The 48,867-nt window shown below is 71.1% G+C and carries 37 protein-coding genes and 2 pseudogenes (1 of these 39 cut by a window edge); 14 read left to right on the forward strand and 25 right to left on the reverse strand.

What is annotated here, in order from left to right; all coding sequences use genetic code 11:
- From AB0I79_RS44725 to AB0I79_RS44750, 6 genes are all read right to left on the reverse strand, one after another.
- Positions 1-763 carry the 5' portion of a thymidine phosphorylase gene (locus AB0I79_RS44725; RefSeq protein ID WP_357886769.1) on the reverse strand. Its footprint begins 515 nt before the window's first position, so the window shows 763 of its 1,278 coding nt (coding positions 1-763); the start codon lies at positions 761-763; its stop codon lies off the left edge, out of view.
- The gene (locus AB0I79_RS44730) at positions 763-1,158 is read right to left on the reverse strand and encodes a cytidine deaminase (protein WP_357886772.1); all 396 of its coding nucleotides are present in this window, start codon (positions 1,156-1,158) and stop codon (positions 763-765) included. Before AB0I79_RS44730 ends, AB0I79_RS44725 begins: the two co-directional genes overlap by 1 nt.
- A 16-nt stretch (positions 1,159-1,174) precedes the next feature.
- Positions 1,175-2,440: an ABC transporter permease gene (locus tag AB0I79_RS44735; RefSeq protein ID WP_357886775.1), complete on the reverse strand. Its 1,266-nt coding sequence runs from the start codon at positions 2,438-2,440 to the stop codon at positions 1,175-1,177.
- The gene (locus AB0I79_RS44740; RefSeq protein ID WP_357886778.1) at positions 2,437-3,576 is read right to left on the reverse strand and encodes an ABC transporter permease; all 1,140 of its coding nucleotides are present in this window, start codon (positions 3,574-3,576) and stop codon (positions 2,437-2,439) included. The genes AB0I79_RS44735 and AB0I79_RS44740 overlap by 4 nt, the downstream gene beginning before the upstream one ends.
- Complete coding sequence (locus AB0I79_RS44745) at positions 3,576-5,120, reverse strand: ABC transporter ATP-binding protein (protein WP_357886781.1); 1,545 nt, start codon at positions 5,118-5,120, stop codon at positions 3,576-3,578. Before AB0I79_RS44745 ends, AB0I79_RS44740 begins: the two co-directional genes overlap by 1 nt.
- Positions 5,121-5,201: 81 nt before the next feature.
- Entirely contained in the window at positions 5,202-6,269 is a 1,068-nt protein-coding gene (locus AB0I79_RS44750; protein WP_357886784.1) for a BMP family ABC transporter substrate-binding protein, read from the reverse strand.
- 289 nt (positions 6,270-6,558) lie between these two features.
- Here AB0I79_RS44750 and AB0I79_RS44755 point away from each other — a divergent pair, with 289 nt between their 5' ends.
- Positions 6,559-8,442, forward strand: coding sequence for a Xaa-Pro dipeptidyl-peptidase (locus AB0I79_RS44755; protein ID WP_357886787.1), 1,884 nt, complete (start codon positions 6,559-6,561; stop codon positions 8,440-8,442).
- A gap of 52 nt (positions 8,443-8,494) precedes the next feature.
- On the opposite strand, the gene AB0I79_RS44760 is transcribed toward AB0I79_RS44755, so the two are convergent.
- A complete protein-coding gene (locus AB0I79_RS44760; protein ID WP_357886790.1) occupies positions 8,495-9,718 on the reverse strand; it encodes a M20 family metallopeptidase in 1,224 nt (407 codons plus the stop codon).
- 537 nt (positions 9,719-10,255) lie between these two features.
- On the opposite strand from AB0I79_RS44760, the gene AB0I79_RS44765 reads away from it, so the two are divergent.
- Complete coding sequence (locus AB0I79_RS44765; protein WP_357886793.1) at positions 10,256-11,608, forward strand: peptide ligase PGM1-related protein; 1,353 nt, start codon at positions 10,256-10,258, stop codon at positions 11,606-11,608.
- Here the strand turns inward: AB0I79_RS44765 and AB0I79_RS44770 are convergent.
- Positions 11,580-11,798, reverse strand: coding sequence for a hypothetical protein (locus AB0I79_RS44770; RefSeq protein WP_357886796.1), 219 nt, complete (start codon positions 11,796-11,798; stop codon positions 11,580-11,582). The genes AB0I79_RS44765 and AB0I79_RS44770 overlap by 29 nt on opposite strands.
- 83 nt (positions 11,799-11,881) lie before the next feature.
- Here AB0I79_RS44770 and AB0I79_RS44775 point away from each other — a divergent pair, with 83 nt between their 5' ends.
- The gene (locus AB0I79_RS44775) at positions 11,882-13,021 is read left to right on the forward strand and encodes a D-alanyl-D-alanine carboxypeptidase (protein ID WP_357886799.1); all 1,140 of its coding nucleotides are present in this window, start codon (positions 11,882-11,884) and stop codon (positions 13,019-13,021) included.
- An 11-nt stretch (positions 13,022-13,032) separates the two neighbouring features.
- Here AB0I79_RS44775 and AB0I79_RS44780 read toward each other — a convergent pair whose 3' ends face one another.
- Positions 13,033-14,037, reverse strand: a complete 1,005-nt coding sequence (locus tag AB0I79_RS44780) for a YihY/virulence factor BrkB family protein (RefSeq protein WP_357886802.1) — start codon at positions 14,035-14,037, stop codon at positions 13,033-13,035.
- 140 nt (positions 14,038-14,177) lie between these two features.
- Positions 14,178-15,044: pseudogene (locus tag AB0I79_RS44785) on the reverse strand (haloalkane dehalogenase); the annotation flags it as partial.
- Positions 15,045-15,127: 83 nt separating this feature from the next.
- Here AB0I79_RS44785 and AB0I79_RS44790 point away from each other — a divergent pair.
- From AB0I79_RS44790 to AB0I79_RS44805, 4 genes are all read left to right on the forward strand, one after another.
- Positions 15,128-15,586, forward strand: coding sequence for a MarR family transcriptional regulator (locus AB0I79_RS44790; protein ID WP_357886804.1), 459 nt, complete (start codon positions 15,128-15,130; stop codon positions 15,584-15,586).
- A gap of 81 nt (positions 15,587-15,667) precedes the next feature.
- A complete protein-coding gene (locus AB0I79_RS44795) occupies positions 15,668-16,858 on the forward strand; it encodes a helix-turn-helix transcriptional regulator (RefSeq protein ID WP_357886807.1) in 1,191 nt (396 codons plus the stop codon).
- A 92-nt stretch (positions 16,859-16,950) separates the two neighbouring features.
- Positions 16,951-17,145, forward strand: a complete 195-nt coding sequence (locus tag AB0I79_RS44800) for a hypothetical protein (RefSeq protein ID WP_357886810.1) — start codon at positions 16,951-16,953, stop codon at positions 17,143-17,145.
- A gap of 2 nt (positions 17,146-17,147) precedes the next feature.
- Complete coding sequence (locus AB0I79_RS44805; protein WP_357886813.1) at positions 17,148-17,396, forward strand: hypothetical protein; 249 nt, start codon at positions 17,148-17,150, stop codon at positions 17,394-17,396.
- A 45-nt stretch (positions 17,397-17,441) separates the two neighbouring features.
- Here the strand turns inward: AB0I79_RS44805 and AB0I79_RS44810 are convergent, their stop codons facing one another.
- From AB0I79_RS44810 to AB0I79_RS44830, 5 genes are all read right to left on the reverse strand, one after another.
- A complete protein-coding gene (locus tag AB0I79_RS44810; protein WP_357886816.1) occupies positions 17,442-18,260 on the reverse strand; it encodes an alpha/beta hydrolase in 819 nt (272 codons plus the stop codon).
- A 160-nt stretch (positions 18,261-18,420) separates the two neighbouring features.
- On the reverse strand, positions 18,421-19,863 hold the full coding sequence (locus AB0I79_RS44815; RefSeq protein ID WP_357886819.1) for a serine hydrolase domain-containing protein: 1,443 nt from the start codon (positions 19,861-19,863) through the stop codon (positions 18,421-18,423).
- Positions 19,864-19,880: 17 nt separating this feature from the next.
- Positions 19,881-21,341: an MFS transporter gene (locus AB0I79_RS44820; protein WP_357886822.1), complete on the reverse strand. Its 1,461-nt coding sequence runs from the start codon at positions 21,339-21,341 to the stop codon at positions 19,881-19,883.
- A 146-nt stretch (positions 21,342-21,487) separates the two neighbouring features.
- Positions 21,488-22,492 (reverse strand): tryptophan--tRNA ligase, encoded by a 1,005-nt coding sequence (trpS, locus tag AB0I79_RS44825; protein WP_357886825.1) that lies wholly within the window; start codon positions 22,490-22,492, stop codon positions 21,488-21,490.
- 14 nt (positions 22,493-22,506) lie between these two features.
- Entirely contained in the window at positions 22,507-23,820 is a 1,314-nt protein-coding gene (locus AB0I79_RS44830) for a hemolysin family protein (RefSeq protein ID WP_357886828.1), read from the reverse strand.
- An 86-nt stretch (positions 23,821-23,906) separates the two neighbouring features.
- Here AB0I79_RS44830 and galE point away from each other — a divergent pair, with 86 nt between their 5' ends.
- On the forward strand, positions 23,907-24,854 hold the full coding sequence (gene galE / locus AB0I79_RS44835; protein WP_357886831.1) for a UDP-glucose 4-epimerase GalE: 948 nt from the start codon (positions 23,907-23,909) through the stop codon (positions 24,852-24,854).
- Positions 24,855-25,104: 250 nt separating this feature from the next.
- Here the strand turns inward: galE and AB0I79_RS44840 are convergent, their stop codons facing one another.
- Both AB0I79_RS44840 and AB0I79_RS44845 read right to left on the reverse strand, forming a co-directional pair.
- Entirely contained in the window at positions 25,105-26,091 is a 987-nt protein-coding gene (locus AB0I79_RS44840; RefSeq protein ID WP_357886834.1) for a malate dehydrogenase, read from the reverse strand.
- 58 nt (positions 26,092-26,149) lie between these two features.
- Complete coding sequence (locus tag AB0I79_RS44845; RefSeq protein ID WP_357886837.1) at positions 26,150-28,300, reverse strand: transporter substrate-binding domain-containing protein; 2,151 nt, start codon at positions 28,298-28,300, stop codon at positions 26,150-26,152.
- A gap of 164 nt (positions 28,301-28,464) precedes the next feature.
- On the opposite strand from AB0I79_RS44845, the gene AB0I79_RS44850 reads away from it, so the two are divergent.
- Positions 28,465-29,595 carry a saccharopine dehydrogenase NADP-binding domain-containing protein gene (locus tag AB0I79_RS44850; RefSeq protein ID WP_357886840.1) on the forward strand — a complete coding sequence of 377 codons (1,131 nt, stop codon included), beginning with the start codon at positions 28,465-28,467 and terminating at the stop codon, positions 29,593-29,595.
- Here AB0I79_RS44850 and AB0I79_RS44855 read toward each other — a convergent pair.
- From AB0I79_RS44855 to AB0I79_RS44875, 5 genes are all read right to left on the reverse strand, one after another.
- Entirely contained in the window at positions 29,589-30,617 is a 1,029-nt protein-coding gene (locus AB0I79_RS44855) for a polysaccharide deacetylase family protein (protein WP_357886842.1), read from the reverse strand. The two genes, AB0I79_RS44850 and AB0I79_RS44855, sit on opposite strands and share 7 nt — an antisense overlap.
- 136 nt (positions 30,618-30,753) lie before the next feature.
- Positions 30,754-36,213 (reverse strand): carboxyl transferase domain-containing protein, encoded by a 5,460-nt coding sequence (locus AB0I79_RS44860; protein ID WP_357886845.1) that lies wholly within the window; start codon positions 36,211-36,213, stop codon positions 30,754-30,756.
- A 232-nt stretch (positions 36,214-36,445) separates the two neighbouring features.
- Positions 36,446-37,663, reverse strand: a complete 1,218-nt coding sequence (locus AB0I79_RS44865) for an NADP-dependent isocitrate dehydrogenase (RefSeq protein WP_357886848.1) — start codon at positions 37,661-37,663, stop codon at positions 36,446-36,448.
- A gap of 53 nt (positions 37,664-37,716) precedes the next feature.
- Entirely contained in the window at positions 37,717-38,025 is a 309-nt protein-coding gene (locus tag AB0I79_RS44870; RefSeq protein ID WP_357886851.1) for a DUF3017 domain-containing protein, read from the reverse strand.
- Complete coding sequence (locus tag AB0I79_RS44875; RefSeq protein WP_357886854.1) at positions 38,022-39,143, reverse strand: citrate/2-methylcitrate synthase; 1,122 nt, start codon at positions 39,141-39,143, stop codon at positions 38,022-38,024. The genes AB0I79_RS44870 and AB0I79_RS44875 overlap by 4 nt, the downstream gene beginning before the upstream one ends.
- Positions 39,144-39,324: 181 nt before the next feature.
- Here AB0I79_RS44875 and AB0I79_RS44880 point away from each other — a divergent pair, with 181 nt between their 5' ends.
- Positions 39,325-39,975, forward strand: coding sequence for an FHA domain-containing protein (locus tag AB0I79_RS44880; protein WP_253752417.1), 651 nt, complete (start codon positions 39,325-39,327; stop codon positions 39,973-39,975).
- Between the two features lie 213 nt (positions 39,976-40,188).
- Here the strand turns inward: AB0I79_RS44880 and AB0I79_RS44885 are convergent, their stop codons facing one another.
- Positions 40,189-41,601 carry a family 10 glycosylhydrolase gene (locus tag AB0I79_RS44885; RefSeq protein WP_357886858.1) on the reverse strand — a complete coding sequence of 471 codons (1,413 nt, stop codon included), beginning with the start codon at positions 41,599-41,601 and terminating at the stop codon, positions 40,189-40,191.
- Positions 41,602-41,805: 204 nt separating this feature from the next.
- Between AB0I79_RS44885 and AB0I79_RS44890 the strand changes: the two genes are divergently transcribed.
- Complete coding sequence (locus AB0I79_RS44890; RefSeq protein WP_357886861.1) at positions 41,806-43,236, forward strand: glycoside hydrolase family 3 N-terminal domain-containing protein; 1,431 nt, start codon at positions 41,806-41,808, stop codon at positions 43,234-43,236.
- Entirely contained in the window at positions 43,233-44,093 is an 861-nt protein-coding gene (locus AB0I79_RS44895) for a MurR/RpiR family transcriptional regulator (RefSeq protein ID WP_357886864.1), read from the forward strand. Before AB0I79_RS44890 ends, AB0I79_RS44895 begins: the two co-directional genes overlap by 4 nt.
- An 84-nt stretch (positions 44,094-44,177) precedes the next feature.
- Here the strand turns inward: AB0I79_RS44895 and AB0I79_RS44900 are convergent, their stop codons facing one another.
- Positions 44,178-44,948 (reverse strand): IclR family transcriptional regulator C-terminal domain-containing protein, encoded by a 771-nt coding sequence (locus tag AB0I79_RS44900; RefSeq protein ID WP_357886867.1) that lies wholly within the window; start codon positions 44,946-44,948, stop codon positions 44,178-44,180.
- 413 nt (positions 44,949-45,361) lie between these two features.
- Here AB0I79_RS44900 and AB0I79_RS44905 point away from each other — a divergent pair, with 413 nt between their 5' ends.
- A complete protein-coding gene (locus AB0I79_RS44905; protein ID WP_357886869.1) occupies positions 45,362-47,047 on the forward strand; it encodes a thiamine pyrophosphate-dependent enzyme in 1,686 nt (561 codons plus the stop codon).
- A 25-nt stretch (positions 47,048-47,072) separates the two neighbouring features.
- Positions 47,073-48,533, forward strand: a complete 1,461-nt coding sequence (locus AB0I79_RS44910) for a benzaldehyde dehydrogenase (RefSeq protein ID WP_357886871.1) — start codon at positions 47,073-47,075, stop codon at positions 48,531-48,533.
- Positions 48,534-48,678: 145 nt separating this feature from the next.
- Here AB0I79_RS44910 and AB0I79_RS44915 read toward each other — a convergent pair.
- Positions 48,679-48,867, reverse strand: a pseudogene (locus AB0I79_RS44915) (bifunctional methylenetetrahydrofolate dehydrogenase/methenyltetrahydrofolate cyclohydrolase); the annotation flags it as partial.

Raw genomic sequence — 48,867 nt, forward strand, 5'->3', positions numbered from 1 at the left:
CGGCGACCTCCAGCGCGTTGCCCACGGCCCGGCCCAGCGGCCGGTCCATGGCGGTCAGCAGCGCGACGGTGCGCACCCCCGCGTCGGTGCCGAGCGCGACCATGGTCTCGGCCAGCTCGCGCGCCTCCGGGACGGTCTTCATGAACGCCCCGGACCCCACCTTCACGTCCAGGACCAGCGAGCCGGTCCCCTCGGCGATCTTCTTCGACATGATGGACGAGGCGATGAGCGGGATCGACTCGACGGTGCCGGTGACGTCGCGCAGCGCGTACAGCTTCTTGTCGGCGGGCGCCAGCCCCGAACCGGCCGCGCACACCACGGCCCCGGCGGAGCGCAGCACGTCCAGCATCTCGGCGTTGGAGAGCGAGGCCCGCCAGCCTGGGATCGACTCCAGCTTGTCGAGGGTGCCGCCCGTGTGCCCGAGCCCGCGCCCGGACAGCTGCGGCACGTACGCGCCGCACGCCGCCACGAGCGGCGCCAGCGGCAGGGTGATCTTGTCGCCGACGCCGCCCGTCGAGTGCTTGTCGGCCGTGGGCCGGTCGAGGACGGACCAGTCCATGCGCTCGCCCGAGCGGATCATGGCCTGGGTCCAGTCGGCGATCTCGCGCCGGTCCATGCCGTTCAGCAGGATCGCCATGGCCAGCGCCGACATCTGCTCGTCGGCCACGTCACCACGCGTGTACGCGTCGATCACCCAGTCGATCTGGGCCGTGGTCAGCTCGCCCCGGTCCCGCTTGGCGCGGATGACCTCGATGGCGTCCATCACGCGCTCCTGCTGAGATCCTGGGGTCCGAACGCGTACGGCAGGATCTCGGCCATGCGCTTCGGCCCGTCCTCGGTCTCGACCAGCAGGTCCTCGCCGCCGAACTCGTACAGGAGCTGGCGGCAGCGCCCGCACGGCATCAGCAGCTCGCCGTGGCCGTCCACGCAGGTGAAGGCCACCAGCCTGCCGCCGCCCGAGCGCTGCAGCGCCGAGACCAGACCGCACTCGGCGCACAGGCCCAGGCCGTAGGAGGCGTTCTCGACGTTGCAGCCCGTGACGATCCGCCCGTCGTCCACCAGCGCGGCCGCGCCCACGGGGAACTTGGAGTACGGCGCGTACGCGTGCCTCATGGCCTCGGTCGCCTCGTCGCGCAGGCCGTTCCAGTCGATCTTCAATGTTGTTCCTTTCGGCCTAATGCTGCTCGCCCCGGCGGTAGACGACGCCGTCGGCCTTGGGCATCCGCAGGCGCTGCGAAGCGGCCAAGAGCACGAGCAGCGTGAGCACGTGTGGTGTCATATGGACCAAGTTGTCCGGCAACTTGTCGACGGTCAGCCAGAGCCACAGCAGGATGACCATGCCCAGGGCGGCCGAGGCCATCAGGGTGTACTGCTTGACACCCTTGGATTCCAGCTCGTCGGACATCAGGCGGCGGATCTGCGTGCCCAGGTAGATCAGCAACAGGAGCGCGCCGAACAGGAAGAACGAGGTGATGGCGCCGGTGCTGCGCACCTGCAGGCCGTCGGCGTAACCGAACAGGGAGGCGCCGACCGCGAGCCCGCCTGGCCGCCAGTTTCCGAAGATCATGGCGGCCAGGCCGATGAAGCCGCGCCCGTTCGTCTGGCCCTCGACGTACTTGGTGGCGGAGATGACCAGGAGCGCGCCGCCGAGCCCGGCGAACGCGCCGGAGACGACGACGGCAAGGTACTTGATCCGGTAGACGTTCACGCCCAGCGACTCGGCCGCCCACGGGTTCTCGCCCGCCGAGCGCAGCCGCAGGCCGAACGCCGTGTGCCAGAGCACGAAGAAGGTCAGCGGCAGGAGCAGCACGGCCAGGATCACCAGGACATTGACGTCGTGCGTGAGCCCGCGCAGAATGCCCGCCACGTCCGACAGCAGGAACCAGTGGGTGCTCTCCAGCTTGCCGAGCAGGTCGGGACCGTCGGAGAGCAGGGGGAAGCTGACCTCGGTGGGCTTGCCCATCGAGGGCGACGTGGTGATGCCCGCGCCGGCCTCGTTCGCCGGGGTGCCCTCCTTGTACAGGACCTCCGACAGGAAGCGGGTGATGCCGGGACCGAGCAGGTTGATGGCCACGCCGCTGATGATGTGGTCCACGCCGAACGTCACGGTGGCGATGGCGTGCAGCAGGCCGCCCAGCGCGCCGCCGAGCAGCCCGGCGACCAGCGCGGCCACCGGACCCCACTGGTATCCGGCCCAGCCGGCGAACCAGGTGCCGAGCACCATCATGCCTTCGAGGCCGATGTTGACCACGCCGGCCCGCTCGGCCCACAGGCCGCCGAGCCCGGCCAGCGCGATCGGCACCGCGAGCGTCAGGGCCGCGGCGATCGTACCGGAGGAGGTGATGATGTCCTGGCCGGACAGGACCCTGACCAGCGACATCAGCAGGATGAGCGCGGCGACGGCGATGAGCGCCACGTGGTACTTGCCGACCCTGGTCATGCTGCCACCTCTGCCGGTGCGTTCGTGCCGAGCTGCTCAGCTGCTCTGCGCTCTTCGAGCCTGAGCGCCAGGCGCTTGGTGATCTCATTGGCGATCACGACGAGCAGGACGATCGTGCCCTGGATGATCGTGACCACGGAAGCCGGCACGTTCGCTTCCTGCAGTGGTCCCTGCGCCCGGTCGAGGAAGGCGAACAGCAGCGCGGCGATCGCGATGCCGCCGGGCTTGTTCCGGCCGAGCAGAGCCACCGCGATGCCGAGGAATCCCAGTCCGGCGGTGAAGTTGGAGTTGAAGGCGCCCCTGTCGCCGAGGATCTCCGGCAGCCCGATCAGCCCGGCGATCGCACCGGACATGACCATCGCCGCAATGATCATCTTCTTGGGGCCGACGCCCGAGGCCAGCGCCGCCGGGCCGTTGAGCCCGCTGGCCTTGATGTTGAAGCCGAAGCGGGTGCGCTCCAGCACGAGCCAGACCACCACGCCCAGCACGACCGCTACCAGCAGGAAGCCCCACAGGCCGCCCGCGCGGGTCGGCGCCGGCATCCCGAACCACTCGAAGACGAAGTTCAGGTCGGGGAACATGGCCGACTCGGGCAGCTCGGGCGTCGTGGTCGTGAGCTGCCCTTCCTTCTGACCGCTGAACGGCCCCTGAACCAGGTAAGCGGTCAGGTTGAGCGCGATGTAGTTCAGCATGATCGTGGAGATGACCTCGTTCACGCCCCTGGTCACCTTCATGACCGCCGGGATCAGCGCGTAGAAGCCGCCGACCAGGGCCGCGACGACGATGATCACCACGATCTGGATCACCGGGGGCGCCACGAACGTCGAGCCCACGTAGGCCGCGCAGATGGCGGCCAGGCGGTACTGGCCCTCGACGCCGATGTTGAACAGGTTCATCCGGAAGCCGACGGCCACGGCAAGCCCGGCGATGAACAGCGGGATCGCCCGGTCGATGAGCGCCGCGACGCCGTTCATCTGCGCCCGATCCGACGGGCCGAAGTTGAAGAAGGCGGCGAACGCGTCGAGCGGCCCGCCGCCCGCCGCGACGATCGCCACGCTGCAGATCGCGATCGCCAGGATGACGGCGACGATGGCGCCGGCGACGGTGAGCAGCGCCCGGTTGAGCCCGGCGGGCATCACGTCTCCTCAGTACCGGCGATGGCGCCGGTCATGTAACCGCCCAGCCGTTCGGGCGTGATGTCGGAAGGGTCGAGCGCGGCCACGAGCCGCCCCCGGTAGATGACCTGGATCGTGTCGGACAGCCCGATCAGCTCGTCGAGGTCGGCCGAGATGAGCAGCACGGCCAGCCCGGCGGCGCGGGCGTTGCGCAGGTGGTCCCAGATGGCGGCCTGGGCGCCGACGTCCACGCCCCGGGTGGGGTGGGCGGCGATGAGGAAGACGGGATCTCCGCTCATCTCGCGGCCCACGATCAGCTTCTGCTGGTTGCCGCCCGACAGGGCCAGGGCCAGGGTCTCGACGCTGGGCGTGCGCACGTCGTACTCCTTGACGATGCGCTCGGTGTCGGCCTTGGACGCCCTCCGGTTGATCCAGATGCCGCTGCGCGCGGGCTTCCTGGTCTGGTGGCCGAGCACCCGGTTCTCCCACAGCGACGCCTCCAGGAGCAGGCCCTGGCGGTGGCGGTCCTCGGGGATGTAGCCGATGCCGGATTCGCGACGCTTCAGCGTGGACCAGGTGGTGATGTCCTGGCCGGCGAGCTCGATGCGGCCCTGGGCGGGGCGGATGCCCATGATGGCCTCGATCAGCTCGGACTGGCCGTTGCCCTCGACGCCGGCGATGCCCAGGATCTCGCCCTGGTGGATCTCGAAGGAGACGTCGTCGAGGAGCAGGCGCTCGCCCTCGCCGGGCATGGTCAGCTCGGAGACCTGCAGCGTGACGGTGTCGGTCACGGTGGACTCGCGCGTCTCCGGAGTGGGCAGCTCGCTGCCCACCATGAGCTCGGCCAGCTGGCGCGCGGTGACGTCGGACGGGTTCACGCTGGCGACCGTGGTGCCGCGCCGGATCACGGTGATCGCGTCGGCGATGTCGAGCACCTCGTCGAGCTTGTGCGAGATGAAGATGACCGTGAGGCCCTCGGCCTTGAGCTCGCGCAGGTTCTGGAAGAGCTCCTCGACCTCCTGCGGCACCAGCACGGCCGTGGGCTCGTCGAGGATGAGGATGCGGGCCCCGCGGTAGAGGACCTTGAGGATCTCCACGCGCTGGCGGTCGCCGACGCCGAGGTCCTCCACGAGCCGGTCGGGATCGACCCGCAGGCCGTGGGTCTCGGCCAGCTGGACGATGCGCCTGCGGGCGGCGGCCGTGTCGAGCCTGCCGAGCCGCTTCGGCTCGGCCCCGAGGACGATGTTCTCCAGGACCGTGAAGTTGTCGGCGAGCATGAAGTGCTGGTGCACCATGCCGATCCCGACCGCGATGGCGTCGCTCGGCGTGCGGAAGCTGACCTCCGCGCCGTTCACCTTGATCGTCCCCTCGTCCGGCTTCTGCATGCCGTAGAGGATCTTCATCAGGGTGGATTTGCCCGCGCCGTTCTCCCCGACGATGGCGTGCACCGTGCCGGGCTGGACGGTGATGCGGATGTCGTGGTTCGCGACGACACCGGGGAAACGCTTGGTGATGCCCTCCAGCTCTACGGCGGGTTTCACCGTGGCCAGGGTGTCAGCACTCATTTCGCCTCTCCTACAGGGGGCGGCATAGACAGAAGGCCCGAAGTGCGGACTCCGGGCCCTCAGGTGTCTCTCCTACCCCGTTTACGGCTTGGCAGGAACCGTGATCTTGCCGTCGACGATGTCCTTCTTGGCAGCGTCGAGCTTGTCCTTGATGTCGTCGATCTCGCCACCGGTGGTGGACAGACCCACGCCGTCGACCTTCAGGTCGTAGGTGGTGTTCGTGCCGCCCTTGGCGCCGCCCTGGAAGGCCTTGATGAACTCGAACACGCCGACGTCGACGCGCTTGAGCATGGACGTCATGATCACCGACTGCAGGTCGGTCTCCTTGACCGTCTGGCGCTGGTCGGAGTCGACGCCGATGGCCTTCTTCTTGGCCGCTGCCGCCGCCTGGAACACGCCGAGGCCGGAGTCGCCGGAGGCGTGGTAGATGATGTCCGCGCCGCTCTGGTACATGCTCTCGGCCGCGAGCTTGCCCTTGTCGGGAGCCTTGAAGCCGGAGAAGTCACCGTCGGGGGTGAGGTACTTGACGTCGATCTTGGCGTCCGCCTTGACCGACTTCACGCCCGCCACGAAGCCCGCCTCGAACTTCTTGATCAGGTCGTTCTCGACGCCGCCGACGAAGCCGACGTGGCCGCTCTCGGACTTGGTCGCCGCCGCGACGCCCGCCAGGTAGGAGCCCTGCTCCTCGGCGAACAGCAGGCCGGTCACGTTGGGGGCGTTGGAGGCCGAGTCGACGACCGCGAACTGAATGTCCGGGTACTCCTCGGCCGCCTTCTTGACGTCCTCGGCGTAGGCGAAGCCCACGCCGATGATCGGGTTGTAGCCGGCGTCGGCGAGCTGGCGCAGCAGGTCACCGCGGTTGGAGCCGTCGGAGGCCGGGCTCAGCTCCTTGATCTCCGCGCCGAGCTCCGTCTTGGCCTTCTCCAGGCCGGCGTAGGCCGAGTCGTTGAAGGACTTGTCACCGCGACCGCCGATGTCGAACGCGAGACCCACCTTGAGCGCGCCCTTGGGCGCCTCGCTGCTCGCCGCGCTGGTCGGCTCCTGGCTGGCCGTGGTCCCCCCACCGCCGCCACCGCAGGCGGCCGCCGCCATGAGCAGGACGCCGGCGACCGAACCGAGCGCCACACTGTTGAATCGCTTGCCGAGCAAGGCGACTCCCTTCCATTTCCCCGCCGCCGATTTGGTCGCAGGCGCGACAGAACGTACGGCACCTGCACGGAAGATAGTTGCTTGACCAGGGACAACCAAACTGGGACACAGGGTCGCAACCGCTCCGTTACCGACATCACTCGCGTCCGTGACCTGAATCGCGATTCGGGCACTTCGGACGCCTTTGGAAAGTTTTGCCCAACTTTGGTGGTCGATCACCTCTTGCCCTGAGTGCCCATCGTGACGGAGATTCCCTCCGACGGTGGAAATCTTCGTATCGGAGCCCCGCATGCACCCGTGGAGAGCCCTCTCCGTGCCGCTGGTCGCCTTACTCGTGGCGACCCTGACCGGCACCGCACCCGCCACGGCCGACACCCCGGCCGTGAAGATCCAGGACAACGCCACCCAGCCGATCTTCTCCAGGGCGGACGCCATCCTGCAGACCGTGTTCGTCGAGGTCGCGGGAACCGACAGCGACAACGACGGCGCCGACGACCGGGTCGCCGTGGACATCCTGCGCCCCAAGGAGACGGACCAGGGGCTCAAGGTCCCCGTGATCATGGAGGCGAGCCCCTACTACGCCCCCGGCAACGACGTCGCCAACCACCCCGTGGACGTGGACGAGAACGGCGTCCCCCTGCCCGCCATGACCGCGCTGTCGGCCAAGCTCGACGCCGCCGGCCCGTTCGACGGCTACTACGACAACTACTTCCTGCCCCGCGGCTACGCCATCGCGCTGGTGGAGAACCTGGGCAGCGCCCGCGCCACCGGCTGCCCCACCTCGGGCGGCCGGAACGAGACCGCGGGCCCGAAGGCCGCGATCGACTGGCTGAACGGCCGCGCCAAGGGCTTCGACCCCGCAGGCAACCCCGTCGAGGCCACCTGGTCCACGGGCAAGGTCGGCATGATCGGCGTCTCGTACAACGGCACGCTGCCCAACGCCGTCGCCGCGACCGGCGTCGAGGGCCTGGAGACGATCGTGCCGATCGCCGCGATCTCCAGCTGGTACGACTACTACCGCGCCAACGGCGGCGTCCTCGCACCCGGCGGATTCCAGGGCGAGGACCTGGACGTGCTCGCCAAGTACGTACTGACCAGGCAGAACGGCCAGGAGGCGTGCGGCGAGGTGGTCGACGAGCTGACCGCCACCCAGGACCGGATCACCGGCGACTACAGCCGCCTCTGGGACGAGCGCAACTACCTCAACGACGTGCGCAAGGTGAAGGCCAGCGTCTTCCTCGTGCACGGGCTCAACGACTGGAACGTCAAGACCAAGCAGTTCGCGCAGTGGTGGTACGCGCTGTCCAAGCGGGACGTGCCGCGCAAGATCTGGCTGCACCAGGGCACCCACATGAACCCCTTCAGCCTGCGCACCGCCGAGTGGCTGCGCCAGCTGCACGGCTGGTTCGACCACTGGCTGTACGGGATCGACTCGGGCATCATGCGCGAGCCGCAGGCGGACGTGGAGATCGGGCCCGGCCGGTGGGCCCAGCACGCCTCGTGGCCGCTGCCCGGCGCGGCCACCGTCCCGCTCTTCCCTGGCTCGGGCTCCTCGCTCGGCCTGGTCCCGCGTCCCCGGTCGGCGCCGGAGACGTTCGTGGACCAGAAGGTCAGGACGGCCGAGCAGCTCGTGGAGGCGACCGGGGCCGATCCGAACCGGCTGGCGTACACGACCGGGGCGCTGCCCGCGGACGTGCGGATCTCGGGGACGCCGACGGTCTCGGTGCGGGCGTCGTTCAAGGACGGGGCCTCGCCGTACCTGACGGCGCTGCTGGTGGACTACGGCACGGACGTGCGCCCGAATGGCACCCTGGTCTCCACCGGGCAGAGCTACTGCTACGGGCAGGGGGTGCCCGGTGACACGGGCTGCACCACGCTCAGGACGCTCGGCACCGCCACCACCCCGTACAAGATCGTCACCCGGGGGTGGCTCGACGTGCGCAACCGGCATCGCGCGGACCGGACGGAGCCGCTGCGCCCGGGCAAGGAGTACTCCTTCACCTGGGACTTCCAGCCCACGGACTACCTGTTCAAGAAGGGGCACCGGCTGGGCCTGGTGATCATCTCGACCGACTACGACTACACCCTGCGCTACCCGCCGGGCACCAAGGTCACCGTGTCGCCGGGCAAGTCGGCCCTGCGGCTTCCGGTGGTGCTCGGCAGGCTGCCGTAGCCCGGAAACGACGAACCCCCGCCGGGATCCGGCGGGGGTCGCATGGGGGGCGTCAGGCCATGGCGGAGGTGATGGAGTCGAGCGGGCCGACCTCCCACAGCGCCGTCAGCGCCGTGGCGGCCATCACCCGCACGCCCATCGCTATCGCCTGCTCGTCCACGTCGAACGTCCCCTGGTGGATGTCGTACGTCACCCCGTCGGGCGACCGCGTGCCCAGCCGGGCGAACGCGCCGGGGATCGACTCCAGGTACCACGCGAAGTCCTCCCCGCCCAGCGACTGCTGGGTGGGGACGACGGCCCCCGCGCCGAGGGCCCGCTCGCTCGCCTCGGCCAGCATCTCCACGCTGACCTCGTCGTTGACCACCGGCGGCACCCCGCGCGTGTAGTCCATCGTGGCCTCGATGCCGTAGGCGCCGGCCACCGACTCCAGCAGCGACTTGATCAGGTCGGGCGCGGCGTGCCAGGCGTTCTCGTCGAGGCAGCGCACCGTCCCCTCGGCCACCCCGTCGTCGGGGATCGCGTTGGCGGCGGAGCCGGCCTCGACGCGGCCCCAGACGAGGCTGAGCGACGAGCGCGGGTCGACGCGGCGCGACAGCGCGGCGGGCAGCTCGGTGAGGATCTTGGCGAGCGCGAAGACGAGGTCGGCGGTGAGGTGGGGGCGGGCGGTGTGGCCGCCGGGCCCGGAGACGCGGATGACGATCTTGTCGCAGGCGGAGGTGATCGGGCCGCTCCTGAGGCCGACCTGGCCCACGTCCACGCGCGGGTCGCAGTGGAGGCCGAAGATGCGGTCGACGCCGCTGATGCCGCCCTGGGCCATGACCTCCAGCGCGCCGCCGGGGAGCTCCTCGGCCGGCTGGAAGAGCAGGCGTACCCGGCCGGGCAGCAGCCCCGCGGCGGCCTGCTGGGCCAGGAAGAGGGAGGTGCCGAGCAGGACCGTGGTGTGCACGTCGTGCCCGCACGCGTGGCAGGCGCCGGCCACGGTCGAGCGGTAGGGCACGTCCTTCTCGTCCTGCAGGGGCAGCGCGTCGATGTCGGCGCGCAGCGCGACGGTCGGCCCGTCGCCGCTGCCCACGTCGCAGATGAGCCCCGTGCCCCTGGGCAGCACCGACGGGGTCAGCCCGGCGGCGGTGAGCCGCTCGGCGATCCGCTGTGTCGTGCGATATTCGGCGAAGGCCAGCTCGGGGTGCATGTGCAGGTCACGGCGGAATGCCACCAGCTCCTGCTCGGTCTCCGCCAGGAACGCGTCGAGTTCCCCCCGAAGCTCACGTCCCCGCATATGTCACCGTCCCGTCCCATGCCGCGCGCCCCATACGTGCTGGCCATCGCGGCTCGTGCGCTCCAAGAAAACTCTCCATCCCGCGGTGGCCACCCGGGTTGAGCGGCCGCTCGGCGAATCAAAAGACACACCCACTGGTTTCGGTGCGCGAGATCGTCAGCACGGGCTTCGCGGTGAACTGTCGCGAGTGCCGCTGCAGCCCGGGAGCACAGCGGTCGGCCGTGAGCCCGATGGCGATGCTTCGACTTTATCGCTCCCGTGCCGCTTCGCGACGGCAGATACACCAAAAGTTGCCTGACTGCAGGCCCGTAACCGCAGGTGGGTCACGTTCCGTAGGCATACGGCTGATCCGGAAATAGTCACAAGGGATCAGTAGATCGTGACCCGATGCTGTCAGTTCAAACGTGGTCAGCGATTCCGAATCCTGTCACCTTCTGTCATGGTCATCACACTTCAGCGGTGGCTGCATTTGAGAAGAATGCGTGTTTCACTCGCTATATGATCACTAATATCCCGTTCGGGGAGAAGAGTGCTGGGTTGAGCATCTTCGAGCCGAGTGAGGGGACCCTGGTGGTCGTGCCCTCGCTCTCCCTTCCGCAGGATGAGCTCCGCCGGATCACGGCAGCCAGGTCGTACGAGGAACGTCTGCTGTTCCTCCTGCTCACGCTCCGCGAGCCCGGGGTCAAGGTGGTCTACCTGTCCTCCGCACCCGTCGATCCCGACATCATCGACTACTACTTCGCCTTCCTGCCCGACCCGGATGACGCGGCCAAGCGTCTGACGCTGATCAGCCTCGACGACCCCTGGTCTCAGCCGTTGACCAGGACCCTGCTCGACCGGCCCGATGCCATCGAGCAACTGCGTGCGGCGATCGACGGCGACGCTTGGCTGGTCCCGTTCGTGCTGAGCGAGCTCGAGGAGGAGCTGGCGTCGCTACTCAACGTTCCCCTCTACGGACCCGCCACGTCCCTTTCCTATTACGGCTCCAAGAGCGGGGCCCGGGAGGTGGGACATGAAGCCGGCGTGCCGATGGCGCGCGGCTTCGGCGACGTACGCTCCGAGCTCCAGATCGAGGAGGCCCTGGAGGCCCTGCCGGGCGAACGGGTGATCGTCAAGCTGAACGACGCCTACTCCGGTCTCGGCAACGCGATCGTCACCAAGGCCGACAGATCGCTGACCAGCTTCTCCGCCGCGGGTGAGACCTGGGACAACTATCTGCGCAAGATCCGGGACCGGGGGGCGGTGGTGGAGGAGTTCATCGAACATAGGCCGCTCTACTACCCCAGCGCGCTGGCTCAAATCACGCCGGGCGGACATGCCCAGGTGCTCGCCACGCACGACCAGGTGCTCGGCGGCCCCAACGGACACGTCTACCAGGGCTGCACGTTCCCCGCGGCGCCCGAGTACCGCGCCGAGGTCGGCGAGTCGGCCGCGCGGATCGCGCGGATCCTGGCCGGGCGCGGCGTGGTCGGGCTGTTCGGGATGGACTTCTTCGCGCTGAAGGCCGACGCCGGGTACGCGGCGCTGCTGTGCGAGATCAACCTGCGCATCGGCGGCACCACGCATCCGTTCGGCGCCGCCGTGCTGACGACCGGGGCCTCGTACGACCCGGCCACCGGCCACCTCATGTCCGGCAGCCAGCCGAAGTTCTACACGGCGACCGACAACTGCGCCTCCGGCTGCCTTCGCGGGCGCACGCCCGGTGAGGTGATGCGGACCGCCGACCGGCTCGGGATCGGCTTCGACGCCGAGCGGCGCACCGGGAACGTCTTCCACCTGCTCGGCGCCATCCCCGAGCACGGCAAGCTCGGCTTCACCTCGATCGGCGACTCCCGGGAGGAGGCCGACGAGCTGCACGCCCTCACCCGGCGGCTCCTGTGCGGTCCCTGACCTGGCGCAGCCCGCGCCAGCCGATCACCGCCAGCACGGCGCCGAGGATGACGTTCACCACGATCAGCACGCCGTGCACCACGTAGAAGCTGGTCGGGTGGCCGTCGGCCAAGTTAAACCCCAGATTCACCCACTCGAAGATCATGAACGCGCCGAGGACGATGAGGAAACCGGCGATCTTTCGTGACACATGTACCTCTCTAGCATCGAACGTGGATCTTCGGGGGATGTGTCGCCACATGCGCATTAACACGGAGCTACGCTGAGACCGCCATGTGGACGAAAATCATGCCGGTCACGGCACTCATCGCCTCGGTCGCGCTCACCGGCGGGACCGCACACGCCGAACCGACGACGCCGGTCGGCGGCGAGGCGCTGGGCAGCCGCGGCCTGGTCGCCCCCGCAGGCGTCAAGAAGCCGCCCAAGAGCAAGGCTACTTCGTACGTCATCGCGGACGCCGACACGGGTGAAGTGCTCGCCGCCAAGGATCCCCACGGGCGATACCTGCCGGCCAGCACGCTCAAGACGCTGACCGCGGTCACCCTGATCCCCAAGCTCGACAAGAACCGCAAGGTCCGGCCCAGCCACAACGCCTGCAACCAGGAGGGCAGCGCGGTCGGCCTGTCGCCGAAGGCCACCTACAAGGTCGAGGACCTGTTCAGGGCGCTGATGATGTCGTCGGGCAACGACGCCGCCATGGCACTCGCCGAGACGAACGGCAGCCTGGCCAAGACCATGAGCGACATGAACGCCGAGGCCAAGCGGCTGCAGGCGTACGACACCGTGGCCAAGACGCCCAGCGGGCTGGACAAGCCCGGGCAGAGCAGCTCGGCGTACGACCTGGCGCTGATCGCCCGCGCGGGGCTGGCCAACGCCGACTTCCGGCGGTACATCAGCACGAAGGTCGCCAAATTCCCGGCGCCCAAGGGGTACTACGAGATCAGCAACCACAACAAGCTGCTCTGGCGCTACGACGGCATGGTCGGCGTGAAGAACGGCTGGACCTCCAAGGCGCAGGCCAGCTTCGTCGGCGCGGCCACCCGAGGCGGCCACACGATCGTGGTGAGCATCATGCGGCACGAGGGCGGCTTCTGGGACGAGGTGAGCCAGCTCCTCGACTGGGGCTTCTCGGTGCGGGGCAAGACCGCCCCGGTCGGCCGGCTCGTGGACCCGCTCCCGGCCTCGGCACTCGCCGCGCCCCGGCAGCAGCCGTCCGCCGCGCCGGGCGCGTCGGGCTCGCCCGGCGTCTCCGTCACGCCGGCCGCCCAGCCGCCGCTGCTGGACACCGCCGCCTCCAAGCAGACCGACTCCACCAGGACGATCGGATCGCTGGTGATCGGCGGGGGCCTGCTGTTCGGGCTGATCTGGCTCGGGTACGGGATCCGCCGCAAGCGCGGCCGGTCACGCCTCTGACGGGCGGGAGATCACGCCTCTGACCGCTCGCCTGCCCTGGAGGACCGCTCCGGCATGGGCGCCGGGCCGTCCCCGGGCGGGCTGTCCACCTCCGTGGACGGGATCGGCGACGGGGACGGCGGCGGGCAGAGCCCCGCGGTGGCCGTCCAGGCCGCGACGAAGAGAACGAGCCTGGCCGAGAAGTTCATCCAGACCAGCAGACCGGCGATGGCGGCGAACGCGCCGTACACCACGTTGCCCATCGTGCTCGCCAGCAGCAGCGTCGCGATCTGCTTGAGCACCCCGAACAGGATCGCGCCCAGCAGGGCCCCCTTGGCGATCACCCGGAACGGCTGGGTGGGCCTGGCCACCCAGCCGAGCAGGATCACGAACAGCAGCCAGTCGGCCCCCACGCTCGCCACCACCCCGGCGACCCGGAACAGCAGCCGGCCCACCGGCGAGTCCCCGCCGAACAGCATCTTCATGACATGGTCGGTGGCGGTCGTGGCGAACCCCGCGACCAGGACGGACGAGATCGCCGTGACGCCCAGCAGGATCAGCGAGGCCAGGTCGCGCAGCTTGCCGAGGAAGAAGTCGAGCGGCGGCGCGGTGGTCATCGACATCTCGCGCAGCGCCCCGCGCATCGCGTCGAGCGCGCCGAGCCCGGCGTAGAGCAGGCCGAGCAGGCCGATGATCCCCGCGGTCATCTTGACCTCGGCGATCTGCTCCAGGTCGAAGTTCAGCTTGTCCATGATGCCCGGCAGCCGCTCGGCGATCGCCTGGTTCAGCGCCTTGCGGGTGGTCTCGCTGGTGGCCACCACGAAGCCGAGCACCGAGTACCCCAGCACCAATAGCGGGAAGAAGGACAGGAACGTGAAGTAGGTGACCGCGCCCGCCAGCCGGTCGCCGGACTGGATCTGGTAGCGCTGCCCCGCCCGGATGAGATGGTCGAGCGACAGCCTGCGCACCCGCCAGTGGTCCAGCTTGGCGCGGCCCCAGGCCTTCACCGATTCGACGCGCTCGGCAAGACTCGCCATCACACCCCTCTTCGCGCGGCGGCGATCACACGGCGGCCACCGCCCCGGCAGCCACCGCCAGGACCGTCGCCAGGTCGTGATGGAGCATCTGCCCACCACTCTTCAGCACATGCCCCGCGACCATGACCCCGTCCACGGGCTCACAGGCCCTGCCGGGCGGCCCAGGCCGCCACGGCGGCGGCGATGGCGTCCGGGCTGTCCTCCGGCGCGTGGTGGCCCGCCGGGCCGCAGTGCTCGATCTCCAGGGCGGCGATGTGCTCCGCGCACCAGGCGGCCATCCGCTCCGTGATGAGCAGCGTCGGCGAGGAGTCGAAGGTGAGCAGCAGCTTGGGCACGTCGCCGCTGCGGGCCAGCCACCTGCCGTAGGCCTCGATCCGCTCGACCACGTCGGCCGGGTCCCCGTCGATCGGCTGCGAGCGCGCCCACTCCAGCAGCGGCCGCCGGCTCTCCCGCGTCGGGTACGGCTCCAGGTACGGCCGCCGCTCCTGCTCGCTCAGCGGGTGCAGCACGCCTCCGGTGAACGCGGTCTCCAGCAGGACGTTCTGGTCGAGCACCAGCGTCTCGCCCTCGGCGCTCCTGATCATCTTCGCCCTGACCCGTGGCCCCTCACCCAGCTCGGCCAGGCTCAGCGGCCGTACGAAGGTCTCCAGGAACGCCACGCCGCGCGTCCGCCCCGGGTGGCGGGCAGCCCGGTCGAACGCCAGGGCGCCGCCCCAGTCGTGCCCCACCAGCACCGCCTCGTCGAGCCCCAGCGCGTCGAACCAGGCGTCGAGGTAGCGGGCGTGGTCGGCGAACCGGTAGGCCACGTCGGGCTTGCCGGAGCGGCCCATGCCGATCAGGTCGGGGGCCAGCAGGCGGCGGCCGGGCCCGGCCACGCCCGGCAGCACCTCGCGCCACATGTGGGAGGAGGCGGGGTTGCCGTGGAGGAAGACGAAGGGGACCCCCTCCCCGGACTCCTCGTAGTACATCGCGGAGTCGAGCACATCGATCTTCGGCATGGCGGTCTCCCATTCGTTCGAGCAACTAACGTTCGCAGCACTAACGAAGTTACATCGTTAGTGCCACTAACGCAACAGGTAAGATCGTGGGCGTGACGTACGAGATGGACGAGCAGGCCACCCCCGAGCTGCTCCGCACCCTGCCCAGCCGGATGTTGTCGCAGGTGGCGATGTACGCCGACCGCCTCGCCGGCGAGCGCCTCGGCGCGGCCGACGCCCGCAAGTGGCACTACGCGGCACTGGTCGCGCTGCGCGCGTCCGGCCCCGCGAGCCAGGCCGAGCTGAGCAGGCGCACCGGCGTCTACCGCAGCGACATGGTCGCCGTCGTCAACGAGCTCGAGGAGCGCGGCCACGTCGAGCGCGCACCCGACCCCGCCGACCGCCGCCGCAACGTCATCACCATGACCGACTCCGGCCGCCGCCACCTGGAGCGGCTCGACGAGCTGATCGCCGGCCTCCAGGACGACCTGCTCGCGCCCCTGACCGGACCGGAACGTGAACAGTTCTCCGCTCTGCTCGCCCGGCTGCTGGCTCATCATTCGCGGGCCTGAGCAGGGCGGAAACCATGGCAGCCACACATCGGGAGCCCTAGCCTGAGTGCAGTTGGGACCGATCCAGGAGGCGTCACGCCCATGGCCGAAATCAGCACCGGGCAGATGGTCAGGCTCCAGCGCGAGCGCCGGGGCATGAGCACCACCGCGCTGGCCACCCAGTCCGGCTGCACCCCCAGGCACATCGAGCTGATCGAGCACGGGAAGAGAACACCCTCGCTCCCCCTGCTGCGGGAGATCGCCAAGGTGCTGGGCGTACGCACCGCCGTGCTCCTGGGAGAGACCCCGCGCGACTCCCACGAGCCCAGCAGGCCGCAGATCAGCGACATCGAGCGTGCCCTGTTCACCAGCCGGTCGATGGGCCCCGACATCGAGCCGCCCGACGCCGAGCAGCTCTCCGAGCGCGTGGCGGCGGCCCGCAACGCCTGGTTCACCTCGCAGCGCCGCTACTCGATCCTCATGGCCGCGCTGCCGTCCCTCGTCACCGACGCCGAGAGCCTCGCCCTGGAGCGCACGCACCGGTCGTACAGCGTGGCGACGGACGCGTACCTGCTGGCCAGGGGGGTGCTCAAACACCTGCGGCGGGTGGACCTCGCGCATCTGGCCGCCGACCGGGCCATGCGCTTCGCCGAGGAGTCCGCCGATCCGCTGATGATCGCCTGGGCGTACTGGAACCTGGGGCAGTCGATGTTGTCGGACGACATGCACGAGATCGCCCACGACGTGGCGCGGCGCGCCATCGAGCAGCTCGAACCGCACGTCGGGGACGGCGACGAGCGCCACATCAAGGCACTCGGCGCGCTGCACCTGCTCGCCGCCATCGGCGAGGCCCGCATGGGGGCCGACGACGAGGCCAGGGAGCGGGTACGCGGCCCGGCGGCACGGCTCGCCGAGCGCGTCGAGGACTCCTCCGGCGTCTACGACCTGGCCTTCTTCGGCCCCACCAACGTCGCCATCCACATGGCCAGCATCGAGAACGACACCGGCCGTCCCGAGGCGGTGCTGCATCTGTCCGACGACATCGACCTGCGCCGCACGCCGTCCATCGAACGCCGCACCACCCACCTCGGCCACGTCGCCCGCGCCTGCGAGGACACCGGCGACGACGCCGCCAGCCTGCTCCACCTCCTGCGCATCGAGCGCGAATGCCCCGAGGAACTCGACCACAAGCTGCTGCTGCGCGAGATGGTCCGGTCGCTGGCGCGGCGGGCCAGGCCGTCCTGGGCGCCGGAGGTGCGCTATCTCGCCGAGCGCCACGACATCCCCATCTGACCGCGTCCGAACTCTGAGTTCGCACGATACGAACGGGGAGATCTTTCGCCGGAGTTCGTCACGGAGCGGCGTGCCGGTGCGACTCTGCGTCCATGACCACAGCGCCGAGTGCCGATTTCGTCATGGAACGACTCCTCCAGGAGGCCACGCGAGAGTTCCCCGGGTGGTCGTTCGAACGAGATCACTCCGGATGGACCGCCATCCATGACGAGACCCGCCTCACCAGGCCCAGCCTGGCCGCCCTGCGCGCCCTCCTGCGCGTGCACCGGGCGGCACGGAGAAGATGACCGTGGCGCCGTCCGAGGCCGAGTGGCCGCTGGCGGGGCGGCAGCTCGACGCCTTGCGCAGCACGTACCCGGCCTGGGAGATCCGCTTCAGCGTCGACGCGCCCGCCGCGGCCCGCTGGACGGCCGTCCTGCTGCGGCCCATGACCGCGCGCCTGTCGGCTCAGGGGGTGCGGGAGCGCGTCGGCTGCCCTGACGCCATCACCCTCGCCTCGACCCTGGCCCACCAGGCCAGCCTCCTCCACAAGGGCTGACGCCCGCCTCCCCTTCCGCCCGGCCTCCAGGAGGCCGGGCCCGGCCTACGCCTCGCCGAGCACCTCGGCGGCGAGGGAGGCGACGACGGCGGCGACGCGGTCCGGGGCCTTGGCGTGGGCCGAGTGGCCCTGGCCGGACAGCAGCACGCGCCGCGGGTGCGGGAGGGTGCCCTCCAGCGCGTCCAGGCGCTCGCCCAGGTGTGCCGGGCTGCGGTCGCCGCCCAGCAGGACCACCGGCGCCGGGATGCCCGCGTACGCGTCCAGCCGGACCCCGAGCGAGTCCATGGCGACGTTGTCCTCGACCTGGCGCGGGGCCAGGGCGCGCAGCCTCGGCGTCACGGCCACGAAGCAGCCCACCAGCAGCGCCGCCCAGCCGGGCAACCCCACCGTGTCGCGTACGAAGATGCGCATGGCACGGCCGGGCCGGCCCGCGGCGACGGCGGCGCGGGTGCGGCGGTGGACCTCACCGTCCGGGCCTCCCAAGGGTGGGCCGATGACGGTCGGGGGCTCGTAGAGGACCGCGCCCGCGAAGGCCCGCGGTGCCGCCACCATGGCCTCCAGCGCGATCACCGCGCCCGACGAGTGCCCCGCGAGCAGCACCGGCCCGCCTCCGACGGCCTCCACCACCGCGAGGACGTGCTCGACCTCCTGCGCGACCGTGCAGGGGGTGCGCTGGTCGAGGTCCAGCCGGTAGCGGCGGCGATGGAGGCGGACGACCCGGTGGCGGGAGGCCAGCCGCGCGGCCACCGCGCCCCAGGAGGTCCCGTCGTCCAGGCCCGGGTGCAGGATCAGGACGACAGGGCCGGCGCCCTCGTCGATAGCCCGCGCCTCCGTCCCGTCGGCGGTCTTCGCTGTGATGATCATTGACCCGCTCCTTAGCGTCGCTAAGTGGAATTTAGCGCCGCTAAGGAAGCCTGGCAATAGGGGTTGCGGGTGATCGTCGGGGCCGAACGCGGGCGGTGGCGCTCACCTGGCCGCGATCATCGGGCGCGGGGAGGAACCGCGGGCGGTACCCGGGGCCCGGCTAGGCCGTGACTTCGGGCGTGGCCCGCATGCCGACGTAGACGCACCGGGTGCCGTCGGTGAGGGTGGAGAAGACGACGGGCATGTAGTCCTCGCTGAAGGACGGGCCGGCGCCGGAGGCGGCGAACACCGTCTCCGTGACGGGCGTCAGCTCCATGTCCAGCGGCGGCGAGAGGTCCCTCATGCCGTCCACGAACTCGTAGCGCATGCGGCCCTCGGCCACGGTGACCACCACGCCCTCGCGCCGGTAGACGCCGGTCAGCGACGCCCAGTCGATCGCGGGCGGCTCGGCGGCCGGGGCGAAGGGTTCGGGCATGCGGACCCCGGCCAGCTCACCGAGCAGCTCCGCGAACAGGTCGGCGTACAGGCGGCGGGCGGCGCCGCCGTTGGTGAGCAGGACCAGGGCCACGCCGGCCGAGGGGACGACGCGCAGGTAGCCGTACTGGCCGATGGCGGCGCCGTCGTGGCCGTAGCCGGTGACGCCGTCCCAGTCGTACAGGGTCCAGCCGAGGCCCCAGCCGTCGGCGCTGACGGTCCACTTGTCCGGTACGTCCGTCTCCCTGTGCTGCATGGCCGCGACGGACGCGGCCGACAGGACCCGGGTGCCGTCGGGCGCGAGGCCGCCGTCGAGGTGCATCCGGGCGAAGCGCGCCATGTCGCCCGCCGAGCTGATGATGCGGCCGGCCGGTCCGGCGGAGCGCGGCATCATGTCCCAGACCGGCGCCGGGTCGGGGTAGGCGCCCGGCTCGCCCAGGTGGCTCATGGCCACCCGGAAGCGCAGCGCCTCCTCGGGCAGCGTCATCGAGTGGTCGAGGCCGAGCGGGGCGAAGACGCGCTCCTTCAGCGCCTGGTCCCAGGTCCGGCCGGTCAGCACCTCGACGATCCGGCCCAGGACGACGTAGCCGAGGCCGCCGTACGAGACCGCGGTGCCGGGCGGGCAGTCGAGGGCCACGGCCCTGGCGGCCTCGACGTACTTGGCGAGGCAGTCGTCACCGCGGCCGGTGTCGTGGTTGAAGTCGTTGGTCACGCCCCCGGTGTGGGAGAGCAGCTGCCTGACGGTGATCGTCGCGGTGGCCTCGGGGTCGGGGGTGCCGAACGCGGGCAGCACGTCCACGACCTTCGTCTCCAGCTCCAGCAGCCCCTCGTCGACCAGGGTCAGCACCAGGGCCGCGGTGTAGACCTTGGCGATCGAGCCGCTCAGGAAGACCGAGTCGGTCGTCACCTCCTGGCCCGTGCCGCGGTGCAGGACACCGCTGGCCAGCTCGTGCACGGTGCCGCCGGTCAGGATGGCGAGCTGGGCGCCGGGCACGTGGTGCTTGGCGCGCAGCTCGTCCAGGCGGGCCTGCCAGCGGGCGAGGTCGAGCCTGCGCCCCGCGGAGTCGGCCGTTCCCCAGCCGCCCTCGGCGCGCCAGGTGCCCTGCTCGTCGTAGCTCACGTTCGTCATGATGATCTCCTTGAGGTTCAGGTGGTGGCGAGGACGGGGTCGGGCCGCTTCGTACGGGGCCGCATGACCGCGTACGCGAGCGCGGCGGCGATCAGCACCCCGGCGGCGCTGATGAGGAAGCCGGTGGACATGGCGCCGGTGAAGGCGTCGCGGGCGACCTGCGCCAGGCCGGGGTCCCCGGTGGCGAGGGCGTCGGGCAGCGACCGGCGCGCCTGCTCGGGTGCGGCTGCGGGCATCGCGCCGGTGAAGCCGGCGGCGACGACGCTGCCCAGGACGGCCACGCCGAGCGCGGCGCCCATCTGCTGGATCGTGTCGTTCAGCGCGGAGCCGACCCCGGCCTGCTCCTGCGGGACGGCGCCCATGAGCGCGGTGATGGCGGCCGGTGAGGCCAGGCCGCCGCCGGCTCCGAGCAGGAACAGCGCGGCGCCGGTCACCCAGAACCCGTCACCGGCCGACACGGTGGCCAGCAGCGCGAACGCCCCGGCGACCACGACCATCCCGCCGGAGGCCAGCGCCCGGTTGCCCACCCTGGCGCCGAGCGTCGCGCCGAGGGCGTTGCAGGCCAGCGAGGCCACCGCCATGGGGATGAAGGCCAGCCCGGCCTGCGTGGGCGTGTAGCCGAGCACGAACTGCAGGTACTGGGTCAGGACGATGAGCAGGCCGCCGTTGCCGATCTGGACCAGGGTGAGCGAGAGGCTGCCGCCGCTGAAGTCGGGGTTCCTGAACAGGCCCAGCGGGACCATCGGGTACGGCGTGCGCAGCTCCCAGACCACGAAGGCGACCAGCGCCGCCACCGCCAGGAGCGCGCTCGCCTGGAACGGGCCGTGCACGGGCAGCTCGATGATCGTCCAGACCAGCGCGGTCATGCCGGTCATCGACAGGATCATGCCCACCGGGTCGGCCTTGACGGCCGGGCCCTTGGACTCGGGCATCAGCAGCAGGGCCGCGACGATGGCGCCGATGGCGATCGGCACATTGATCAGGAAGACCGCGCCCCACCAGAACCAGGCGATGAGCACGCCGCCCAGCACCGGGCCGCCGATCAGCCCGGTCATCGCGACCGCGCTCCAGGCCGCCATGGCCTTGCGCCGCTCCTCCTCGTCGAACACGGTGATCAGGATCGACAGGGTGCTCGGCATGATCAGCGCGCCGCCGACGCCCATCACCGCGCGGGCCGCGATGAGCTGTCCCGGGTCGCCCGCGACGGTGGCCGCCAGCGAGGCGAGCCCGAACAGCGCCAGCCCGATGATCAGGACCCTGCGGCGCCCGTACCGGTCCGACAGGCTGCCCGCGGTGAGCAGCAGGCCGGCGAACACCAGCATGTACGACTCCATGATCCACTGGATGTCCTGGGCGCTCGCGCCCAGTTCCCCGGCCAGCGGCGGGATCGCCACGTTGAGCACCATGTTGTCGATGACCAGCACTGCCGTGCTCAGGCAGAGCACGACCAGGATCCACCACCGTCGCGGATGAGACATGACCTTCACCTTCTCGCGCACATCGTTTGTTTGATGCGAACACTGTACGCACGCCTGTCGAGCGTACGCAAGTCAGCGAACGACGTGCCGCCGAGGGCGCGAAAAAGGGCCGGGCTGCACAACAGCCCGGCCCTCCCCGTAGATCCTTACAGCTTGGGCAGGAAGCCCACCCTGTCACGCACCTGCGCCATCGTCTCCTTCGCCACCGCCGACGCGCGCTCGGCGCCGATCGCCAGCATGCGGTCGAGCTCCTTCTCGTCGGCCAGCAGCTTCTCCGTGCGCTCCCTGATCGGCGCGAACGCCTCCGCCACGGCCTCGGCGACGTCCTTCTTGAAGGTGCCGTAACCCTGCCCCTCGTAGCGGGCGACCAGCTCGGGGATGGGCGTGCCGGTCAGCGCCGACTGGATGCGCAGCAGGTTGGAGATGCCCGGCTTGTTCGCCTCGTCGAACAGGACCTCGGAGCCCGTGTCGGTCACCGCCCGCATGACCTTCTTGCGCAGCGGCCCCGGCTGCTCCAGCACGTCGAGGATGCCCGCGGGGCTGGAGGACGACTTCGACATCTTCGCCGTCGGGTCCTGGAGGTCGGTGATCTTCTCGACCTCCTTGAGGATGTACGGGTCCGGCAGCGTGAACGTGTCACCGAAGCGGTGGTTGAAGCGCTGGCCCAGGTCGCGGGTGAGCTCCAGGTGCTGCTTCTGGTCGGCCCCGACCGGGACCAGGTTGGCCTGGTAGAGCAGGATGTCGGCGGCCTGGAGGATCGGGTAGGTGAACAGGCCCACGCTGGCCGCACTCTCCCCGAACTTGGCCGACTTGTCCTTGAACTGCGTCATCCGCCCCGCCTCGCCCATGCCGGTGAGGCAGATCAGCACCCACGCCAGCTCGGTGTGCTCGCGCACGTGCGACTGCACGAAGACGGTGGAACGCTCCGGGTCGAGCCCGGCGGCGAAGAGCTGCGCCGCGGCCACGCGGCTGCGGCGGCGCAGCGCGTCGGGCTCGGTCGGCACGGTGATCGCGTGGAGATCGACCACGCAGTAGAACGCGTCGTGGGTCTCCTGCATGGTGACCCACTGGCGGACCGCACCCAGGTAATTGCCCAGGTGGAAGGAGTCCGCGGTGGGCTGGATGCCGGAGAGTACACGAGGTCTGGCCATAGCAGGCAATTGTGTCAGGAATCCTGCTCCAGCGGCGACTCGACGGCTGGTCGGCGTTTCACCCTCACGCGGGCGATCCGCCGGCCGTCCAGCTCGGTGACGGCCAGCTCGAAGCCGGAGAACTCCACCCGCTCCCCCGTGGCCGGCACGTGCCCCAGCATCGCCATCACGAAGCCCGCCAGCGTCTCGTACGGGCCGTCGGGCAGGCGGATGCCGGTCTCGGTGGCGAAGTCGTTGAGGTTCGTCAGGCCGTCGATCTCGATCTCGCCGGCGGGCAGGATCACGACGTCCTCCTCGACGTCGTACTCGTCCCTGATGTCCCCGATCAGCTCCTCGACCAGGTCCTCCATGGTGACGATCCCGGCCGTGCCGCCGTACTCGTCCACCACGATGGCCAGGTGCTGGCCCTCGTCGCGCATCTCGTTCAGCGTGGTGAGCAGGCGCTTGGAGGCGGGCACGAACTTGGCGGCCCTGATCGGCACCACGGCGCTGATCGGCTCGGTGCGGCCGGTCAGCTCGGGATCCAGCAGGTCGCGGACGTGCACGAACCCGATGACCTCGTCGTAGGTGTCGCGGTAGACGGGGAAGCGCGAGTGCGGGAGCGTGGCGGCCAGCCGGGCGGCCTGGGTCAGCGGCGTGTCGGCCTCCATGAACTCGACCTCGGTGCGCGGCAGCATCACCTCCCTGAGCTGCCGCTTGCCCGCGGCGAACACCTCGCCGATGAGCTTGCGCTCGTCGGCGGTCAGGTCGGTGTGCCCCACCACCATGTCGCGCAGCTCCTCGGTGGTGACCTCCTCCCTGTCGGCCTTCGGGTTGCCGCCGAGCAGCCGCACCACGCCGTCGGTGGACCTGGACAACATCCAGATGATCGGGCGCGACAGGGAGGCGAGCCGGTCCAGGAACGGTGCCACGTACAGCGACAGCCCCTCGGCCCGCTGCAGCGCCAGCCGCTTGGGCGCCAGCTCGCCGAGCACCAGCGAGACGTACGAGATGGCCAGCGTGACCAGCACCAGGGCCAGCACGGGCGCCACGGCCACCGGCACCCCCCAGCGCTCCAGCGCGGGCACGAGCTGCGCCGCGAGCCGGTCGGCGCCGAACGCGGCCGACAGCATGGTGGCCACCGTCACGCCGATCTGGACGGCGGACAGGAATCTGTTGGGGTCGCGGGCCAGCTTGGCCACGCGCTCACCGCGACGTCCCCGTTGCGAGAGTTTGCGGACCTGGCTGTCGCGCAGGGAGACCATGGCGATTTCTGCGGCGGCGAAGAAGCCCCCGATCAGGATGAACAGCAGGACCAGGGCGATGTTGGCCGCGACGGTGTCAAACATGGTGGTTGGCAGCGTACTCGTCGGCTTTCCCGCGTATGCTGAACGGCAAGCCTGACAAAATCAAACATATGCGAACAGGAGTACACATGAGGCTACTGGTCACCGGAGGCGCCGGGTACGTCGGAAGTGTGGTCGCGGCGCAGCTCATCGAGGCGGGGCACGAGGTGACCGTACTCGACGACCTGTCGACCGGGCATGAGGACGCGGTGCCGGAGGGTGCGCGTTTCGTCCGGGCTGACATCACCGAGGCCCGGCAGGCGCTCGACGGCGTCGACGCGGTGCTGCACTTCGCGGCCAAGTCGCTGGTGGGCGAGTCGGTGCAGCAGCCGGGCCTGTACTGGGCCAACAACCTGGGCGGCACGCTGGGGCTGCTGGACGCCATGCGTGACAAGGGGGTGGGACGGATCGTGTTCTCCTCGACGGCGGCCACGTACGGGGAGCCGGAGCGCTCGCCGATCGAGGAGGGCGACCCGACCCGGCCGACCAACCCGTACGGCGCCTCGAAGCTGGCCGTGGACACCGCGCTGAGCGCGTACGCGCGGCAGCGCGGGCTGGGCGCGGTGAGCCTGCGCTACTTCAACGTGGCCGGCGCCTACGGGCGCTTCCGCGAGCGGCACACGATCGAGACCCACCTCATCCCGAACGTGCTGAAGGTGGCGACCGGCGAGCGCGAGTCGGTCAGCGTGTTCGGCACCGACTACCCCACGGCCGACGGCACCTGCGTGCGCGACTACATCCACGTCGCCGACCTGGCCAGGGCCCACCTGCTGGCGCTGGACGCCACCACGCCCGGCGAGCACCGCGTCTACAACCTGGGCAGCGGCACCGGCTTCACCGTGCAGGAGGTGATCTCGGTCTGCCGCGAGGTCACCGGGCACGAGATCCCCGCCGTCGTCGGGGAGCGGCGGCCCGGCGACCCGGCCGTGCTGGTCGCCTCGTCCGCCAGGATCCAGCGTGAGCTGGGCTGGAAGCCCGAGCGGGCAGCGCTGCGCGACATCGTTTCCGACGCCTGGGGAGCGCTTTCCGGGAAATGACCCTACGGAGCGGCAATGTGTGCTGTGATACCGAAATGTGAGGAGCTTTTCACCAAGGGTCACGAAGCTGATCTTCGGTGCCCTCATCGTGGTGTGCAGCGCGCTGGCGGCAGCGGGCGTGATCTTCGCCACCCCGCAGCCCGCTCCGGCCACCCAGTCCACGCCCTGCCCGGAAGTGGTACCCCCGTAGACCCCCGGGAACGCGAAACGCGCGCCCCCGGCCCGGAGGGCGCGCGTCCGGCGAAGAGGCTCAGATGAGGCCCAGCTCCTGGACGGCCTGGCGCTCCTCCTCCAGCTCGCGCACGCTGGCGTCGATGCGCTCGCGGGAGAAGGCGTCGATCTCGAGGCCCTGGATGATCTCGAACTTGCCGCCCGCCGCCCGCACCGGGAACGACGAGATGAGACCCTCGGGCACGCCGTAGGAGCCGTCGGAGACCACGGCCGCCGACGTCCAGTCGGTGCCGTTGACCCAGTCGTAGACGTGGTCGATCGCGGCGTTGGCGGCCGAGGCCGCCGAGGAGGCGCCGCGGGCGTCGATGATGGCGGCGCCGCGCTTGGCCACCGTCGGGATGAACGTGTCGCGCAGCCACTCGGTGTCGACCTGCTCGGCCGCGACCTTGCCGCCCACCTCGGCGTGGAACAGGTCGGGGTACTGCGTGGCGGAGTGGTTGCCCCAGATCGTCATCTTCTTGATCTCGGCGACCGGGACCTGGAGCTTGGCCGCGAGCTGGGACAGCGCGCGGTTGTGGTCGAGCCTGGTCATCGCGGTGAAGCGGTCGGCCGGCACGTCGGGCGCGTTGCGCTGGGCGATGAGCGCGTTGGTGTTGGCCGGGTTGCCCACGACCAGGACCTTGATGTCGTCGGCGGCGTGGTCGTTGATGGCCTTGCCCTGCGGGCCGAAGATGCCGCCGTTGGCGCCGAGCAGGTCGCCGCGCTCCATGCCGGCCTTGCGCGGCATGGCGCCGACCAGCAGCGCCACGTTGGCGCCGTCGAAGGCGACGTCAGGGTTGTCGGTGATCTCGATGCCGGACAGCAGCGGGAACGCGCAGTCGTCCAGCTCCATCGCCGTGCCCTCGGCCGCCTTCACCGCCTGCGGGATCTCCAGCAGGCTGAGCTTGACCGGAACGTCGGCGCCGAGCAGCTGCCCCGACGCGATGCGGAACAGCAGTGCGTAGCCGATCTGGCCGGCGGCTCCGGTGACGGTCACCTTGACGGGCACAGTGGCTGACGACGCCATGGCCTTCCCCTAACTCCCAGCAAGAATCGTTGACGCCTGGGATGTTACCCGCTCGTCATCAGCAGGTTTCCATCGCGGGCACCTTCAGCTCCGCGTCGAAGTCCACCTTCTCGAAGTACCTGGTCAGGAGCTGCTGGATGTAGCCCTTGGCGTAGAAGTCGGCGATCACCGCCTCCACCGCCTGGCAGGTCCGCACGTCGCCGCTCTTGATGCCGACGCCGTAACGCTCGTTGGTGAGCTTGGCGCCGAGGATCTTGTAACGCATGTTCTCCCTGGCCGCGAAGCCGGCCAGGATCAGGTCGTCGCCGGGCACCGCGGCCACCTTGCCGCTCCTGAGCATGTCCATGCAGGCGGCGTAGTCGCTGGCCGTGACCGGCACGACCTTCACCCGGTCCTGCACGGCACCGACCGACGGGCTGTTGGGCGCGCAGATGCGCTTGCCCTTCAGGTCGCCGAGGTCCTCGATGCCGTCGCCCGCGCGCACCAGGAGGTCCTGGTGGGCCAGGTAGTACGGCCCGGCGAACTGCGTCTCGCTCTGGTCGATCGAGTAGGTGGCCACGACCAGGTCCACCCTGCCCTCGGCCAGGGCGCCCGCGCGGTCGAACCTGCCCACCTGGACGAACGTGGTCTCCCTGGCCCCCAGCTCCGCCGCGATCCGCTTGGCGATCTCGATGTCGAAGCCCTCGAAGCCGTCGCCGTTCTGCAGCGCGACGCCCGGCAGGTCGCCCTTGACGCCGATCACGATCTTCCCGGTCTGCGCCACCTTGTCGGCCACCGTGGAGAACGTGGTCCCTGGCTCGGGCCCGGACGTCTCCTCGGCGGGGCCCGAGCCCCGCAGGAACGTCAGGTTGGCCAGGCCGCCGTTCAGCACCAGCGCGATCGCCGCGGCGGCGATCAGCACGATCGCGGTGGCCAGCGCCAGCCACACCTTCGCCCGCCTGCGCCGCGCCGGCGTGGCCGGCTCGGGCATCGGGTACGGCGCCCCGCCCCCTTCCGGCGGCACCGTGGCTGCGTGACTTCCCGACGGCGCTGTCATGGCGCGCCGGCCTGCGTCGTGCTGCCCAGCCGTCTGCCGGCCTGCGTCGTGCTGCCCGGCCGTCTGCCGGCCTGTGGTGTGCTGCCCGGCGGTGTGCTGCACGTCCTGCGGGGCCGCCCCGGAGGCGGCGGCGCTCTGGCCCGACGGCGCCGCGGAGGCGCCCGTCCGGGCGGGCGGCGCGGAAGAGGCACCGGTCTGCGGGGACGGCGCCGGGGAGGCGCCGGTCCCGGACGACGGCACCACGGAGCCCTTGCGCCCCGGCTGCTCGGTGATCGACCGGGCCGACACCCTGATGAACGGCGTGGTGTCCTCGCTGGCCACCTGAACGCCCCTGCTGAGCACCGCCGTGGACGCCCCCGCCGCGGACGACTGCCCCAGCAGCCGCAGCAGGATCTGGTCGGCCGAGGGCCGCTCGGCCGGCGACTTGGCCAGCGCCTCGCGCACGACACCGCGCAGCGGCTCGTGCAGCATGCCGACGTCGACCTCGTGGTTGAGGATGCGGTTGAGCACCGTCGCGATGGACTTGCCCTCGAAGGCCACCGTCCCCGTCGCCGCGAAGGCGATCGTCGCCCCCCACGAGAAGACGTCCGTGAAGGGCCCGATGTCGTCACCGGCGATCTGCTCGGGCGCCATGTAGGCGGGGGTGCCGATGGCGCGGCTGGTGATCGTGCCGGTGGAGTCGATGATCCGGGCGATGCCGAAATCGACCACGCGCGGCCCGTCGGCGGCGATCAGCACGTTGTCGGGCTTGAAGTCGCGGTGCACGATCGAGGCGTGGTGGATCGCGGTGAGCGCGGTGGCGGTGCCGATGGCCAGCCGGTCGAGCACCGTGCCGGTCAGCGGCCCGTCGGTCTCGACGACCTCGCGCAACGGCCGGCCGTCGATGTACTCGCTGGCGATGTACGGCGTGTCGCCGTCGAGATCGGCCTCGATCACCCGGGCGGTGCAGAACGACGCGACCCGCTGCGCCGCCTTCAGCTCCCTGGCGAAGCGCGACCTGGCGATGGTGTCGCCGCTGAACTTGACGTGCAGCAGCTTGATCGCGGCACGCTCGTCCTTGTCGTTGACGCCCAGGTAGACGATGCCCTGGCCACCTTCGCCGATCCGCCCGGACAGCCGGAAGGATCCAAGCTCGGTGGGATCGCCGGCGACCAGCGGCGAGATTTGCGGCATTCGTCATCCCCACGTGTGCTGAACCCCATCGACGCAAACTTTACGACGCTCAGCAACTTCTCAGGGATCGGTTAAGGTCTGGCTACGTCACGGCTTCGTGTCTTTCGTGAATCAGGCATTGCGCATCTTGCGTCCGCACCCCCGTTCGGGGAAGCCTCAGGATCATGGATCGCCCCTATGACATCGTGCTGTTCGGCGCGAGCGGGTTCACCGGCGCGCTGACGGCCGCCTACCTCGCCAGGGCCGCCGGCCCCGGCACTCGCTGGGCGCTGGCCGGACGCGACCGGGCCAAGCTGGAACGCCTCGGGCTCGACGTGCCCGTCCTGACCGCCGACGCCACCGACGCGGCCTCGCTCGCGGCGCTCGTCCGCCAGACCCGCGTCCTGGCCACCACGGTCGGCCCGTACGTCCTGCGCGGCGAGCCCCTCGTCGCCGCCTGCGCCGACGCCGGCACCCACTACCTCGACCTCACGGGCGAGCAGGAGTTCATGGACCGCGTGTACGTGCACTACCACGAGCGGGCGGCCAGGAGCGGCGCCAAGCTGGTGCACGCCTGCGGCTTCGACTCGATCCCGTACGACCTCGGCGTCCTGCACACGGTCACCCGGCTCCCCGAGGGCGAACCGCTCAGGATCAGCGGCTTCCTGCGGGCCAGCGGCCGCCCGTCGGGCGGCACGGCGGCCAGCGCGCTGACCGTCATGGGCCGCGGCCGCCAGGCCCTCCAGCAGGGCACGCAGCGCCGCTCCGCCGAGCCCCGGCCCAAGGGCCGCACGGTCAGCTCGCTGCCGGGCGGGCTGCGTTACGTGGGCGGCTGGGCCCTGCCCATGCCCAGCATCGACTCGCACGTCGTCGGCTACTCCGCCCGCCTGCTCGACCGTTACGGCCCCGACTTCACCTACCGCCAGCACTACGCGGTCCGCACCCTGCCCCAGGCGCTGGCCACGGTGGCGGGCGTGGGCGCGTTCGTGGCGCTGGCCCAGATCCCGCCGGCGCGCCGCTGGATGCAGGGCCGGGTGCGTCCCGGTGAGGGACCGTCACCCGCGCGGCGGGCCAGGAGCTGGTTCAAGGTCACGTTCCTGGGCGAGGGCGGGGGCGAGCGCGTGGTCACGGAGGTCGCGGGCGGCGACCCCGGCTACGACGAGACCGCCAAGATGCTCGCCGAGTCGGCCCTCTGCCTGGCCTTCGACGACGTCCCCGACCGCGCGGGCCAGCTCACCACCGCCTCGGCCATGGGGCAGCCCCTCATCGACCGCCTGCACCGCGCGGGGATCACCTTCAGGGTCCTCGATCAGTAGGGCAGGCTCCAGTTGGCGAAGGACTTGCGCAGGTACGGCGCCTTGTACTTGGGATAGGCCACCGTGCTCACGTCCCCGTCCGAGGTGTAGCGCATGTCCGGGTTCTTCTTGAGCCAGTCGAGCCAGGCGTGCGAGCAGAACTGCGCGCAGTCGCCCTTCTTCTCCATGGCCTTGATCCGCGGGATCCCGGCCGGATCGTACGACTTGCTGAAGGGCGCCGGCGCGGGCGTGTACCCGGCCAGGAAGGCGCCCTGGTGGTTGTAGAGCTTGCCGCGCATCGCCCAGTCCTTCTTGTTCGGCTGGTTGCCGTACGGCAGGGCGATCGTGGTGGGCTTGACGTAGGACAAGGAGTTGATCTGCGCGGCGATCTTGCCGATCTGCTCCTCGACCTCCTTGCGCGGGCGGCCGCGCAGGTTGAGGTGGTCGCTGGTGTGGTTGCCGATCTCGAAGCCGTTGTCCTTGAGCCAGAGCAGCATCTGCGCCTGCTCCTCGCGCGCGGTCTTGCCGAACATGTCGCGCGTCACGTAGAACGTGGCCTTGGGCTTCCAGCCCGGGTGCGCGGCGGCGACCTCCTTGAGTATCGCGACCGCGGTGTCCTTCTGCGGCTCGCCCATCTGGTTCAGCGTGAGCTGCGAGGGCGAGGAGTCGTCGAACGTCAGCACCACGGGGTGCTTGCCGGCCGGGATGTCGATCTTGCCGGCCACCATCTCGGCGGCCGTGATCGGCACGTAGTCCTCCTTCACCAGCCGCTCCAGGTCGGCCCTGAACTGCTGCGGCGACCTGTCGTCCGTCGTCTGCGGCTTCGGCACGATCCGGTGGAACATCAGCACCGGGATCTGCCCGAGCTCGTTCGCCTTGACCTTGGCGGCGTTCTTGACCTTGGCCGCCTTGCTCGCCTTCAGCTTCGCGGCGGCGTCGACCTTGGTGTCGGCCAGCTTGGTGGTGTCCGGCTGAGAGTCGCAGCCGGACAGGAGCGCGGCGGCGGTGAGCGCCCCCAGCCCACTCAGAATTCTCAGTCGCATCCGAACCCCCCGAAACGCGTACGACTGTTCTGAGCTGCCTCATACCCACGTGATCAACAGTGCCACGCCGCCGTGAGCGTCAAGACATGGGAAAGGGCCGCCCCCGGAGGAAGGCGGCCCCTGCTCAGCGCGGGTCCTACGTCAGGCGGGCCTCGATGGCCTCGATCACCCGGGGGCGCAGCTCCGCGGCGCGGATGACGGCGTCCACGGAGCCGACCTCGACCGCGCGCCGGATGTTGTGCACCCGGTCGAACTCCGCGGCCACCTCGCCGAGCTTCTCCGCCCGCACCGACGCGCGCAGCTCGTCCAGCTCGGCGGTCAGCGCGGCACGATCGGCCCCGGCGGCCGCGGCGACGCGCGCCTCCAGGTCCTGTACGCGCGGATCGGCCGCCGTCCTGGCGTTGACCTCGCCGGAGAAGACGACCGCGGCGGCCGGAGCGCCACCGAGCACCGAGGCGAACGAGCCCTCCAGCGCCAGCACGGTCATGTTCGGGTTCAGCGCCTTGGAGAACACCACGAAAGCGCCACCGTGGTACCGCGAGATCACGCAGAACACGATGGGCCCGCGGAAGTTCACGATCGCGCGGCCGATCTCGGCGCCGTACTCGAGCTGCAGCTTCCGCATCGACTCCGGCGAGCCGTCGAAGCCGGACAGGTTCGCCAGCACCACCAGCGGCCGGTTGCCGCTGGCCGCGTTGATCGCCCGCGCGGCCTTCTTCGACGAGCGCGGGAACAGCGTGCCGGCGGTGTAGGTGTCGGGCCCGTCGGTGGGCGGGAAGCCGCGCCGCGGCACCGACCGCGACTCGATGCCGAGCAGGCACACCGGCATGCCGCCGAGATGCACGTCCTGCACCACCGCGGTCTCCGCGTCGGCCATGCCCGCCCAGCGCTCCAGCACCGGGTGGTCCTGGTCGGACAGCGCCCGCATCACGGTGCGGATGTCGAACGGCTTCTTGCGGTCGGGGTTGGTCGTGCTGGAGAAGATCTCGCCGACCGTGGTGAAGTCGCTGCCCTCCACGACGTGCGGGAAGTCGGAGATGTCGCGGTCGACGGGGTCGGTGGTCCGCGCCCGCCGCGGCCCCTGCTCGCCGGGGGCGACGTAGGTGTGGTCGTAGTGCGACATCAGCACGTCGCGCGCGGCGGACAGGTTCGGCGCCCAGTACTGGGCCTGCCCGTTCGGGCCCATCACCCGGTCGTAGCCGCCGATGCCGAAGTTGTCCTCCGCCGAGACGCCGCCGGAGAAGTCGAGCGACTGCTTGCCGGTGAGCACCATCGCCGAGTCCGGCGTCATCACCAGGATGCCCTTGGTGTGCATGAGCATCGTCGCCTCGGCGTTCCAGTACGGCTGCGCGCCGACGTTGATGCCCGCGACCACGATGTTGATCTCGCCGCCGTCCTGGGTGAACTCCACGATGCGCTTGAGCGCCGCGGCCACCCAGTCCATGTTCTCGGTGCCCGACTCCATGGAGATCCGGGCGCCTGCCGACAGCGCGTACCACTCCAGCGGCACCCGCATCCGCTCGGCCAGGTCCAGCGCGGCGATGACGCGGCGGCACTCGGGCTCCGACAGCGCGCCGAGCGACTTCGTCGGGTCGCCGAGCAGCACGACCCTGGTGATGCCCTCGGGGTGCCGCCTGGTCCGCGTGGTGACGACGCCCGCGACGATCGCCGCGGTGTTGCGGCCCTTCGGCCGGTCGACCGGCACGAGCCCGTGGTCGTCGTCGAGGTCGTGCTCGACGAAGTCGCCGAGCATGCCGGTCAGCTCGTACGGGTAGACGGTGTTGCGGCTGCTCGCGCGCAGGACCTTCTGCCGGTAGTCGTCCAGCGGCTCGATCGGCGCGTCCGACGGCTGGCTGATGGTCAGCTTGGGGGCGCCGGTGGCGTCGAGGGAGATGCGCACGGCGACCTTGGTCAGCGCGCCGGTCTCCGGGTCGCGCTGCCGCGCGATGAACAGCGTCTCCTCCAGCCCGGCCCCCGCGGTCGTCGGCAGCACGCGCCGGGCGAGCATCTCGATCTCGGCGCGGGTGAGGTTGCTGGGCGGCCAGACGTAGACCACGATCCGGTTGGTGTTGAGCCGCTTCTTCGACGGCCGCCGGGCCTGGGCGCGGCGGATCGAGTCGACGCAGGCGGCGATGATGTCCTCGGCCGTCGGCAGCGCGACGAGCCTGCCGTCGTGCTCGCGCAGCTCGGTCAGGTCGCGTACCTGCGCGAAGGCGATGAGACGGTCATCGGACGGGTTCTCCCGCGCCACGCACTGGAAGAGGTAGACCTCCTCGTCCGACGACGGGAGCCGGGTGAGGTCGAACTTGTTCAGCCGTTCGAGCTGCATGCGCTCGGCGATGTACGGGTGCAGGCCGCGGATCAGCCGCTCCTCCGCCATCCCCTCGGCCGACGGGCGGAAGGTGAAGTGGTGGTGCATGACCGCCCCGCCGCGCCCGGCGACGGTGGCGGTGATCCTGCGGACCTGCTCGGGCAGCGGGTGCGCGGCGACGACCTCGTGCAGCGCGGCCGCCGCCGCGTCGGAGTCCTCGGGCTGGCCCTCCCAGACGAGGTAGATGTCGGCGTCCACGACGTCCTGGCCACCGCCGGCCAGCTCGGCCAGGCCGCGCAGCGCGCTGCCCAGCGCCTCGAAGCTCACCGCGGCGGAGACCACGCACGAGCCCGCGCGTTCGGCGATCACGAACGTGCAGCCCGCCACCTCGCTGGTGCGGACGGCGATGAGCGGCTTGTTGCCGTAGTACCGCCGGGTCAGCACCTCCAGCATGACCGCGTTGTCCAGGTTCTCGCGGACCAGGCGCTGGCCGAGCAGGCGCACCAGCGGCTCGGTGCTGCGGACCATCTCGGCGATGCGCTCGGCGCGGTCGGGCGAGCCGGGGTGCGCGTCGAGATGGCGCAGGTGCTTGCGCACGCCGGCGTAGACGCGGGCGCGGTTGCGGCGCAGCAGCGGCTGCGCGAACCAGGCGAACACGACGCCACGCGCGAGGTCGGAGATCACCGGGAAGCGGACCTGCGTCGCGGCCAGCAGCCGCTCCAGCACGAGCCCGGCGGGCTCGCGCAGCGCCTCGTCCGGCGGCGGCTCGCGCAGCCAGGAGCGCAGCAGGGTCGCCAGGACCGCGACGTCGGCGGACGCGCGCTGCTGGGCCAGGAAGATGCGGAACACCGCGCCCTCGAGCTCGCCCGTCCGCTCCAGCTCGGTGACGCCGTAGTGCCGCAGCGCCTTGGCGAGCTTGGTCTGGAAGGTGCCCGGCAGCCCGGCCCGCTCGACGTCGAGGCTCTGCAGGTAGGTGTGGAAGTACTCGCGCGGGCTGTGCACGTGCTCGTCGCCGTCCTCGCCGGCGGGCCTGTTGCGGCTCAGCTCGGCCAGGTCGGCGAACACCTCGAAGAGCTCCAGCTCCTCGGCCAGCGGCCGGTGGCCGTCCTCGATGACCGTACGGCGTGCGGCGAGGTAGTCGTCGAGCACCCGGCGCTCGTCGTGCGGGTCGAGGTCGTAGCCCAGCAGCAGGCTGCGCAGGCCCTCCTGGCCGCGCCTGGCGCGCTCCCGCGCCGGGATCTCGCCGGGCGCCGGGGGCAGGTCCAGCTCGGCGGAGCCGACCGCCTCGTCGAGCGAGGCGGCGGAGTCGTCGGCCAGCGGCTCCAGCCGCAGCAGCGGCGCGCCCGTCTCCACCTGGCTGCCCACAGAGACGGAGATCTCCTTCAGCCGCGCCTTGAACGGCGCCCGCAGCACCGTCTCCATCTTCATGGACTCCAGCACCAGGACCGGCGCGCCCGCCTCGACCTCGGCGCCGACCGCCAGTGGCGTGGCGACGACCAGGGCGGGCGCGGGCGAGCGGACGACGCCGCCCTCGTCGCGGCTGACGCGGTGCGCCACGCCGTCCACCTCGATCAGGTGGGTGGCCCCATGCGTGCCGATGAGCAGGCGGTAGCGGCTGCCGTCGACGACGATCTGCCCGGTGTAGCGGTCGAAGCGGTCGAGCTCGACGTCGGCGGTGCGGACCTCGCCGCCCGCCTCGACGGCGACGCGGAAGCGGTGCGCGCCGACCCGCGCGACGCGCACGCGGTAGCCGGCGCCGCGCAGCTTGAGGTCCAGCGGCCGGCTGCTCTTGTGCTGCACCTGCGGGCGCCCGCCGAACGCGGTCGCGAGCAGCCGCTGCCGCTCGGCGCGCTCCTCCTCCTCGTACGCCTCGATGGCGGCGGCGGCCAGCGCGACGCCGGAGTGGCGGTGCGAGACGAGCCTGCCCTCGCCGCGGACGCGGTCGATCCAGCCGGTGTCGGCGCTGGCGTCGATCACCTCGGGCTGGTCGAGCAGGTCGAGCACGAAGCTCTTGTTCGTCGCGCCGCCCTCGATGATCACCGAGGTGCGGGCCATCGCCCGGCGCAGCCTGCCGAGCGCCTCCTCGCGGTCGCGGCCGTAGGCGATGATCTTGGCGATCATGGAGTCGAAGTCGGCGGGGATGGTGTCGCCCTCGCTGACACCGGTGTCGACCCGGATGCCCGGCCCGGCGGGCAGGTCCAGCCGGGCGATGCGGCCGGGCGACGGCGCGAAGTCGCGGTCGGGGTCCTCGGCGTTCAGGCGGGCCTCGATGGCGTGGCCGCGCTCCACCGGCGGCTCCCCTTCGAGCCGGCCGCCCGACGCCACGTGAAGCTGCGCCTTGACCAGGTCGAACCCGGTGGTGATCTCCGTGATCGGGTGCTCGACCTGCAGGCGGGTGTTGACCTCCAGGAACGCGAACAGCCGCTCGCCGGGGTGGTAGAGGAACTCGACGGTGGCCGCGCCGCGGTAGCCGACCGCGACGGCCAGCCGCTCGGCCGACGCCTTGAGCTCGGCCACCTGCTCGGGGCCGAGCACCGGCGAGGCCGACTCCTCGATGACCTTCTGGTTGCGCCGCTGCACCGAGCAGTCGCGGACGCCGAGCGCCCACGCAGTGCCCTGGCCGTCGGCGATCACCTGCACCTCGACGTGCCGGGCGCCGGTGACCAGCCGCTCCAGGAACACGACGCCGCTGCCGAACGCCCGCGCGGCCTCCTGGCTGGTGCGCTCGTAGGCGTCGTCCAGCTCGGCCTCGTTGGTGATCACGCGGATGCCGCGCCCGCCGCCGCCCGCGGTGGCCTTCAGCATCAGCGGGTAGCCGATCCCGGCCGCGGCCGTCCGGGCGGCGTCGAGGCTCTCGACGGCGCCGCGGCTCCACGGCGCGACCGGCACGCCGACCTCCTCGGCGATGAGCTTGGCGCCGATCTTGTCGCCGAGCTTGCGCATGGCCTCCGGGCTCGGCCCGACGAAGGTGACCCCGATCCTGTCGCACAGCTCCGCGAACGCGGGGTCCTCGGCGACGAAGCCCCACCCGACCCACGCGGCGTCGGCCCCCGTCTCCACCAGCGCGCGTTCCAGCACCTTCAGGTCGAGGTAGGGGCGCGCCGAGGCGGGACCGAGGTCGTAGGACAGGTCCGCCTCGCGGACGAAGGTGGCCGTACGGTCGACGTCGGTGTACAGGGCGACGGTCTCCATCCGTGTCCCGGTCTCCGCGGCGAGGTCCCGTACGGCGTGGATGAGCCGCATGGCGGCCTCACCACGATTGACGATGGCGACACGACTGAACACCCGACGAGCCCTCCTGTAGACCAACGATGTGCGCCCTGCGGCACGACAGCCCCGTGCAGTATCCACTCTCCCGTCTACCGACCGGCGGCGCCCATGTCGTAGACAGCGCACGCTACGCGGCCCGTTTTGTGGGAAACCCCCAAAAAGCCGACCGGGCGCGAGACTGCGGCAGACAGCCGAACGACCTCTACCACGCGGCGTAACCGCTGGTAGAGGCCGTGTCGGGTGGCAGTTAAGCCGACATCTTCTTCTTGAGGTTCTCGTCGAGAGCCGCCAGGAAGTCCTGGGTGGTCAGCCACTTGGCGTCGCCGCCGACGAGGAGCGCGAGGTCCTTGGTCATCTGACCGCCCTCGACCGTCTCGACGCAGACCTGCTCCAGCGTGTTGGCGAAGTCGGTCACCGCGGGGGTGTTGTCGAGCTTGCCGCGGTGGGCCAGGCCACGCGTCCACGCGAAGATCGAGGCGATCGGGTTGGTGGAGGTGGGGTTGCCCTGCTGGTGCTGGCGGTAGTGGCGGGTCACGGTGCCGTGCGCGGCCTCGGCCTCGACGGTCTGGCCGTCGGGGGTCATCAGGACCGAGGTCATCAGGCCGAGCGAGCCGAAGCCCTGGGCGACCGTGTCGGACTGGACGTCGCCGTCGTAGTTCTTCGCGGCCCAGACGTAGCCGCCCTCCCACTTCAGCGCCGCGGCGACCATGTCGTCGATGAGGCGGTGCTCGTAGGTCAGGCCGGCCTTGTCGAACTCGTCCTTGAACTCGGTCTCGAAGACCTCGGCGAAGATGTCCTTGAAGCGGCCGTCGTAGGCCTTGAGGATCGTGTTCTTCGTGGAGAGGTAGACCGGGTAGCCGCGGTTGAGGCCGTACCGCATCGACGCGCGGGCGAAGTCGCGGATCGACTCGTCCAGGTTGTACATCGCCATCGCGATGCCGCTGCCGGGGAAGTCGTACACGTCGAGCTCGATCGGCTCGGAGCCGTCCTTCGGCGTGTACGTCAGGGTCAGCGTGCCCTCGCCGGGGATCTTCAGGTCGGTCGCGCGGTACTGGTCGCCGAAGGCGTGACGGCCGACGACGATCGGCTTGGTCCAGCCGGGGACGAGCCGCGGCACGTTCGACATGATGATCGGCTCGCGGAAGATGACGCCGCCGAGGATGTTGCGGATGGTCCCGTTGGGGGACTTCCACATCTTCTTGAGTCCGAACTCCTCGACGCGCGCCTCGTCCGGGGTGATGGTGGCGCACTTCACACCGACGCCGTACTTCTTGATGGCGTTCGCGGCGTCGATGGTGACCTGGTCGTCCGTGGCGTCCCGGTGCTCGATGCCGAGGTCGTAGTACTTCAGGTCGACGTCGAGGTAGGGAAGGATCAGCTGGTCCTTGATGAACTGCCAGATGATCCGGGTCATCTCGTCGCCGTCAAGTTCGACGACGGGGCCCTCCACCTTGATCTTGGGCATGCGAATGGTTCCCCTTCAATGAATGGATGCGTTGAGGCTATCGGACCGCCAGGTCACGGTGCGAAAAGGGACAGGATGAGCGCCTTCAGCTCGTTGTTGTAAAGCAGGAGCGAGGTCAGGACCAGCACGAATCCGAACACGGACAGCGTGATGACGTCGATCTTCCTGCTCCTCAGCGCGAGCTGACCGCCGTACCCGGCGAAGCGCAGCGCGGCGGCGATCATGATGGCGGCGCCCAGCACGAACCCGCCCCAGCGCGGGTTCACGACGAAGACCACGAGCACGCCGACGGCCGCACCCGCCAGGATCAGCGGGTACGGCCCCCAGCTCTCGCCCTTTTCGGTCCCTTGGTGGTGGCTCAACGCTCTTCTATCGGCTTCCACTTCTGGTCGGTCTCACCGATGTACTCACTGTCGGGGCGGATCAGCCGGTTGTCGGCGTGCTGCTCGATCACGTGAGCGGTCCAGCCGGACATGCGGCTGATGGAGAAGACCGGCGTGAACAGGTCGGTCGGGATGCCCAGGTAGTGATAGACCGAGGCGGCGTAGAAGTCGACGTTGGGGTAGAGACCCTTGGTCTCGAAGACGACTTCCTCCATCTCCTTGGACATCCGGTAGTAGGTGTCGTCGCCGCTGGACTCGCCCAGCTCGGCCGACATCCTGCGCAGGTGCGTGGCGCGGGGGTCCTCCGTCTTGTAGACGCGGTGACCGAAGCCCATGATCTTCTCGCCGGCGGCGAGCTTGTCGCGGACGGCCTGGGCCACGCCCCCCGGCGACAGCGACTCCAGGGTCTTCATGACCTGCTCGTTCGCCCCGCCGTGCAGCGGGCCCTTGAGGGTGCCGATGGCGGCGACGACGGCGGAGTGCATGTCCGACAGGGTCGCGGCGCAGACGCGGGCGGCGAAGGTGGAGGCGTTCATGGTGTGGTCGGCGTGCAGGACCAGGCACTCGTCGAAGATCTCGACCTCGCGCGGGCCGGGCGTGCGGCCGGTGACCTGGAGCAGGAAGTTCGCGGCGATGCTCAGCGACGGGTCCGGCTCGGGGGCCTCGGAACCGGTGCGGGCGGCGTGGTAGCGGGCGACGAGCAGCGGCTGCTGGGCGACCAGCCGGGCCGCCTTGCGCAGGTTGGCGTCGGGCGCGATGGAGTCCTTGTCGGGGTCGTCGGCGCCCGACAGCGAGACCAGCGAGCGCAGCGCCTCCATGGGTTTCTGTTTCTCGGCGATCTCGGCGATGTTCGCGGAGACCAGGGCGCCCAGCTCCCGGCCGCGCGCCAGCTCGGCGCCGTACGCGTCGAGCTCGGAGCGGGTGGGCAGCTTGCCACGCTGGAGCAGGTGTGCGGTCTCCTCGAACGTCGCGCGGCCGGCCAGGTCGTGGATGTCGTATCCACGATAGAAGAGGCGACCGGCCTTTCCGTCGATGTCACTCAGCGCTGTGGACGCCGCGACGACATCGGCCAGACCTTTCGTGGGCTTGTCCGCCATGAGTGATTCCTCCGCTTATCTTCGTCCGAAGTCTACCCGTGAGCAGGCAAAACCGACCGCAAAGGTCCAGACCAATTTCACGTCGGATTCTCCTTTCGGCAAAGGAGATTCCGCATCCCCTCGGTTGGGTAAGCCGGAGCTGTAGTAATAGTTACGGCGGGCTACCTGGGGAGGAACTGCCGTGGAGGGGCCGTTCATACGCATCGAGGACACTGGCGAGGTGGTCCCGTTGCGCCCCGAGATCACGACGGTCGGAAGGGGCCGGGGTGTTGACATCCGGCTCACCGACCCCAGCGTGTCTCGACTCCATGCCGAGTTCGTCAGACGAGGACCCTACCTGTACGTCGTGGACCTGGGCCTGTCCAGGAACGGCACGCGGGTGAACGGCAGGCCGATCGCCCGGAGGGTCCTTGACGACGGCGACGTCGTTTCCTTCGGCGCGGCGCGGGGCCGGATCGGTGGAGTCCCCCGAGAGGACTTCACCCCCGAGGTCGAGCTGCGCAGGGCGGCCGCGCCCGAGCTGACCAGGCGCGAGGTCGACGTGCTGACCTCGCTCTGCCGGCCGGCGCTGTCGGACGAGGCGTTCGTCGCTCCGGCGACCGCACGCGAGATCGCCGACGACCTGGTCGTGACCGAGGCCGCGGTCAAGCAGCACCTGCTGCGGCTCTACCAGAAGTTCAGGATCCCCGAAGGCACCAACCGGCGCACCCGGCTGGCCAACGAGGTCGTCGCGCTCGGACTCGTGCGCCCGACCCCCGTGGTCCCGCCACAGCGCGCGTCTGGGGCCTCGGCGGCCGAGCAGCCTTCGGCGGCTGGGCGCAGGGCGTCTTAACAGGGCTTCTGAGATCGCGACCGGGGCTACGGCGAGGGGTTCCGGCAGCGTCGGACCCCAAGCCCCACCATGCCGATCGTGGCACGGATTCGAGCAGCGGTGATGCGTCCGAAAGGGCGTGTGCCGGGCTCGTCGCCGGTCAGGAAAGCGGCCGGCGACGCGCGCAGGCGCAGCACGCCCTCAGACCATCTCAGATCATCCGGGCAGCACCCCTCAGATCGCCCGGAACCCGTTGCTCGGCCTGCTCGTTCGGTTGGCCCGGTCCACCGCCACCGCGTAGTAGTGGTCGCCGCGCTCGCCGTCGGGGTCGGTCCAGCGGACCTGCCGGTCGCCGGGCACGATCGCGACGAGGTTGCGCGCGTCGGCGAAGTCACCTGAGCCCGCGTGCCGGTCGAAGCGGAAGATGGCGAACAGGAACGGCTCGTCCCTGCCGGTGGCCACCGCCCGCACCTCGACCCCGCCGGAGCGGCGCTTGGCGTACGCCACCACCGGCCGCCGCGGCGGCTCGCCGCCCGCCAGCCTGGGCAGCACGGGCGCGAGCGCGGGCCGCTGGTAGTGGTCGTTGACCGCGGTGGAGATGGAGCCGATCCGGTCCACCTTGACGTCGTTGGCGTTGTACCAGATGTCGCCGCCGATCTCGGGGTGCTCGCGGTTGAGCGTCAGATGCCTGGACAGCTCGCCCGGCACCTGCCACTCGGGCGCCTGCGCGGGGTCGCCCGCCTTGTACGCGGCCTGCCCGATCCACAGCAGCGTGTTCGTGCCGCTCGCCACGTCCGACCACCACGGCACGAGCTTGGAGTAGTCGGCAGGAGGCTGCCCGATGTACCAGTAGAGCTGCGGCGCGATGTAGTCGAGCCAGCCCTTCTTGACCCAGCCGCGGGTGTCGGCGTGCAGGTTGTCGTACGACTGGCCGCCGTTGGTCTCGGAGCCGAGCGGGTCGGTGGCCTTGTTGCGCCAGATGCCGGACGGGCTGATGCCCCAGGCGATGCCGGGCTTGGCCGCCAGCACGCGCTGCTGCATCTCCTGCACCATGAGGTCGACGTTGTTGCGCCGCCAGGCGGCCAGGTCGGGGAAGCCGGCCCCGTACTTGGCGAACTCCTCGGCGTCGTCGAAGGCCGTGGTGTTGGTCGGGTAGAAGTAGTCGTCGAAGTGCAGGCCGTCGATGTCGTAGCGGGTGACCGCGTCCATCATCGCGTCCTGGCAGAACTTGCGGACCTCCGGCATGCCCGGGTTGTAGTAGAGCTTGCCGCCGAACGGCACGATCCAGTCGGGGTGCTGCCGTCCGGGGTGGTCGGGGTGCAGCTTGGCCGGGTCGGCCTGCATCGAGACGCGGTACGGGTTGAACCAGGCGTGGAAGGCCAGGCCGCGCTTGTGGGTCTCCTCCACGGCGAACCCGAGCGGGTCGTAGCCGGGGTCCTGCCCCTGGGTGCCGGTCAGGTACTGCGACCACGGCTCGTACGGTGACGGCCAGAACGCGTCGGCCGTCGGCCTGATCTGCACGAACACCGAGTTGAGCTTCCTCTGGACGGCCACGTCCAGCCAGGCGAGGTACTCGGCCTTCTGCTCCTCGGCGCTCAGCCCGGGCTTGGACGGCCAGTTGATGTTGACCACGGACGCGATCCACATACCCCGCATCTGACGCAACGGCGGGACATATCCGGATTGAGCGAACGCCGGCAGCGGGACGGCGGAAGCGGCAGCGGCGAGGGCGAGACCCTTCAGGAGAGTCCTTCTGCTGGGCATGGGGGGTGGCCTCTCGGAAGTGGTTGTGTCGAGGCCGACGATGACAGAAAATTACCTTCAGATCAACAACTGTGAAGGAAAATGCCGATGAGCGGTGACCTGTACAGACTGGCGATGACGGTGCTGCATCCGGGGTTCGAGGGGACCTCCGCCCCCGACTGGTTGCGCCGCGCGCTGGGAGAGGGTCTCGGCGGCGTGGTGCTGTTCGCCCGCAACGCCGTCAACGCGCGGCTCGTCCGGCAACTGCGCGCGGAGCACCCCGGCACCGTGATCGCCATCGACGAGGAGGGCGGCACGGTCACCCGGCTGGAGGTCATGGCCGGCAGCTCCTTCCCCGGCAACCGGGCGCTGGGCGTGGTGGACGACGTGGCGCTCACCGAGCAGGTGGGCCGCCAGATCGGCAGGATGCTCGCAGATCTCGACATCACCCTCGACTACGCGCCCTCCGCCGACGTGAACGCCAACCCCGCCAACCCGGTCATCGGCGTGCGCTCGTTCGGCCCCGAACCGGAGCTCGTCGCCCGCCACACCGTCGCCTACGTGCGCGGCGTGCAGGGCGCGGGCGTGGCGGCGTGCGCCAAGCACTTCCCCGGCCACGGCGACACGGTCACCGACTCCCACCTCGCGCTGCCCACCGTGCACGCCTCGCGGGAGGTGCTGGCCGAGCGCGACCTGCCGCCGTTCCGGGCGGCGATCGGCGCCGGGGTGCGCTCGATCATGTCCGGCCACCTGCTGGTGCCCGCGCTCGACCCGTCGATGCCTGCGACGCTCAGCCGTACCGTCCTGACCGAACTCCTCAGGGGCGAGCTCGGGTTCGACGGGATGCTCGTCACCGACGCGATCGAGATGCGGGCGGTGGCCGCCATGTTCAGCCCCGGCGAGATCGCGGTGCGCGCGCTCGCCGCCGGCGTGGACGCCATCTGCGCCGGGCTGACCACCGAGGACGGGCTGCGGGAGATGCGCGACGCGATCGTGGCCGCCGTCCGCGACGGCCGGCTGCCCGAGGAGCGGCTGGCGGAGGCGGCCGGCCGGGTGCGCGCGCTGTCCGGCTGGTACGCCGATCAGGCCCTGGCACGGGCGCAGGCGCACGACGACCTCGACGAGGGCGTCGGCCTGCGGGCCGCCCGCAGGGCGCTCACCACGTCGGGGACCGCCGGGCTCGACCGGGGGCCGCTGGTCGTCGAGATCAACACCCGGCTCAACCAGGCCGTGGACCCCGCCACGCGGACAGGCGTGACGGCCGCGCTGGCCGCCCTGCTGCCGAACACCGACAGCGTGCGGCTCGGCCCCGAAGGCGAGCTGCCCGCCTTCGACGACCGGCCCGTCGTGCTGGTGGTGCACGACGCCGCCCGTCACCCCTGGGTACGCGACACCGTGGCCAAGGCCCTCGCGGTCCGGCCCGACGCGATCATCGTGGACACCGGCGTCCCCGCCCCGCCGCCGGGCGCCACCCACGTCGCCACCCACGGCATCTCCCGCGTGTCCGCGCTGGCCGCGGCCGAATGGCTGCTCGCGTGAGCGCCGAGCCCGCGAACCCGGTCGCGGCCGTACGCGCCGTGCTGCCCTCGCTGACCCCGGCGGCGCAGTCCATCGCGCGGCTCATCCTGGACGATCCCGGGCTGGTCGTGCGGAGCACGATCACCGAGTTCAGCGTGGTGTCGGGGACGAGCGAGGCGACGGTCGTGCGTACGGCGCGGGCGCTGGGCTTCACCGGCTACTCGCAGCTCCGCTTCGCGCTGGCGGCGGCCGTGGCCAAGGAGCCCGAGCGGCTGGTGCCCGGCGACCTCGGGCCCGACGACCCGCTGACGGACGTGATCGCCAAGGTGGCGCGGGCCGAGGCCGACGCGCTGGCCGACACGGCCGCGCAGCTCGATCCCGACCAGCTCGGGGAGGTCGTGACCGCGATCTCGGAGGCGCGGCGGGTGGACGTGTACGGGGTGGCGGCGTCGGGGCTGGTGGCGGCCGACATGTCGCAGAAGCTGCTGCGGATCGGGCTGTCGAGCCATCCGTTCAGCGATGCCCATCTGGCGTTGACCAGCGCGGCGCTGCTGAAGGCCGGGGACGTGGCGGTGGCGATCAGCTGCACGGGAGAGACGCCTGACGTGCTGGTGCCGGCGCGTACGGCGGCGGAGGCCGGGGCGCTGGTCGTGGGGATCACGAACAACCCGCGGTCGTCGCTGGCCGAGCTGGCGGACCACACGCTGGTGTCGGCGGGACGCGAGACCGCCTTCCGGCCGGGGGCGCTGGCCAGCCGGATCAGCCAGTTGCTGATCGTGGACTGCATCTTCGTGGGGCTGGCGCAGCGGCGCTACGACACGGCGGACGCGGCCATCCGGGCTACCCGCCTGGCCACGGACCGCTATCGCAACCGGTGACCCGCAGGCAGGGGCACCGTACCTCCATCACGAGCGGTGACCCGCAGGCAGGGGCACAGGTCCCCTCGGGGTGGGAGGGGCGGGTCAGGCGCGGGCCGGTGACAGGGAGGCCAGGTCGGCCTCGATCCTGGCCGCCGTGGCCAGCAGCGGGGGCAGCAGGTCGCGCTCGGCGGCCTGCAGGCTCGTACGGGTGGCGTGCGTCGAGACGTTGACCGCCGCCACCGTCCGCCCCGTGCGGTCGCGGATCGGGGCGGCGATCGAGCGCAGCCCCTCCTCCAGCTCCTGGTCCACCATCGCCCACCCGCGCTCCCGCACCTCGTCCAGCTCGGCGCGCAACGCGGCGGGCAGCACGATCGTGCGGGAGGTGAGCCGCCGCAGGCAGGCCCGCGCCAGGTAGGCCTCCAGCGCCTCCGGCGGCAGCGCCGCCAGCAGCACCCGCCCCATGGACGTGCAGTACGCCGGGAACCGGGTGCCGATGCTGATGCTCACCCGCATGATCCGCGCCGTGGCCACCCGCGCCACGTACACCACGTCCTCCCCGTCCAGCACCGCCACCGAGGCCGACTCGCGCACCTGCGCGGCCAGCCGTTCGAGGTGCGGATCGGCGACCTCGGGCAGCGACAGGCCGGACAGGTAGGCGTACCCCAGCTCCAGCACCCGAGGCGTGAGCGCGAACAGCCGCCCGTCGTTGCGCACGTACCCGAGCTCGGTCAGCGTGATGAGGAACCGCCTGGCCGCCGCCCTGCTGAGCCCGGTGGCGCGGGCCACCTGGCTGAGCGTCTGCTCGGGCGCGGCGGCGCTGAACGCCCGGATCACCGCGAGCCCGCGGGCCAGCGACTGCACATGATCCACCATGGTGATCCCCTTGACAGGAGCCGGCAAAGGCGTAGCTTCCGCGATACGGGGTTGTTCGATCAGAGAATACCTGTGCGCATAGCGAACGACTAGGAGCAAGCCGTGCGTCGCGCCCTCGGGATCCGCGCCTCTCCAGGCGCGCCCGCACGCGGCGGCGCCGAGCCTGCCACGCCCACCCCAGGACCCGAACCCGGCCGAGGTCGACGCCGGCGCGCCCATCCACCTCGGCAAGGCCGAGGGCTTCCGGATCGACCTGACCGTCACCCCGGTCCAGGGCGGCGCGGCGGCCGTGAGGACCTCGAGATCGACCTGCCCGCCGAGCGCGAGCGGCTCACGACGCGGTCGCTGTCCCCGCTTCGGGGAGCCGCGCGGGCAGCACGTCCACCGGCAGATCCAGCGAGCAAGGGGGCACAGTGAGGACCGTCAGGGACACCGTCTTCGACATCCTTCGGCGCCACGAGCTGACCACGATCTTCGCCAACCCCGGCTCGACCGAGGTGCCGCTGCTCGCCGGGCTGCCCGACGACCTGCGGTTCGTGCTGGCCCTGCACGAGGGGTCGGTGGTCGGCATGGCCACCGGCTGGGCGATCGGGCGCGGGGCTCCCGCGCTGGTGCTCCTGCACACCGCGGCCGGGCTGGGCAACGCCGTCTCCGCCATCGCCACCGCCAGGGAGAACCGGGCGCCGCTGGTGATCGTCGTCGGCCAGCAGGACCGGCGGCACCTGGCGCTGGAGCCGTTCCTGGCCGGGCGGCTGTCCGGGCTGGCCGGCGACTACCCGGTACGCGTCGACCAGCCGGTGCGGGCGCAGGACGTGCCGGGCGCGGTCGTCAGGGCCTTCCACGAGGCGACCACGTCCAGGGGGCCCGCGCTGGTCGTGGTGCCGATGGACGACTGGGCGGCGCCCTTCGACGGCGAGACCGTGGCGGCGCCCGCGCGGCTGCTGCGGCCGGCCGCCGTGGCCGACGCCGACCTCGCGCCGCTGGTGGAGCTGGTGTCCGGGGCGCGCGAGCCGGCGATCGTGGCGGGCGCTGGCGTGGGCCCCGGGTGGTTCGCGCTCGTGGCGCTGGCCGAGCGGCTGGGGTGCCCGGTGTACCAGGAGTCGTTCGGCGGGCGGGCCGGGTTCCCGCAGGACCATCCGCAGTACGCGGGGGTGCTGCCCGAGGACCGGGTGCGGCTGCGGGAGCGGCTGCGGCCCCATGACGTGGTGCTGGTGGTGGGGGCGCCGGTGTTCCGGCAGTACTCGTACGCGCCGGGGCCGCTGGTGCCGCCCGGCACGGTGATCGCGCTGGTGACGGACGATCCGGAGGTGGCGCATCGCAGCCCGGCGGACCTGGCGTACCTCGCCGCTCCGGAGGCCGTCTGCGCCCGCCTGGCCGAGCTGCTGCCCGCTCCCGAACACGGCGACGCCTGGTCACGTACGCCCGCTCCCGAACACGGCGACGCCTGGTCACGCATGTCCGGCCACGAGCATGGCGGAGCATCGTCACGCATGTCCGGCCACGAGCGCGGCGGAGCATCGTCGCGCGCGTCCGGGCATGAGCCGTACGCGGGCGGGCCGCTGCGGCCCACGGACGTGCTGCGGGCGCTGGCCGAGCGGCTCCCGCACGACGTGGCGCTCATCGAGGAGGCCCCCTCCGCGCGTCCCGACCTGCACGAGATCGTGCCCGCCAGGACCTCGTTCGGCTTCATCTCGGCGGCCATGGGCGGGCTCGGGTTCGGCGTGCCCGCCGCCGTGGGCCTGCGGATGGCGCTGCCCGACCGGCCCGTCGTCGCGGTCGTGGGCGACGGGTCGGCGCTGTACGGCGTGCAGGGCCTCTGGAGCGCCGCGCACTACCGGGTGGGCGTGCTGTTCGTCGTGCTCGCCAACGGCCGGTACGCGGTCCTCGACCGGCTGGCCGACAGGCACGGCGGCGGGAAGGGCCCGTGGCCGCAGTTCGCCGAGGTGGACCTGGGCGCCCTCGCCAGGTCGCTGGGCTGTCCGGCGCAGCGCGTGGAGACGTACGACGACCTGACCGCGACCCTCGACGAGATCGTCCCCACGCTCGCCACCCGCGAGACTCCCCTGCTGCTCGACGTGGTCGTGAGCGTGGATCCGTGAGTTCCAGTCTGCAAGGAGGCGCACCATGACGTTCCTGGACCCCAAGATCTGGACGGGATCGCTCTTCGACGGCGGCTGGACCGCCTCACGGGCCGGCGACGTCCCCGTCATCGAGCCCGCCACCGGCGACGAGCTCGGCCGCGCGGGCACGGCCGGCGCCGCGGACGTGGCGGCCGCCGCCGTACGCGCCCGGCAGGAGCAGCCGGCCTGGGCCGCGACCCCGTACGAGGAGCGGGCCGCGCTGCTGCGGCGGGCCGGGCGGCTGTTCGAGGAGCACGCGCAGGAGATCCAGGACTGGATCGTGCGCGAGTCGGGCGGCGTGCCGGGCAAGGCCGCCTTCGAGACGCACGTGGCGGCGCAGGAGTGCTACGAGGCGGCGGCGCTGGCCTCGCAGCCGCTCGGCGAGGTGCTGCCGACGGCGCGCAAGCGGCTCAGCTTCGCCCGGCGGGTGCCGGTCGGCGTCGTGGGCGTGATCGCGCCGTTCAACTTCCCGCTCATCCTCGGCACCAGGTCCGTCGCGCCAGCGCTGGCGCTGGGCAACGCGGTGGTGCTCAAGCCGGACCAGCGCACCGCCGTCTGCGGCGGGTACGCCATCGCCCGCGTCTTCGAGGAGGCCGGGCTGCCCGGCGGCCTGCTGCACGTGCTGCCCGGCGGCCCCGAGGCCGGCCAGGCCCTGGTCGCCGACCCGAACATCCCCGTGATCTCCTTCACCGGCTCGACGGCGGCCGGGCGCAAGGTGGGCGAGCTGGCCGCGCGCTCGCTCAAGCGGGTGCACCTGGAGCTGGGCGGCAACTCGGCCCTGGTCGTCTTCGACGACGCCGACCTCGACCCCGCCGCGTCGGCGGGCGCCTGGGCGTCGTTCTTCCACCAGGGGCAGATCTGCATGACCTCGGGCCGGCACCTCGTGCACGCGGCCGTCGCCGAGGAGTACGTCTCGCGCCTGGCCGCCAAGGCGAGCGCTCTGCCGGTCGGCGACCCGGCCACCGGGCAGGTCGCGCTCGGGCCGCTCATCGACGCGGGGCAGCGGGACCGGGTGCACCGGCTGGTCACCGAGAGCGTGTCGGCCGGGGCCCGGCTGGCGTGCGGAGGGACGTACGAGGGGCTGTTCTACCGGCCCACGGTGCTGGCGGAGGTGCCGGTCGGCGCGCCGGCGTACGCGGAGGAGGTGTTCGGGCCCGTGGCGCCCGTGACGACGTTCTCCACGCTGGAGGAGGCGGCGGCGCTGGCCGCCGACTCGCCGTACGGCCTGTCGCTGGGGATCCTCACCCGGGACGTGATGAAGGGGCTGGCCCTGGCGGACCTGGTGCCGACGGGCATCGTGCACATCAACGACCAGACGGTGGACGACGAGGCCGTGGCCCCGTTCGGCGGGGTGGGCGCGTCGGGGACGGGGGCGCGGTTCGGCGGGACCGGGGCCAACGTCGACGCCTTCACCGAGACGCAGTGGGTCACCATGCAGGGGGACATCGCCCGGTACCCGTTCTGAAGGCACCCGGTCACGCACGCCGCCGTCCTGCCGGCGTTCGCGCCGGCAGGGCCCTTGAGGACTTCTCGGGAGGGACGAGACCGCCACGACCTCCGTCACCTGACGCAGGCGGCGGCCGGACTCCTTACCCGAGGCGGCGTTCGGCTTACCCGAGGCGGCGTTCGGCGGCCTCCACGACGTTGGACAGCAGCAGCGCGCGCGTCATCGGCCCGACGCCGCCCGGGTTGGGCGTGAGGTAACCGGCGACATCCTCCACGTCCGGCGCCACGTCCCCGGCGATCTTGCCGTTCACGCGGGAGACGCCGACGTCGAGCACGGCGGCGCCCGGCTTGAC

The sequence above is a fragment of the Nonomuraea sp. NPDC050202 genome (genome assembly GCF_040656115.1).
GTDB lineage: Bacteria > Actinomycetota > Actinomycetes > Streptosporangiales > Streptosporangiaceae > Nonomuraea.

Bases quoted from the DNA above. Each gene is read 5' to 3' on its own strand.
- AB0I79_RS44735 (WP_357886775.1), bottom strand. From the start codon at position 2,440: ATGACCAGGGTCGGCAAGTACCACGTGGCGCTCATCGCCGTCGCCGCG.
- AB0I79_RS44740 (WP_357886778.1), bottom strand. From the start codon at position 3,576: ATGCCCGCCGGGCTCAACCGGGCGCTGCTCACCGTCGCCGGCGCCATC.
- AB0I79_RS44745 (WP_357886781.1), bottom strand. From the start codon at position 5,120: ATGAGTGCTGACACCCTGGCCACGGTGAAACCCGCCGTAGAGCTGGAG.
- AB0I79_RS44755 (WP_357886787.1), top strand. From the start codon at position 6,559: ATGCACCCGTGGAGAGCCCTCTCCGTGCCGCTGGTCGCCTTACTCGTG.
- AB0I79_RS44760 (WP_357886790.1), bottom strand. From the start codon at position 9,718: ATGCGGGGACGTGAGCTTCGGGGGGAACTCGACGCGTTCCTGGCGGAG.
- AB0I79_RS44775 (WP_357886799.1), top strand. From the start codon at position 11,882: ATGTGGACGAAAATCATGCCGGTCACGGCACTCATCGCCTCGGTCGCG.
- AB0I79_RS44780 (WP_357886802.1), bottom strand. From the start codon at position 14,037: ATGGCGAGTCTTGCCGAGCGCGTCGAATCGGTGAAGGCCTGGGGCCGC.
- AB0I79_RS44795 (WP_357886807.1), top strand. From the start codon at position 15,668: ATGGCCGAAATCAGCACCGGGCAGATGGTCAGGCTCCAGCGCGAGCGC.
- AB0I79_RS44800 (WP_357886810.1), top strand. From the start codon at position 16,951: ATGACCACAGCGCCGAGTGCCGATTTCGTCATGGAACGACTCCTCCAG.
- AB0I79_RS44810 (WP_357886816.1), bottom strand. From the start codon at position 18,260: ATGATCATCACAGCGAAGACCGCCGACGGGACGGAGGCGCGGGCTATC.
- AB0I79_RS44815 (WP_357886819.1), bottom strand. From the start codon at position 19,863: ATGACGAACGTGAGCTACGACGAGCAGGGCACCTGGCGCGCCGAGGGC.
- AB0I79_RS44820 (WP_357886822.1), bottom strand. From the start codon at position 21,341: ATGTCTCATCCGCGACGGTGGTGGATCCTGGTCGTGCTCTGCCTGAGC.
- trpS (WP_357886825.1), bottom strand. From the start codon at position 22,492: ATGGCCAGACCTCGTGTACTCTCCGGCATCCAGCCCACCGCGGACTCC.
- AB0I79_RS44830 (WP_357886828.1), bottom strand. From the start codon at position 23,820: ATGTTTGACACCGTCGCGGCCAACATCGCCCTGGTCCTGCTGTTCATC.
- galE (WP_357886831.1), top strand. From the start codon at position 23,907: ATGAGGCTACTGGTCACCGGAGGCGCCGGGTACGTCGGAAGTGTGGTC.
- AB0I79_RS44840 (WP_357886834.1), bottom strand. From the start codon at position 26,091: ATGGCGTCGTCAGCCACTGTGCCCGTCAAGGTGACCGTCACCGGAGCC.
- AB0I79_RS44845 (WP_357886837.1), bottom strand. From the start codon at position 28,300: ATGCCGCAAATCTCGCCGCTGGTCGCCGGCGATCCCACCGAGCTTGGA.
- AB0I79_RS44850 (WP_357886840.1), top strand. From the start codon at position 28,465: ATGGATCGCCCCTATGACATCGTGCTGTTCGGCGCGAGCGGGTTCACC.
- AB0I79_RS44855 (WP_357886842.1), bottom strand. From the start codon at position 30,617: ATGCGACTGAGAATTCTGAGTGGGCTGGGGGCGCTCACCGCCGCCGCG.
- AB0I79_RS44865 (WP_357886848.1), bottom strand. From the start codon at position 37,663: ATGCCCAAGATCAAGGTGGAGGGCCCCGTCGTCGAACTTGACGGCGAC.
- AB0I79_RS44875 (WP_357886854.1), bottom strand. From the start codon at position 39,143: ATGGCGGACAAGCCCACGAAAGGTCTGGCCGATGTCGTCGCGGCGTCC.
- AB0I79_RS44885 (WP_357886858.1), bottom strand. From the start codon at position 41,601: ATGTGGATCGCGTCCGTGGTCAACATCAACTGGCCGTCCAAGCCCGGG.
- AB0I79_RS44890 (WP_357886861.1), top strand. From the start codon at position 41,806: ATGAGCGGTGACCTGTACAGACTGGCGATGACGGTGCTGCATCCGGGG.
- AB0I79_RS44900 (WP_357886867.1), bottom strand. From the start codon at position 44,948: ATGGTGGATCATGTGCAGTCGCTGGCCCGCGGGCTCGCGGTGATCCGG.
- AB0I79_RS44910 (WP_357886871.1), top strand. From the start codon at position 47,073: ATGACGTTCCTGGACCCCAAGATCTGGACGGGATCGCTCTTCGACGGC.